General features: G+C 51.3%; 54 protein-coding genes (1 of these 54 running past the window's edge). 24 read left to right on the top strand and 30 right to left on the bottom strand.

All coding sequences use genetic code 11. The features are described from left to right. Positions 1 to 54 precede the first annotated feature (54 nt). Positions 55 to 1428 (bottom strand): UDP-N-acetylmuramate:L-alanyl-gamma-D-glutamyl-meso-diaminopimelate ligase, encoded by a 1374-nt coding sequence (mpl, locus tag A31E_RS01950; RefSeq protein ID WP_016249517.1) that lies wholly within the window; start codon positions 1426 to 1428, stop codon positions 55 to 57. A gap of 175 nt (positions 1429 to 1603) precedes the next feature. Between mpl and fbp the strand changes: the two genes are divergently transcribed. Further along, positions 1604 to 2602 carry a class 1 fructose-bisphosphatase gene (fbp, locus tag A31E_RS01955; RefSeq protein WP_000853758.1) on the top strand — a complete coding sequence of 333 codons (999 nt, stop codon included), beginning with the start codon at positions 1604 to 1606 and terminating at the stop codon, positions 2600 to 2602. 39 nt (positions 2603 to 2641) lie between these two features. Here fbp and A31E_RS01960 read toward each other — a convergent pair whose 3' ends face one another. The 5 genes from A31E_RS01960 to ytfQ form a co-directional block, all read right to left on the bottom strand. After that, positions 2642 to 3157, bottom strand: coding sequence for a DUF2569 domain-containing protein (locus tag A31E_RS01960; RefSeq protein ID WP_000263316.1), 516 nt, complete (start codon positions 3155 to 3157; stop codon positions 2642 to 2644). A 26-nt stretch (positions 3158 to 3183) separates the two neighbouring features. After that, a complete protein-coding gene (gene yjfF, locus A31E_RS01965; RefSeq protein ID WP_000596001.1) occupies positions 3184 to 4188 on the bottom strand; it encodes a galactofuranose ABC transporter, permease protein YjfF in 1005 nt (334 codons plus the stop codon). After that, the gene (gene ytfT / locus A31E_RS01970; RefSeq protein WP_001468307.1) at positions 4175 to 5197 is read right to left on the bottom strand and encodes a galactofuranose ABC transporter, ATP-binding protein YtfT; all 1023 of its coding nucleotides are present in this window, start codon (positions 5195 to 5197) and stop codon (positions 4175 to 4177) included. The genes yjfF and ytfT overlap by 14 nt, the downstream gene beginning before the upstream one ends. Before the next feature lie 13 nt (positions 5198 to 5210). Then, on the bottom strand, positions 5211 to 6713 hold the full coding sequence (gene ytfR, locus A31E_RS01975; protein WP_000205820.1) for a galactofuranose ABC transporter, ATP-binding protein YtfR: 1503 nt from the start codon (positions 6711 to 6713) through the stop codon (positions 5211 to 5213). Positions 6714 to 6848: 135 nt separating this feature from the next. Then, complete coding sequence (ytfQ, locus tag A31E_RS01980) at positions 6849 to 7805, bottom strand: galactofuranose ABC transporter substrate-binding protein YtfQ (RefSeq protein WP_000265933.1); 957 nt, start codon at positions 7803 to 7805, stop codon at positions 6849 to 6851. A 308-nt stretch (positions 7806 to 8113) separates the two neighbouring features. Between ytfQ and ppa the strand changes: the two genes are divergently transcribed. The 4 genes from ppa (at position 8114) to licT (ending at position 13293) form a co-directional block, all read left to right on the top strand. After that, complete coding sequence (gene ppa, locus A31E_RS01985; RefSeq protein ID WP_000055070.1) at positions 8114 to 8644, top strand: inorganic diphosphatase; 531 nt, start codon at positions 8114 to 8116, stop codon at positions 8642 to 8644. A 511-nt stretch (positions 8645 to 9155) separates the two neighbouring features. After that, a complete protein-coding gene (locus A31E_RS01990; protein ID WP_016249516.1) occupies positions 9156 to 11036 on the top strand; it encodes a beta-glucoside-specific PTS transporter subunit IIABC in 1881 nt (626 codons plus the stop codon). Then, positions 11033 to 12457: a glycoside hydrolase family 1 protein gene (locus tag A31E_RS01995; RefSeq protein WP_016249515.1), complete on the top strand. Its 1425-nt coding sequence runs from the start codon at positions 11033 to 11035 to the stop codon at positions 12455 to 12457. The genes A31E_RS01990 and A31E_RS01995 overlap by 4 nt, the downstream gene beginning before the upstream one ends. After that, positions 12454 to 13293 (top strand): BglG family transcription antiterminator LicT, encoded by an 840-nt coding sequence (licT, locus tag A31E_RS02000; RefSeq protein ID WP_000636962.1) that lies wholly within the window; start codon positions 12454 to 12456, stop codon positions 13291 to 13293. Before A31E_RS01995 ends, licT begins: the two co-directional genes overlap by 4 nt. A 282-nt stretch (positions 13294 to 13575) precedes the next feature. On the opposite strand, the gene A31E_RS02005 is transcribed toward licT, so the two are convergent. The 3 genes from A31E_RS02005 to tamA are packed head-to-tail and all read right to left on the bottom strand — an operon-like array spanning position 13576 to position 19432. Next, positions 13576 to 13920 carry a gamma-glutamylcyclotransferase family protein gene (locus tag A31E_RS02005; RefSeq protein ID WP_001219159.1) on the bottom strand — a complete coding sequence of 115 codons (345 nt, stop codon included), beginning with the start codon at positions 13918 to 13920 and terminating at the stop codon, positions 13576 to 13578. A 2-nt stretch (positions 13921 to 13922) separates the two neighbouring features. Then, a complete protein-coding gene (tamB, locus tag A31E_RS02010) occupies positions 13923 to 17702 on the bottom strand; it encodes an autotransporter assembly complex protein TamB (protein WP_016249514.1) in 3780 nt (1259 codons plus the stop codon). Beyond that, a complete protein-coding gene (gene tamA / locus A31E_RS02015) occupies positions 17699 to 19432 on the bottom strand; it encodes an autotransporter assembly complex protein TamA (protein WP_001269290.1) in 1734 nt (577 codons plus the stop codon). The genes tamB and tamA overlap by 4 nt, the downstream gene beginning before the upstream one ends. 205 nt (positions 19433 to 19637) lie before the next feature. Here tamA and msrA point away from each other — a divergent pair, with 205 nt between their 5' ends. Together msrA and A31E_RS02025 are read left to right on the top strand one after the other, a co-directional pair. Further along, positions 19638 to 20276, top strand: a complete 639-nt coding sequence (msrA, locus tag A31E_RS02020) for a peptide-methionine (S)-S-oxide reductase MsrA (RefSeq protein WP_016249513.1) — start codon at positions 19638 to 19640, stop codon at positions 20274 to 20276. 187 nt (positions 20277 to 20463) lie between these two features. Further along, positions 20464 to 21813: a polyamine export protein PaeA gene (locus tag A31E_RS02025; protein WP_001517648.1), complete on the top strand. Its 1350-nt coding sequence runs from the start codon at positions 20464 to 20466 to the stop codon at positions 21811 to 21813. Between the two features lie 60 nt (positions 21814 to 21873). On the opposite strand, the gene A31E_RS02030 is transcribed toward A31E_RS02025, so the two are convergent. After that, on the bottom strand, positions 21874 to 22080 hold the full coding sequence (locus A31E_RS02030; RefSeq protein ID WP_000689228.1) for a DUF1107 domain-containing protein: 207 nt from the start codon (positions 22078 to 22080) through the stop codon (positions 21874 to 21876). 324 nt (positions 22081 to 22404) lie between these two features. Between A31E_RS02030 and A31E_RS02035 the strand changes: the two genes are divergently transcribed. Further along, positions 22405 to 22962, top strand: a complete 558-nt coding sequence (locus A31E_RS02035; RefSeq protein ID WP_016249512.1) for a YtfJ family protein — start codon at positions 22405 to 22407, stop codon at positions 22960 to 22962. Here the strand turns inward: A31E_RS02035 and cysQ are convergent. Then, complete coding sequence (gene cysQ / locus A31E_RS02040; RefSeq protein WP_000886881.1) at positions 22952 to 23692, bottom strand: 3'(2'),5'-bisphosphate nucleotidase CysQ; 741 nt, start codon at positions 23690 to 23692, stop codon at positions 22952 to 22954. The two genes, A31E_RS02035 and cysQ, sit on opposite strands and share 11 nt — an antisense overlap. A gap of 171 nt (positions 23693 to 23863) precedes the next feature. Here cysQ and cpdB point away from each other — a divergent pair, with 171 nt between their 5' ends. Beyond that, positions 23864 to 25807 (top strand): 2',3'-cyclic-nucleotide 2'-phosphodiesterase, encoded by a 1944-nt coding sequence (gene cpdB / locus A31E_RS02045; RefSeq protein ID WP_016249511.1) that lies wholly within the window; start codon positions 23864 to 23866, stop codon positions 25805 to 25807. 112 nt (positions 25808 to 25919) lie between these two features. Here cpdB and A31E_RS02050 read toward each other — a convergent pair whose 3' ends face one another. Further along, a complete protein-coding gene (locus A31E_RS02050) occupies positions 25920 to 26300 on the bottom strand; it encodes a winged helix-turn-helix transcriptional regulator (RefSeq protein ID WP_001517645.1) in 381 nt (126 codons plus the stop codon). Positions 26301 to 26388: 88 nt separating this feature from the next. Between A31E_RS02050 and A31E_RS02055 the strand changes: the two genes are divergently transcribed. The 3 genes from A31E_RS02055 (at position 26389) to ytfE (ending at position 29093) form a co-directional block, all read left to right on the top strand. Further along, the gene (locus tag A31E_RS02055) at positions 26389 to 27249 is read left to right on the top strand and encodes an SDR family oxidoreductase (protein ID WP_001517644.1); all 861 of its coding nucleotides are present in this window, start codon (positions 26389 to 26391) and stop codon (positions 27247 to 27249) included. A gap of 108 nt (positions 27250 to 27357) precedes the next feature. Next, on the top strand, positions 27358 to 28323 hold the full coding sequence (locus A31E_RS02060; protein WP_016249510.1) for a DMT family transporter: 966 nt from the start codon (positions 27358 to 27360) through the stop codon (positions 28321 to 28323). Positions 28324 to 28430: 107 nt separating this feature from the next. Next, a complete protein-coding gene (ytfE, locus tag A31E_RS02065) occupies positions 28431 to 29093 on the top strand; it encodes an iron-sulfur cluster repair protein YtfE (protein WP_000331472.1) in 663 nt (220 codons plus the stop codon). Between the two features lie 52 nt (positions 29094 to 29145). Here ytfE and A31E_RS02070 read toward each other — a convergent pair whose 3' ends face one another. The 4 genes from A31E_RS02070 to fklB all read right to left on the bottom strand — a co-directional run bounded on the left by A31E_RS02070 (position 29146) and on the right by fklB (position 34421). After that, positions 29146 to 30639 (bottom strand): hypothetical protein, encoded by a 1494-nt coding sequence (locus A31E_RS02070; RefSeq protein ID WP_001517642.1) that lies wholly within the window; start codon positions 30637 to 30639, stop codon positions 29146 to 29148. A gap of 32 nt (positions 30640 to 30671) precedes the next feature. Next, a complete protein-coding gene (locus A31E_RS02075; RefSeq protein ID WP_016249509.1) occupies positions 30672 to 31829 on the bottom strand; it encodes a hypothetical protein in 1158 nt (385 codons plus the stop codon). A gap of 266 nt (positions 31830 to 32095) precedes the next feature. Further along, a complete protein-coding gene (gene cycA, locus A31E_RS02080) occupies positions 32096 to 33499 on the bottom strand; it encodes a D-serine/D-alanine/glycine transporter (protein WP_000228359.1) in 1404 nt (467 codons plus the stop codon). A 301-nt stretch (positions 33500 to 33800) separates the two neighbouring features. Continuing rightward, entirely contained in the window at positions 33801 to 34421 is a 621-nt protein-coding gene (fklB, locus tag A31E_RS02085) for a BamJ family beta-barrel-assembly machinery protein (RefSeq protein ID WP_000211229.1), read from the bottom strand. A gap of 217 nt (positions 34422 to 34638) precedes the next feature. Here fklB and ytfB point away from each other — a divergent pair, with 217 nt between their 5' ends. Continuing rightward, positions 34639 to 35277, top strand: coding sequence for a cell division protein YtfB (gene ytfB / locus A31E_RS02090; RefSeq protein ID WP_001517640.1), 639 nt, complete (start codon positions 34639 to 34641; stop codon positions 35275 to 35277). Here the strand turns inward: ytfB and A31E_RS02095 are convergent. Then, positions 35261 to 35908 carry a TetR/AcrR family transcriptional regulator gene (locus tag A31E_RS02095; protein WP_001517639.1) on the bottom strand — a complete coding sequence of 216 codons (648 nt, stop codon included), beginning with the start codon at positions 35906 to 35908 and terminating at the stop codon, positions 35261 to 35263. The genes ytfB and A31E_RS02095 overlap by 17 nt on opposite strands. A gap of 210 nt (positions 35909 to 36118) precedes the next feature. Here A31E_RS02095 and A31E_RS02100 point away from each other — a divergent pair, with 210 nt between their 5' ends. The 6 genes from A31E_RS02100 to A31E_RS02125 all read left to right on the top strand — a co-directional run bounded on the left by A31E_RS02100 (position 36119) and on the right by A31E_RS02125 (position 43537). Beyond that, complete coding sequence (locus A31E_RS02100; RefSeq protein WP_000843394.1) at positions 36119 to 36910, top strand: 3-ketoacyl-ACP reductase; 792 nt, start codon at positions 36119 to 36121, stop codon at positions 36908 to 36910. 9 nt (positions 36911 to 36919) lie between these two features. Beyond that, a complete protein-coding gene (locus A31E_RS02105; protein ID WP_016249508.1) occupies positions 36920 to 37762 on the top strand; it encodes a sugar phosphate isomerase/epimerase family protein in 843 nt (280 codons plus the stop codon). Positions 37763 to 37771: 9 nt separating this feature from the next. Continuing rightward, positions 37772 to 38548: an enoyl-CoA hydratase/isomerase family protein gene (locus A31E_RS02110; RefSeq protein ID WP_016249507.1), complete on the top strand. Its 777-nt coding sequence runs from the start codon at positions 37772 to 37774 to the stop codon at positions 38546 to 38548. Between the two features lie 9 nt (positions 38549 to 38557). Continuing rightward, entirely contained in the window at positions 38558 to 40099 is a 1542-nt protein-coding gene (locus A31E_RS02115; RefSeq protein WP_001517636.1) for an acyl CoA:acetate/3-ketoacid CoA transferase, read from the top strand. Next, a complete protein-coding gene (locus tag A31E_RS02120; RefSeq protein ID WP_016249506.1) occupies positions 40096 to 42168 on the top strand; it encodes an FAD-dependent oxidoreductase in 2073 nt (690 codons plus the stop codon). The genes A31E_RS02115 and A31E_RS02120 overlap by 4 nt, the downstream gene beginning before the upstream one ends. A 91-nt stretch (positions 42169 to 42259) precedes the next feature. Further along, the gene (locus tag A31E_RS02125) at positions 42260 to 43537 is read left to right on the top strand and encodes an MFS transporter (RefSeq protein WP_001033611.1); all 1278 of its coding nucleotides are present in this window, start codon (positions 42260 to 42262) and stop codon (positions 43535 to 43537) included. Positions 43538 to 43637: 100 nt separating this feature from the next. Here A31E_RS02125 and rplI read toward each other — a convergent pair whose 3' ends face one another. The 4 genes from rplI to rpsF are packed head-to-tail and all read right to left on the bottom strand — an operon-like array spanning position 43638 to position 45077. Next, the gene (rplI, locus tag A31E_RS02130; protein ID WP_001196062.1) at positions 43638 to 44087 is read right to left on the bottom strand and encodes a 50S ribosomal protein L9; all 450 of its coding nucleotides are present in this window, start codon (positions 44085 to 44087) and stop codon (positions 43638 to 43640) included. A gap of 41 nt (positions 44088 to 44128) precedes the next feature. Further along, the gene (gene rpsR / locus A31E_RS02135; RefSeq protein ID WP_000135199.1) at positions 44129 to 44356 is read right to left on the bottom strand and encodes a 30S ribosomal protein S18; all 228 of its coding nucleotides are present in this window, start codon (positions 44354 to 44356) and stop codon (positions 44129 to 44131) included. Positions 44357 to 44360: 4 nt separating this feature from the next. Then, positions 44361 to 44675, bottom strand: a complete 315-nt coding sequence (gene priB / locus A31E_RS02140; protein WP_001517634.1) for a primosomal replication protein N — start codon at positions 44673 to 44675, stop codon at positions 44361 to 44363. Between the two features lie 6 nt (positions 44676 to 44681). Continuing rightward, complete coding sequence (gene rpsF, locus A31E_RS02145; protein WP_001216676.1) at positions 44682 to 45077, bottom strand: 30S ribosomal protein S6; 396 nt, start codon at positions 45075 to 45077, stop codon at positions 44682 to 44684. 326 nt (positions 45078 to 45403) lie between these two features. Between rpsF and yjfY the strand changes: the two genes are divergently transcribed. Then, on the top strand, positions 45404 to 45679 hold the full coding sequence (gene yjfY, locus A31E_RS02150) for a DUF1471 family protein YjfY (protein WP_000492914.1): 276 nt from the start codon (positions 45404 to 45406) through the stop codon (positions 45677 to 45679). A gap of 129 nt (positions 45680 to 45808) precedes the next feature. Here yjfY and ulaF read toward each other — a convergent pair whose 3' ends face one another. Genes ulaF through ulaA form a run of 6 tightly spaced genes read right to left on the bottom strand, consistent with a single transcriptional unit; the run spans position 45809 to position 50215 of the window. Next, a complete protein-coding gene (gene ulaF, locus A31E_RS02155; protein ID WP_001170833.1) occupies positions 45809 to 46495 on the bottom strand; it encodes an L-ribulose-5-phosphate 4-epimerase UlaF in 687 nt (228 codons plus the stop codon). Continuing rightward, entirely contained in the window at positions 46495 to 47349 is an 855-nt protein-coding gene (ulaE, locus tag A31E_RS02160) for an L-ribulose-5-phosphate 3-epimerase UlaE (protein ID WP_016249505.1), read from the bottom strand. Before ulaE ends, ulaF begins: the two co-directional genes overlap by 1 nt. Positions 47350 to 47358: 9 nt before the next feature. Next, the gene (ulaD, locus tag A31E_RS02165; protein WP_000056742.1) at positions 47359 to 48009 is read right to left on the bottom strand and encodes a 3-keto-L-gulonate-6-phosphate decarboxylase UlaD; all 651 of its coding nucleotides are present in this window, start codon (positions 48007 to 48009) and stop codon (positions 47359 to 47361) included. Between the two features lie 13 nt (positions 48010 to 48022). Continuing rightward, positions 48023 to 48487 carry a PTS ascorbate transporter subunit IIA gene (gene ulaC / locus A31E_RS02170; RefSeq protein WP_000776497.1) on the bottom strand — a complete coding sequence of 155 codons (465 nt, stop codon included), beginning with the start codon at positions 48485 to 48487 and terminating at the stop codon, positions 48023 to 48025. Positions 48488 to 48496: 9 nt separating this feature from the next. Then, complete coding sequence (gene ulaB, locus A31E_RS02175) at positions 48497 to 48802, bottom strand: PTS ascorbate transporter subunit IIB (protein ID WP_000218363.1); 306 nt, start codon at positions 48800 to 48802, stop codon at positions 48497 to 48499. A gap of 15 nt (positions 48803 to 48817) precedes the next feature. Further along, on the bottom strand, positions 48818 to 50215 hold the full coding sequence (ulaA, locus tag A31E_RS02180; RefSeq protein WP_016249504.1) for a PTS ascorbate transporter subunit IIC: 1398 nt from the start codon (positions 50213 to 50215) through the stop codon (positions 48818 to 48820). A gap of 354 nt (positions 50216 to 50569) precedes the next feature. Here ulaA and ulaG point away from each other — a divergent pair, with 354 nt between their 5' ends. Together ulaG and ulaR are read left to right on the top strand one after the other, a co-directional pair. Further along, positions 50570 to 51634, top strand: coding sequence for an L-ascorbate 6-phosphate lactonase (gene ulaG / locus A31E_RS02185; protein WP_001517631.1), 1065 nt, complete (start codon positions 50570 to 50572; stop codon positions 51632 to 51634). A 107-nt stretch (positions 51635 to 51741) separates the two neighbouring features. Next, positions 51742 to 52497, top strand: coding sequence for an HTH-type transcriptional regulator UlaR (gene ulaR / locus A31E_RS02190; RefSeq protein ID WP_016249503.1), 756 nt, complete (start codon positions 51742 to 51744; stop codon positions 52495 to 52497). On the opposite strand, the gene yjfP is transcribed toward ulaR, so the two are convergent. After that, positions 52494 to 53243, bottom strand: a complete 750-nt coding sequence (gene yjfP / locus A31E_RS02195; RefSeq protein WP_016249502.1) for an esterase — start codon at positions 53241 to 53243, stop codon at positions 52494 to 52496. The two genes, ulaR and yjfP, sit on opposite strands and share 4 nt — an antisense overlap. Positions 53244 to 53424: 181 nt before the next feature. Between yjfP and bsmA the strand changes: the two genes are divergently transcribed. Continuing rightward, positions 53425 to 53754, top strand: a complete 330-nt coding sequence (gene bsmA, locus A31E_RS02200; protein ID WP_000254648.1) for a biofilm peroxide resistance protein BsmA — start codon at positions 53425 to 53427, stop codon at positions 53752 to 53754. 148 nt (positions 53755 to 53902) lie between these two features. Beyond that, entirely contained in the window at positions 53903 to 54178 is a 276-nt protein-coding gene (yjfN, locus tag A31E_RS02205) for a DUF1471 family protease activator YjfN (RefSeq protein WP_016249501.1), read from the top strand. A 90-nt stretch (positions 54179 to 54268) separates the two neighbouring features. Here yjfN and A31E_RS02210 read toward each other — a convergent pair whose 3' ends face one another. Together A31E_RS02210 and A31E_RS02215 are read right to left on the bottom strand one after the other, a co-directional pair. Continuing rightward, the gene (locus A31E_RS02210) at positions 54269 to 55894 is read right to left on the bottom strand and encodes an isovaleryl-CoA dehydrogenase (protein WP_001517629.1); all 1626 of its coding nucleotides are present in this window, start codon (positions 55892 to 55894) and stop codon (positions 54269 to 54271) included. Between the two features lie 83 nt (positions 55895 to 55977). Next, positions 55978 to 56651: the 3' portion of a glutathionylspermidine synthase family protein gene (locus A31E_RS02215; RefSeq protein ID WP_016249500.1), read on the bottom strand. 490 nt of this gene lie beyond the right edge of the window; only the last 674 of its 1164 coding nucleotides appear in the window; its start codon lies off the right edge, out of view; it ends in the stop codon at positions 55978 to 55980.

Raw genomic sequence — 56651 nt, 5'->3', positions numbered from 1 at the left:
TATCCGGCCTACAAAAGCACGTTGCCCCTGTAGGCCTTATAAAACGTCTCAGGGTTACTGCGCGGCTTCCGCCTTCTTCGCCAGACCATCCAGCAGTTTCTGATGAATACCACCAAAATCGCCGTTGCTCATCACCAGAATATGGTCGCCAGGCTGGGCGGTTTTCACCACCATATCTGCCAACGCATCGACATCACCACTCCAGTGTGCAGGCTGAATACAGGCTTCCGCCACTTCGGCTACCTGCCACGGAATATGCGCCGGTTGCAACAGGAAGACTTCATCGGCACGACCTAACGACGGTGCTAAATCATCTTTGCAGACGCCCATCTTCATGGTGTTCGAGCGTGGTTCCAGCACGGCAATAATACGCGCCGTACCACCAACTTTACCGCGCAGCGCCGCCAGCGTTGCCAGAATTGCCGTCGGGTGATGGGCAAAATCGTCATATACCGTCACGCCATTTGCTTCACCACGCAGTTCCAGACGACGACGAGCGTTGATAAATGACCCCAGCGCATTAGCAGCATCTGCCGGAGCAACACCAACATGACGGGCCGCAGCAATCGCCATCAGACCGTTGTGCATGTTATGTTCCCCCACCAGCGACCATTTCACTTCACCCACTTTTTCACCATCCAGCAAAACTTCCCATTCGGAAGCGTCGGTGGTCAGCTTTTTCGCCTGCCAGTGTCCCTGCTCGCCCACCAGCTCCTGCTCGCTCCAGCAGCCCATCGCCATGGTCTGTTTCAGGTTGATGTCGTTTTCCGGCCAGATAATACGGCCCTGCCCCGGAACAATACGTACCAGATGGTGGAACTGTTTCTGGATCGCTTTCAGGTCGTCGAAAATATCGGCGTGATCAAACTCAAGATTATTGAGGATCAGCGTGCGCGGGCAGTAATGAACAAACTTAGAACGTTTGTCAAAGAAGGCGCAGTCATACTCATCCGCTTCGATAACAAAGAAGTCGCTTTCGCCCAGACGCGCCGAAACCTCAAAGTTTCCAGGTACACCGCCGATCACAAAACCCGGTTTATAGCCGCACTGTTCCAGAATCCAGGTCGCCATTCCCGCGGTAGTGGTTTTGCCGTGTGTACCAGCAATGGCCAGAACCCAGCGGTCACGCAGCACAAAATCGTGCAGCCACTGTGGACCTGACATATACGGAATGTTTTTTTCCAGTACCGCTTCCACACACGGATTTCCACGGGTCATGGCATTGCCAATAATCACCAAATCCGGCTGCGGATCGAGCTGGCTGGCATCGAAACCCTGAATCAGTTCAATGCCTTGCTTCTCAAGTAAGGTGCTCATCGGCGGATACACATTGGCGTCCGAACCCGTTACTTCATGGCCCAACTGGCGCGCCAGAATCGCCAGACCACCCATAAACGTGCCACAAATTCCTAAAATATGAATGCGCATACGTCATTATCCTTTTTTAATCTACCGCTCATTTTACGCATATGTCGGGCAAGTGAGAAACGCATTTCAGGATAATCCGTAATTTGCTGGCGCGATTCACCTGAGCGCAACATTCAGATTATTTGTTAAGATTGTTGCGGTCGCTTTACTCCATAAACATTGCAGGGAAAGTTTTATGAAAACGTTAGGTGAATTTATTGTCGAAAAGCAGCACGAGTTTTCTCATGCTACCGGTGAGCTCACTGCTTTGCTGTCGGCAATAAAACTGGGCGCCAAGATTATCCATAGAGATATCAACAAAGCCGGACTGGTTGATATCCTGGGTGCCAGCGGTGCTGAGAATGTGCAGGGCGAGGTGCAACAAAAACTCGACCTGTTCGCTAATGAAAAACTGAAAGCCGCATTGAAAGCGCGCGATATCGTTGCGGGCATTGCATCTGAAGAAGAGGATGGGATTGTCGTCTTTGATGGGTGTGAACACGCAAAATACGTTGTGCTGATGGACCCCCTGGATGGCTCGTCCAACATCGATGTTAACGTCTCTGTCGGTACTATATTCTCCATCTACCGCCGCGTCACGCCTGTTGGTACGCCGGTAACGGAAGAGGATTTCCTCCAGCCTGGTAATAAACAGGTTGCCGCAGGTTACGTGGTATACGGCTCCTCTACCATGCTGGTTTACACCACTGGCTGCGGCGTCCACGCCTTTACTTATGATCCGTCACTCGGCGTTTTCTGTCTGTGTCAGGAAAAAATGCGTTTCCCGGAGAAAGGCTCAACCTACTCCATCAACGAAGGAAACTACATTAAGTTTCCTAACGGCGTGAAGAAGTACATTAAATTCTGCCAGGAAGAAGATAAGTCCACCAACCGCCCGTACACCTCACGTTATATCGGTTCACTGGTCGCGGATTTCCACCGTAACCTGCTGAAAGGCGGCATTTATCTCTATCCAAGCACCGCAAGTCACCCGGACGGTAAACTGCGTTTGCTGTATGAATGCAACCCAATGGCATTCCTGGCGGAACAAGCTGGCGGTAAAGCGAGCGATGGCAAAGAGCGTATTCTGGATATCATCCCGGAAACCCTGCATCAGCGCCGTTCGTTCTTCGTCGGCAATGACCATATGGTTGAAGATGTCGAACGCTTTATCCGTGAGTTCCCGGACGCGTAATGGTCTAAAAACGCCGGAGCAGTCCGGCGTTTTTGCGTTTTAATTAACAAAAGTTAATTTGACGCGTTTAGAGACACGGAAATAGGGAACCCAGATAGCCAGATGAATGATATTTTTCAGCACACCCCATGCGTCTGAAAGATCAATTGTGGCATGAAGAAATTGTACTGCTCCCCAAATATCAGCAACATTCAATGCGAAGAGCGCCAGAAGAAGGGCAATATAGTAGTGAGGAAGTTGGCGTTTCTTATTAAAAAACAAAAAAGTAGTATAACTCACCAACAGAAATATCGTGGCACATCCGACCACTTCCAGATAAAGCAGAGTTCTGAGCGGTTCTTCCTGACTGCCCTGAGCAAGCCCCCATGTTCGTACAAAAGAATAAATGCTCGAAATAATCACCAGCACTAAAGAAATAGCAGGTAAATACAGCCAACCTCCAATCCCCGTAAGCTTTTTATCAGCACAACCTTTGCAATAATCGTCAGGTGGTAAAACAGCTACTCCACAACTTTTGCATGTTGTACTTAAATCCTCGCCTTCCTTTGCCCACATAAAAATATCCTTGTATATCAGTAAATTTACTCTTTTATTGTATTTTCCGGACTCACTCTTATTACTGGCGAACTCTGACGGTTCTCCCACAGCACCGTTAACCCACGCTGTAATGCAATGAAAATAAACAGCAAAATGCCGATGGCGATTTTCGTCCACCATGAACTCATCGTGCCGTCAAAGTTTATGTAAGTCTGAATGAGTCCCTGAATCGCTACGCCAAAAAGCGTTCCTAATACTGTCCCAACACCGCCGCTTAAAAGTGTACCGCCAATCACCACGGAGGCGATAGCGTCCAGTTCCACACCTACGCCTGCCAGCGCGTATCCGGCCTGGGTGTAAATAGAGAAGACAATCCCGGCCAGTGTCGCCAGTCCGGTGGAGAGCATATAAATGCGAATAGTGGTGCTGCGAGTAGAAATTCCCATCAGGTTTGCCGAAGTCGCGTTGCCACCAATGGCATATACCTGATTACCAAAACGGGTACGATGTGCGAGGAAAATACCAATAACCACCACCGCAAGCATCAGCAGCCCCATCGCGCTTAAGCGACCACCGCCGGGGATTTTCCACGCCAGGCTTGAGAGCGTTTCATAAATGGGATGGTTAATCGGGATCGACTCTTCCGAAACGAGATAGCTGACGCCGCGCAAAAAGAACATTCCTGCCAGGGTAATGATGAATGCCGGGATCTTCAGCGCGTCGATCAGAAGCCCCATAAATGCGCCGAAGGCACAGCCCATCACCAGTACCAGCGGGAAGGCCAATAGTGGCGAAAAGCCGAAGTCACCAATCACCTTTGCCAGAAACACGCCGGTAAAAGCGATCACCGAACCGACAGAAAGATCGATCCCACCGGAGAGGATCACAAAGGTCATGCCGACAGCGATGATCCCCAGAAAAGCGTTATCAGTCAGGATATTGCAGATCACCCGCGTGGAGGCAAAACCGGGAAACTGCGTCAGACAGTAGAGATAGCCCAACACAAAGACGCCGATGGTGATCATCAGTGGCAAGTTACGTTTTATCACGGCTACGCACTCCTTTAATCAGACTGATAAAGCGTTGCGACTGAACAATCAGCACGCAAAGCACCACCACCGCTTTCACCACCTGATTCATCTCCGGCGGAAAGCCCGAGAGCAAAATCCCGGTATTCATTCCCTGAATAATCAGCGCCCCCACCACCGAGAGCAGCAGGTTAAAGCGCCCGCCCATCAGTGATCCACCGCCGATCACCACCGCAAGAATGGCGTCCAGTTCCAGCCATAATCCAGCATTATTGGCGTCGGCACCGCGAATATCCGCCGCCACGATAATGCCCGCAATCGCCGCACACAGCCCGCTCAACACATAGGTGAGCATGACGATGATCCGCGTGTTCACTCCGGCATTTTTCGCTGCCCGAATGTTGATGCCAACAGCTTCAATAAACATCCCCAGCGCCGTTTTGCGAGCCAGCAACCAAAACAGAAGAAGTGTCAGCACTGCAATAATGACCGGCGTTGGCAGGAACAACAGCGATCCGCTGCCGAACCAGGAGAGATCCGGCGAGTTGAAAGTAACGATCTGTCCGGAGGTGATCAGTTGCGCCACGCCGCGCCCGGCAACCATCAGGATCAGAGTGGCGACAAACGGTTGAATTTTGAGGATCGCCACCAGAATGCCATTCCACAATCCAGCCAGAATGCCGGTGCCTAACGCACTGAGTAGCACAATCGGCACGCTATACCCCGCTACCGTCATCGCGGCCGTTGTGGCTCCGGCAATAGCCATCACCGCGCCTACGGAAAGATCGATGCCGCCAGTGGCGATCACCAGCGTCATGCCGATCGCCAGCAGCGCAACGGGAGCCGCGCGGTTAAGGATATCGATGGGACTCCCGAACAGACGCCCATCCTGAAGCACCACCTGCCAGAAATGCGGGGCGACCAAGCTATCGACCAGCAGCACCAGCAATAGCGCTGCCAGTTGCGGCATTCCCGTCGGCCAGCGAAAACGCCTTTTCGACGACGCGGTGTCAGGGAGAGATTGAGGCATCACACTGTTCTCCTTACGCCGCAATGGCGTTCATGATCGCCGGAACGGAAAGCTCTGCCAGCGGGATCTCTGCCACTTGTTTACGATCACGCATGATGATCACCCGATCGGCATAGCCCACCAGTTCTTCCAGTTCCGAGGAGATCACCAGCAGTGCCAGACCATCGGCGCACAACGTTTCAATCAGGCGGATGATCTCGGCGTGGGCACCAACGTCAATACCGCGCGTTGGCTCGTCGAGAATTAGAAATTGCGGACGAGTCAGCAGCCAGCGTGAAAGCAACACTTTTTGTTGATTACCGCCAGAGAGGAACTCTATCGGCTGTTCCGTGGAAGGGGTGCGAATACCGAGCTGGCGGATAAATCGTTCTGCTATTTCCTGCTGTTCTTTGCGTGAAATCGGTCGCAGCCAGCCGCGCTGGGCTTGTAAGGCAAGGATGATATTTTCCCGTACCGAAGCGGCAGCAATAATGCCATCGGTTTTCCGGTCTTCCGGACAGAAACCAATACCCAGTACCGATGCATGATGCGGCGATCGCAGGGTTTGCGGTTTACCTTTGATCAACGCTGTGCCGCTGTCGGCGGGTTTGATACCGAAGATCACTTCCGCAGTTTCTGTACGTCCTGATCCCAGCAAACCTGCCAACCCGACGATCTCGCCGGGACGAATTTCCAGATCAAACGGCGCGATCGTCCCTTTCTTGCCGTAATTGTTAAACTCGGCAACAGGTTTGTCGCTCAACAATGTTCGCCCGGCACGCTGTAGCGCATGAGTGTCGAGTTCACGCCCCAGCATCATTTTCACCAGTTCGATCTGCGGAAGCTCGCGGGTTTCCCGACAGCCAACAAAGCTGCCATTGCGTAAGACGGTGATCCGATCACTGACCTGGTATACCTGATCGAGAAAGTGAGTGACGAAGATCAGGCTGACGCCGCGATCTCGAAGCTGGCGCATCAGGCCAAACAGTAGTTCCACTTCCTGGGTGTCGAGGCTGGCGGTGGGTTCATCAAGGATCAGCACTTTGGCGGAGAGATCGATGGCCCGGCAAATGGCGACGATTTGCTGCATTGCCACCGAAAAACGGTTAAGCGGTTCGCGCACGTCGAGGGAGAAACCGTAGGATGCCATTAACCCGGTTGCGCGCTTTTCCATCTCTTTGCGCCGTAGCAAGCCGAAACGTTTGGGCTCACGGCCGATAAAGAGATTGTCGGCAACCGACATATTGGGTAACAGGTTGACTTCCTGGTAGACGGTGCCGATGCCAAGCTGTTGTGCATGGGCTGTGTTTTTCGGTGAGATGGCCTGGCCTTCCAGCCAGATTGTGCCGCGATCGGCATGGTAAACGCCGGTTAATGCTTTAATCAGCGTCGATTTTCCTGCCCCGTTTTCACCAAGCAGTGCCATAATTTCACCACGACGCAAGCTGAAGTCAACGTTATCTAACGCTTTGACGCCGGGGAAGAATTTGCTTAATCCTTCGGTACGGAGGATTTCCTGGTGTTGGTCGGTAGTCATAGCTCTCCCAGTGTAAAGCGGGCTCCTGGTAGGCCTGATAAGACGCACCAGCGTCGCATCAGGCATCTGCGCACAAATGCCTGATGCGGCGTGAACGCCTTATCCGACCTACCAGTCGGCATCGGTTTGTAGGCCTCAATACCCCATATTTTTCTTCTTCTCTAACTCTTCTTTTGCGGTATCAGGCAGATAAAGGGTGGACTTAGTCAGCGTCAGCTTTTCAGGCATGGTGCCGTCTTTCTTGTATTTCTCCAGCGCGTCGAAAGCTGGGCCTGCCATGTTTGGCGTCAGTTCAACACTGGCATTCGCTTCACCATCAATCATCGCTTTGTAGATATCCGGCACGCCGTCGATAGAGCCTGTCAGAATATCTTTGCCCGGCTTCAGACCCGCTTCTTTAATCGCCTGAATCGCGCCTATTACCATGTCGTCGTTATGGGCGTAAACCATGCAGATATTTTTGCCGTTGTTTTCCGCTTTGATAAAGCTCTCCATAACTTCTTTGCCTTTACTACGGGTGAAATCACCGGATTGCGAGCGGATAATTTTGATATTTGGCGCATTCTTAATAGCTTCGGCAAAACCTTTCTTACGGTCGATGGCAACGCTCGCCCCAACGGTGCCTTGTAACTCAACCACGTTACACGGTTTACCGTTGACCTCTTTCACCAGCCAGTCACCAATCAACTTGCCTTCCAGAATGTTGTCAGCAGTAACGGTCGTCATATAGAGAGATTTGTCTTTCACATCGATGGAACGGTCGAGCAAAAAGACCGGAATTTCGGCATCTTTCGCCTCTTTTAATACTGGTTCCCAGCCCGTCGCCACCACCGGAGCGATAAAGATCGCATCCACACCTTGTGCGACGAAGGAACGTACCGCTTTAATCTGGTTTTCCTGCTTTTGCTGACCATCGGCAATTTTTAGCGTGATACCGCGCTTTTCTGCCTCACTTTTCGCCACGTTGGTTTCTGCGGCACGCCAGCCGGACTCCGATCCGACCTGCGAAAATCCTACGGTTAAGGGAGCGGCCAATGCCATAGACGACATGGCTGCTGAGACCGCAGAGACTACAAGTAAGCGTTTCCACATAGGGTTGTCCTCGTCGGGGTGATTATTATTGTTTAAAAGATGTTCGCGAAAAAACTATAGACAATCGGTCATGTAACAGATTGCGTTACTTCACACTTCAAAAAAGTAAATACATCGTTAATCACAAGTTTGTAATCGCTTTCATCTCGCTATGAAAAATGCGGCTACGGTTATGGATTTTCCTGCTCTGTAAACCGTCTTAAAGCTGGCGAAAAAGGAAAAAGAGGACGAAAACAAGCGAAGACATTCGGCGCGAGTTGGCTATAATACTCGGCACTTGTTTGCCACATATTTTAAAGGAAACAGACATGAGCTTACTCAACGTCCCTGCGGGTAAAGATCTGCCGGAAGACATCTACGTTGTTATTGAGATCCCGGCTAACGCAGATCCGATCAAATACGAAATCGACAAAGAAAGCGGCGCACTGTTCGTTGACCGCTTCATGTCCACCGCAATGTTCTATCCATGCAACTACGGTTACATCAACCACACTCTGTCTCTGGATGGTGATCCGGTTGACGTACTGGTCCCGACTCCGTACCCGCTGCAGCCGGGTTCTGTGATCCGTTGCCGTCCGGTTGGCGTTCTGAAAATGACCGACGAAGCCGGTGAAGATGCAAAACTGATTGCGGTTCCGCACAGCAAGCTGAGCAAAGAATACGATCACATCAAAGACGTTAACGATCTGCCGGAACTGCTGAAAGCGCAGATCGCTCACTTCTTCGAGCACTACAAAGACCTCGAAAAAGGCAAGTGGGTGAAAGTTGAAGGTTGGGAAAACGCTGAAGCCGCTAAAGCTGAAATCGTTGCTTCCTTCGAGCGCGCAAAGAATAAATAATTTCTTGTATACTCTAAATAATTCAAGTTGCAGGAAGGCGACAAGCGAGTGAATTCCCGGGCACCTACATAAGTAAGTGACTGAGGTGAGCGAACGCAGACACAGTACATGCAACTTGCAGCATGACGAGTATATCGTAATAACCCTGAACACCGGGCTTCGGTTAGTAAGGGTTTTTATTTTATATTGACACCTGTTTTGTCTTGCAAAAAACAACCGAACCCGGTGTTGGTAAGGCACAAAGCCCTTCTTATCACATGAATGGTAGACACGTGTTTGGGTAAAACATAGAGGTTCACCTGAAACCGTCATAATTTCATTCAATGCAGATCACGTTTTTTCTCTATACCGATTGAAAGACAACAACATCACTTAGATAATCTGTCGAAATAACCCATTTCTATGATGGCGTGCTACTGCGAAAGCAGGCAAGACCAAAATAGAAATGCTCTCCCGCCAAGGGGAGCATTTCTATTTTGGTCTTTTTTTTTGCCTCAACCCAGGGAACACTATGAACTATAACGAAACAGCAGACAAAATCCTCCACTCGGTGGGTGGTGCGGAGAATATCCGAATGCTCACCCACTGCGCGACCCGCTTGCGCATGGAGTTTAACGATCGCGCAAAGGTTAACGATACGCAGATTGGCGCTATCCCCGGCGTGATAAGCGTGGTGGAGAAAGGCGGTCAGTTCCAGATTGTTATCGGCAATGAGGTGCAGCAGGTTTATCGCCTGCTCAATAAGGCGCTGCCGGAGAAGAAAGGCCCCTCAAGCGGTGGCAAAAACGCCAAACCCACCGGTATCATCGCACGCATTATCAGCGTGATTTCGACCACCTTCACCCCAGTGATCCCGGCCATTACCGGCGCCGGGATGCTCAAGGCACTGCTGGCTATCCTCAAACTAACGGGCGTGATTAGCGAAACCAGTTCAACCTATCAGCTACTCAACATTATTGCCGACGCGGCCTTCTTCTTCCTGCCAGTGCTGCTGGCCTACGGGGCATCGCTGAAATTTGAATGTAACCCGATTCTGGCGATGACCCTCGCGGGCGTACTGCTGCATCCGGGCATCGGCCAGATGCTGGCAGCGGGGAAAGCGGTTGATTTTGTCGGTATCAACGTCCTGCTTTCCGATTACGCCGGGTCAGTGCTGCCGATTATTCTGACGGTCTGGCTGATGTCGTGGGTGGAGCGCTTCGCGGAGAAGGTTTCGCCGTCGATCATTAAGTTCTTTGTTAAGCCGATGCTGATCCTGTTGATCACCGCGCCACTGGCGCTGGTGCTCGTCGGCCCTGCGGGTATTTTGCTTAACGATCTGGTGGCGGCTGGCGCAGGCGCTATTGATCGCCACGCCAGTTGGTTAATTCCGATGCTGATGGGCGCTCTGCAACCCTTCCTGATTATTACCGGCACCGCCTGGGCGATGACGCCAATCGCTACCGGTCAGTTGAGTAAAAACGGTTTTGAGATGATCAACGGACCGGGAATGCTGGCGTCAAACGTGGCAATGGGCGCGGCGACGCTGTGCGTGGCGCTGAAAACCAAAAATAACAACCTGCGCCAGTTGGCCTCATCATCGGGCTTTACCGCGCTGCTGGGGATCACCGAACCGGCACTGTACGGGGTATTACTCAAGTTCCGCCGGGTACTGATTGCCGCGATGATCGGTGGCGGCTGCGCCGGGATTTATGCTGGTGTGAGCGGTCTGGTGCGCTATGCGTTTGTCTCCCCAGGACTTGCGGCGCTGCCGGCGTTTATCGGTGAAAACCCGATGAATATCGTCCATGCGCTAGTGACCTGTGCGATTTCTATCGTAGTAACCTTTGCCCTGACCTGGTTTATCGCCTTTAAAGATACGCCTGAAGAGCAAGAAGAGGTCAGCGAGGCTCCGCAGCCTGTCGTTAGCCCGAAAATTGAGGGTGAGATTGAAGTACTCAGCCCGCTGCGCGGTCAGGTGATGGCGCTGAACGAAGTGAATGATGATGTCTTTTCCGGTGGCCTGCTGGGAGAAGGCGTGGCGATCCAACCACAGGAAGGGGTTCTGCGTGCGCCGTTTAACGGTACTGTAATGATGTTTCTACCTTCCTGCCACGCCGTTGGTTTACAAAGTGAAAGCGGACTTGAGCTGCTGATCCATATCGGTATCGATACCGTTAATCTTAACGGCCAGCACTTTAGCTCATCGCTGAAAGTAGGCGACAAGGTGGAGGTCGGACAGGAGCTAATCCGCTTTGATATCCCCGCCATCGAACAGGCCGGGTATGACCTGATTACCCCGGTGATTGTGGTCAATGGCGACGAGCAGCACTCCCTGCGCCTTACCACCGCCGCGCAGGTCGATTACGGCGAACAACTGATGGTGCAATCCGCTAAGGAGGTGCAGGTATGATTTATCAAAAGAAAACGCAGTTCCCGGACGGTTTTCTGTGGGGCGCGTCCACTTCGGCCTATCAGGTTGAGGGCGCGTGGAATGAAGACGGTAAAGGACCGTCGGTAGTCGACATGCTCAGCCATCCGCCGGGAACGGCTGACTTCCGCATTGCCAGCGATCACTATCATCGCGTGGAGGAAGACGTAGCGCTGATGGCGCAGATGGGGCTGAAGGCCTACCGCTTTTCGGTGGCCTGGTCGCGGGTGATACCTGACGGTGATGGCCCGGTGAATCCGGACGGGTTAGCCTTTTATCACCGCCTGATCGACGCCCTGACACGCCACGGAATAACCCCCATCGTCACGTTGTATCATTTCGACTTGCCCTGGGCTCTGGAGTTGAAAGGCGGCTGGCTGAACCGCAAAACCGGGGAGGCGTTTGTTCGTTACGCCCGTCTGCTGTTCAGCGAGTTTGCCGATAAAGTCCCGCTATGGCTGACGATTAACGAACAGAACACCATGATCCTGCATCCCGGCGCGATTGGCGTACCCGCCAATCGTGAACTGCCGGATAAGAAGGCGCTGTACCAGCAGAATCATCATATGATGCTGGCTCAGGCGCAGATCTTCGCCCTGTGCCACCGCGAATTCCCTGGGCTGCGCATCGGCCCGGCGATAAACACCACTTCGATGTACGCCGAAAGTTGCAAACCGGAAGACGCTATTGCCGCGCATAACTGGGAAACGCTGCGCTGCTGGAGTTTTTTAGATGTAGCGGTACATGGTCGCTACAACGCCCTGGCGTGGGCGTATTTGCAGGATCGCGGCCTCGCGCCGGAAATGCAGCCAGAAGATGCGCTGATTTTGCAGCAGGGGCGGTCGGATTTTATCGCCATTAACTACTACTCAACCGCGACGATTGCTGCCAGCCGGGGCGATGGTGCCGATGTTGCCCCCCGCGCGGGCGATCAACAAATTATGCTGGGCGAAGAGGGCGTTTATCGGCCAGCGGAAAATCCGTGGGTCGGCAAAACGCCTTACGGCTGGGTCGTTGATCCGGTGGGATTGCGCCTGACGCTGCGTAAAGTGTGCGAGCGCTACGGCCTGCCGATTCTGATCAGCGAAAACGGTATGGGCGCACCGGATAAGCTGGAGCATGATGGGACGGTGAATGACGATTACCGTATCGCTTTCCTTGAGGCGCACATTGAGCAAATGCGTCTGGCAATTGCTGACGGCGTCGAGCTGATGGGCTACTGCCCATGGGCAGCAATTGATGTGGTAAGCACTCACCAGGGATACGCTAAGCGCTACGGTTTTATTTATGTCGATCGCGGCGAGGATGATCTGAAGAGTTTGCAAAGGATCCGCAAACGCAGTTTCTGGTGGTATAAGGATGTCATCGCGCAAAACGGTAACCACAACGAGTCTCAGAGATGATTGTTCAGAAGGTGCTCAATAATAGCCTGGTGCTCTCCCTTGATGACGATAACAGGGAAGTTATCGTCATGGGGAAAGGTATTGGCTTCAACAGCAGACCCGGGGACGAGATCGCCCCGGAGCAGATAGAGAAGCTATTTGTAACCCAGACGCTTGACGAACGCAGCGGCTATCTTGAGGCACTTTCCGCTATACCGGATGAAGTCATCGAAATGGCTGCGATGATTATTTCCCGTGCCAACATGCAGCTTTCGAGCAAAGTTCGTGAGCAGATTTTCTTTACCCTTGCCGATCACCTGGCTTTTGCCATCGAGCGCAGCCGCAAAGGGATCACCATTCAAAACCGCCTACTACCGGAGGTCAGGCGGTTTTATCCACAACAGTTCCACATCGCCAGCGAGGCTGTAACCATTATTCGCCAGCAGTACGGTATTGAACTACCGGAAGAGGAAGCCGGGAATATCGCTTTTCATCTTGTGAATGGTCAGAGCGAAGGCGACGACGTAGCGCAAACCATGCAGTCAGTGAAAATGTTGAAGGATATTTTTAATCTCGTGCAGTACCACTTTAAGCAGGAGATCGACACTGAATCGATTAATTACTCACGTTTTCTTATCCATATGCAGTTTTTCCTTCAGCGTTTACAGGAGGGAGAACTGGATAGCTCGCGGGACAGTTTCCTGCTAGTGCAAGTGATTAAAGAGTATCCAGAAGCCTGGCAGTGTACGCTACTGATCCGCGATTATATCAAGGTTCAACTCGGTATCACCCTCAGAGGTAACGAACTGCTATGGCTCACAGTCCATCTGGTGAGGATAACTGGACTTGATGCATAAACAGGATGCCTCTAATCGTTTAAATTGACGTATAACATTTGCTTTTGAGAACGCATCTTGCCTGTTCAGAGCCGCTTGCTGGAAATAAGCCGCTCCTGCTCATTCTCACCATTTAAATTGCGAGATGTTTTACCCCTGCGCATTAATGAACACCAGCAGCGTTTTTTATGCGTTAACAGATATAGAAAGCGACTCGGAAGGAAAAGAAACAGGCGGGAAAGTTACAAAACAGAATGCGTGTCGTCTCGCAAAAACAACGCCACCCGAAGGTGGCGTGTTTAATTATGGCTTATCCCTGTCTAACCAGTCGCCGCTTGCAATCAGCTTTAATCCATCGACGGGTCGTTGATATACGTACATCCATGCACTCCCGTACGGCGTCTGAATCAACTGGCGCGCGTATTCACCGCCCCTGGTGCGCAAGGCATCAAGTTCGGCCAGCGTGGCGTTGTCAATACGATAAACTTCACCGTGTACCGTTCCGTTCCCCGGAACTGCGCCTGGATAGTGGCCCAGGCTATACAACTGGTAGTTATCGATACTGAAATCGCCCAGCAACTGGGCATTGGTCATCCAGTGGCTGTTGCCTTGTTTGTGGCGTAAACTGCCGTAGACAAATATTCGCATAGCTAAAACTCGAACTGATAGAGCAAATCCAGTGCCTGGTCTACACCAGACACGGCTTCCAGATATAGCTTCGGCATCAGGCGATAACGTAACGTGAGTGTTGCTATAGAGTCAAATATCCCCACGCCGTATTTCACTTGTAGGCCTGGTAATACATAGCCGCTGACCACCACCTGGGAGGAATCGCCTACCCCCTCGGTGTCGAGCGCTAAATTACTTACGCCAAATGTCTCACCGATTTTACCCACAATCTGACCACTTTGTGCAACCCCCAGACCAATCAGCATCGAGGTCATCGCCGCGCTGTCACTCTGATCGCTCTCCAGCCCTTGTCCGCGTAACAAGTAGGACAATGCCGCCTGTTGTGACATCGCCGGGTCAGAGAAGATCTCCGCTTTCGGCTCATCCGCCAGCCCGGTGACACGAACACCGGCGATCACGTCGTCTTCTGTTGCATCCGGGTTACGAATCGCTTCGATATTGAGATACGGTTGATCCGGCGGGCCAGAGAACAGCAGTTCACCTTTACGCACAATCAGATCCTGACCATAGGCATGGAAGCGACCTTCCGGAATGTTGATCTGCCCGTTCAGACCCAGACCTTGTTTGTCCTGTACAACATTGAGATCGCCCGTCAGTCGCGCTTTCAGGCCGAAGGCATCAATGCGCACATTGTTGCCAACGTGAACAATCAGGTTGCTGTTGATCGGAATCGATGCCGTTTTCGCCTCCTCCGGTTGCAGGTTATCGTTGAGCATTACCACATCGCTGGAGACGCCCACCGCACTTTCCGGTAGATCGTGCACCACAATGCGCGCCCACGGTACATCCACGCGGCCATCGAGGGTAAACAGGCTTGGTGTGGCTTCGAATACGACATCTGGCGACACATCCATGCGCACCATCGGCGGTACGGTGATCCGCACCTTACTGCCTTTTGCCGTCACCCGCGCACGCCAGTTTTCAATCTGACTCCAGTCAGCATCACCGTTCAGGTAAATTTCCCCCTGCTGGGTTCGCACAGTGCCCGCCAGCGTCGAGCGCATACCGTTAAAGTTGACCGCAAGCTGGCTCGGCTGCATATCAAACGGCATAAAGTTGCCATCGATATCCACACCAGTGACCTGGAGCTGACCAAACAACTGCGGGCTCTGCACATCACCGCCCAGACGTAAGTTGGCGCTCACCATACCCGCCGCTTTTTCACCACGCGTAAAGATGGGGTTTACCATCGCGAGGTTGAAGTTACGGATATTCACGTTGCCGCCGAGGTTACGCCGCCCTTGTGGATCGGTTACCTGCACCTGACCATCAAACTGACCGTTATTAGTCAGACGGATTGTCCAGCCCAGCTCGGCACGGTTATTACGCAACTCCGCCGTCAGGTTCAGCGTCTGAAACGCTACTGGCAGCGCCGCATCGTTGACGGTTTGCGTCACCTGCACGTTACGCCCGGAAAGAGTAACACTGCCCTGCGGCAGCCCTTCTTTGGTGGTATCCCAGGCGACATCCGCTTTACCTGTAAAGATACCGCTGGCCTGAGTGGTTTCCGGCATAAACGGCTTCAGCATTGCCAGGTCGAAACGGTTGAGATTCACCACCGCACCCCCTTCAGCCCCGGCATCAATGGTTTGCGGCACGCACAGTTCCGCATTCGGGTTAAGCCAACAGTGTGGCCCGATGCTGATTTTTTGCTCCTGATTGCGGTAGTCCAGTGCGATATCACGCGTCAGCGACCACGGGCCGACCGGCGTCTGGAAGCGCGTATTGCTAAGTGTTCCCTTCCAACGTTCTTCTTTGCGATCAAAACTCCCTGCCAGATTGAGCTGCCCGGAAACCGGCTCGCCCTGAATCCGCAGTTGTAACTCGTGCTGCTTTTCGCTGCCTTTCGCGTTCAGAGTGACGAGGTTGATATTCACATCCGGCTGCGAGATTTGCTCAACGCGCACGTCGAGTTTACCCGCAATCTGATCGGTGGATTTGATATCGCCTTCCACACGAACCTGCGCTACGGAGAGTTCCTGCCAACGCAAACCGCGCGCGGTAATATCTGCCAGTAGTTGTGGCGCTTCCACAGTACCGCGTACTTTCACCAACCCTTTCGCTGTACCGCCCAGTCCTGGTAGCGCATTATCCAGCCCCGGCGCGTTGATGGTGGCATCAAGATTGAGATCTTTTACCCCCAACTCGCCTTTCACTTCGGCACTGTTTGGCCCCAGTTCCAGATGCAGACCAGGGATCGTCCACTGCATATAACTGTTGCCTTTCAGCGTTCCGTCAACGTTCACTTTGTTCTGTTTAACATTGCCGGTCAGCTTCAACTCTGGTACGTCCATCTGCCAGGTGCCGCCGTACAGGCTGCCTCGGGTTTTGATCAAACCATTGAGTTTTGACGGCCACTCCGGGAACTCTTTCGCAGTGTTAATGCCGTTAAGCGTTAACTCACCACGCCAGCTAATCGCCTGCTGCCAGTCGAGTAACGCTTTCAACTCGGTTTTCCCTTCCAGCGCTGCGACGGTAAGTTTGTCGAGATTAACCTGCTGTTCATTGCCCTTTGCATCGAGGGTAATGGTCGCTGGCGGGATCTCATGCCCCTTCACCGCCATGTGCATAGAGAGCGTGTAATCAGTCATTTTTCCGGTGAGTTTCAGTTTCAGATCATCCGCCTGATACTGCTTCTCGCCAGTAAACGGCCAGTAAAGCTGTTTGCTGTTTACTTCCACGTTGAGCGGCAATCCGACTTCTGCCAGCCGCGTCTGGGCGCGCAGATCCATATCCACCGGACCGGAAAGATTAACGCCAATCTCCAGTTGTTCGCGCAGCGCACCACCCACTTTCAGCTTCACTTTTTCGCCTTTTAGTGGCTCCACGTTCAGTGTGCTATTGAGGGTGATATCTACCGGCCAGTTATTGGACAGTTGCGCCGTGCCACTGGCATTAACGCTCCCCTGATTAGAGTCGATATCAAGTGCGTCCAGTTTGGTATTGCCATCGATGCTACTGACTTTCAGCAGCATGGTGTGCACGGTGATGTCCGTGTCGCCCGTCACGCGCAGTTGCTCACCCTTAAACTCTTCAATGTTCAGGTTGAGCGGCAAATGTACGTCGGTCATCTCCGGTAATACCGGGCGAGAAAAGAGATCTTTCAGCGTTTCGCCCAGCGGTTTTTCATCCGGCTGCGGATTTTCAATCTTCGGTTCGACAACTTCTTCCTGCGCCACTTCTGCCACTTTCGGCAGGGCAATCAACAGCCCTTTCAGCGATGTCGGTTTCAGGGTCAGGGTTTTCTCTTGCCAGTTCAGACCGGAGGTGAAGTCCATCACCGACACCGTAGTGTCATCAATCTTAATGTTGACGTTATCCAGCGCTACCCGCGTCAGGGTGATGGGATATGGCGTAGAGAGATCCAGCGGCCCGCTATCTTCCTCTTCCTCCGCTTGCTCTGAAGGGGGCATTTTTTTACTGTCGATGTTGACCTGAATATCCTTCAGTGCCAAATCGTTAATACAAACACTGCTGTCCCACAGGCACTCCAGCCCGACCGCCAGATGCAGATTGCCCGCTTTTACCGCCACGCCTGGCTGCTCATAACGAACGTCAGACAAGGTAAGGTCGCGCCAGCCACCGGTGACCTTGCCAATATCCAGCCCTGGCACCCAACGGTCTGCCGCTTTAAATACCAGATGCAGGCCGCTGGTGGTGCCCACCAGAAACGCCACTGATCCCAGCAACAGTAAAATAACGATGACTACGCCGAGGCTGATTTTTTTCCATAAACTCATAATTCTGGCCCCAGACCGATGTAAAACTGTAAACCATGCTCGTCTTTGTCAGCGACCGGAACGGCGAAATCGAGCTTGATCGGCCCGACCGGCGATTCCCAACGCACGCCAACCCCGGTGCCGGTTTTAAAGTCACTGCGGCGAATATCGCTTACCGCTTCGCCGCTATCGACAAACACCGCGCCCCACCATTTTCCGGTCACGTTGTACTGATACTCCAGCGATCCGGTAATCAGCTTTGATGCCCCTTTCAGGTCACCATTGGCGTATTTCGGAGCGATCGATTTGTATTTATAGCCGCGAATACTGCGGTCGCCCCCGGCGAAGAAACGTAAATCTGGCGGTACTTTGTCGAAGTCACCGGTTTCAATCCAGCCCAGCGTGCCGCGAGTGACAAAGCGATGGCGATCGTAAAGTGTGCGGATCCAGACGTTCTGCGCCTGGAATACGGAGAAATCGACGTCCGATCCCCAGGCGGTGTTGGAGTAGTCGATAGAGTAACGCTGCGAGTCGCCCCAGGTCGGCATCAGGCCGCCGCGTGATCGCGTCCGGCTAATCATGACCCCAGGATAAAACAGCATCGTGGTGTTAGTGATTTCACCCTGAGTAAAGTGGTCGAGACTCCAGCGCAGGTTAATGGCACGCTGCCAGCCACTGGAAAGATCCCAGTAACGGGAAGCAACCAGGGTGGTGGAATCGGATTCGGTATCATTCAGATCAGTACGCTTAAAACCACCCTGTACCAGATAGTATTGTTCCAGTGGGTTCTTAAGCAGCGGCATTTTATAACTAAAATCGAGAGTCTGTTCCGGTGCAGAGATACTTGTGCTGGTGGTCAGGCTGTGACCGTAAGAGTTCATCCACGGCTTTTTCCACGAGGCTTTAACTCGTGGGCCAACGTCCGTTGAGTACCCGACCCCGGTTTCAATGGTGTTTTCCGTGCGCGGCGAAACGACGCCAGTCAGTGGCAATACTTTAGTTTCTCGCGCTTTATCAAACTGCGGTGCAACCACCACCGAGTTAAACCAACCGGTAGCGGAGAGACGGCGGTTCAGTTCCGCCAGATCTTTAGATTCGTACTCATCGCCCTCTTTAAACGGCACCAGATTTTGCAGGTACTCATCGCGGATCTGTGAACCTTCGAAGGTCACATGCCCAAAGCGGTAGCGTTCGCCACTGTTGTAATCAATATCCCAGTAGGCTTTATGCAAGCCAAGTGCGATACCCAACTGTGCTTTGGTAAATTCGCTATCGAAATAGCCTTTACGCAACGCGATGCTGGTTAAGGACTTTTTGAAATTTTCGTAGTCGCCCTGATTCAGCACCGTGCCTATAGCCGGGCGGGTATCGAGCAACTTCAAATAGTCTTTATCAGTCCGCGCACCGCCGCGCAAAACCACATCAGTGCCGCCAATCAACACCGGCACGCCGGGCGTGACTTTGGCGATCAACACCTGCCGCCCCTTCTTTGGCGGTGGTCGGAGATCAAATTCAATGGTCGGCTGGTAATAGCCCAGCGCCTTCAGACCTTCGCGGATGGCATCATCAACACGTGCGCGAAAGCGCCGATCTGGCGTAACTTCATCACTTTCAATCGTAGAAAGCTGCGCACGAACGTTCTTTTCTAGCTGCCCCGATAACCCTTCGACCTGTAGACGGACGTTCGCGGCGACGGCAGCTCCGCTAAAGCAGAGTAAGCTTACACAGCATAACTGTCGGATATAGCGCACATTTTCTCCTGAATATCCTTTGTTCCTGCCCCTGGAACTCCGTTAAACGGCTTAACAAAAATCCAGCCATATGGATTTAAAAGCAGACTAAACCCAAAATATTTCTTATGGTTTACTTTATACACATTCACGGGGGTTATTGTGTGCAAATACGTCTCTTGTTACAACCTAATCCCCAAAGGCCGACTTTCGGGAGAGCAACACTATGAGTTTATTTGATAAAAAGCATCTGGTTTCCCCCGCCGATGCCCTTCCTGGACGTAATACCCCGATGCCTGTAGCCACATTGCATGCGGTCAACGGCCACTCAATGACCAATGTACCTGACGGAATGGAGATCGCCATTTTTGCTATGGGCTGTTTCTGGGGCGTGGAACGCCTTTTCTGGCAACTTCCCGGTGTTTACAGCACTGCCGCAGGCTATACCGGCGGTTACACGCCAAACCCGACCTATCGGGAAGTGTGTTCTGGTGATACCGGCCACGCCGAAGCGGTACGCGTGGTTTACGATCCGTCAGTGATCAGCTACGAACAACTGTTACAGGTATTCTGGGAGAATCACGATCCCGCACAAGGGATGCGTCAGGGCAATGACCACGGCACGCAGTATCGTTCCGCAATTTACCCGCTGACACCAGAACAGGACGCTGCCGCCCGCGCCAGTCTGGAACGTTTTCAGGCCGCAATGCTCACCGTCGGTGACGATCGCCAGATAACCACCGAGATCGCCAACGCTACACCGTTTTATTATGCCGAAGATGACCACCAACAATATCTGCACAAAAACCCATATGGCTATTGTGGAATTGGTGGGATCGGCGTTTGCCTGCCGCCTGAAGCGTAGCAATAAAAGGCTGAACTAAAGCGAAATGAAGCAAAAATTTAACCCTCTGGCGACTTTACAGAACCTTACGCTATACTAGCCACTGAAAATGTCGGTTCACTCTCTTCGAACCGGCTTTCAATGTGTATTTCGCACAAATTAATCAACTTCCCCTTCCGAGGATCTGACCTGAACGGTCGGATAAGATATGTTAAACAGTATTTTAGTCATACTATGCTTGATCGCTGTGAGTGCGTTCTTCTCGATGTCCGAGATCTCGCTTGCCGCCTCACGCAAAATCAAACTTAAACTGCTGGCTGATGAAGGCAATATAAACGCCCAGCGCGTTCTGGATATGCAGGAAAATCCCGGCATGTTCTTTACCGTGGTGCAAATTGGTCTGAACGCGGTGGCGATACTCGGTGGTATCGTCGGTGATGCGGCGTTCTCTCCGGCTTTTAACAGCCTGTTCTCTCGCTATATATCAGCGGAACTCTCTGAGCAACTGAGCTTTATTCTCTCTTTCTCATTAGTGACTGGCATGTTTATTCTGTTTGCGGATTTAACCCCGAAACGCATCGGTATGATTGCGCCAGAAGCTGTGGCTTTGCGTATCATCAACCCGATGCGCTTCTGCCTGTTCGTCTGCACCCCTCTGGTGTGGTTTTTCAACGGCCTGGCAAACATGATCTTCCGTATCTTTAAATTGCCGATGGTACGTAAAGATGACATCACTTCTGATGACATCTACGCGGTGGTGGAAGCCGGTGCACTGGCTGGAGTACTGCGTAAACAGGAACACGAGCTGATCGAAAACGTGTTTGAACTGGAATCCCGTACCGTGCCGTCTTCCATGACGCCGCGTGAAAACGTGATTTGGTTCGATCTCCATGAAGATGAGCAAAGTCTGAAGAATAAAGTGGCGGAGCATCCGCACTCAAAATTCCTCGTCTGTAATGAAGATATCGACCACATCATCGGCTATGTGGACTCGAAAGATCTGCTGAACCGCGTGCTGGCCAATCAAAGTCTGGCACTGAATAGCGGCGTGCAGATTCGCAACACGCTGATCGTGCCTGACACTCTGACCCTCTCTGAGGCGCTGGAAAGTTTTAAAGCTGCGGGCGAAGACTTTGCGGTAATCATGAACGAGTACGCCCTGGTGGTGGGGATAATTACCCTCAACGACGTGATGACCACGTTGATGGGCGATCTGGTCGGTCAGGGGCTGGAAGAACAGATTGTCGCGCGTGATGAGAACTCATGGCTAATCGATGGCGGTACGCCGATTGACGACGTGATGCGTGTGCTGGATATTGACGAGTTCCCGCAGTCGGGCAACTACGAAACCATCGGCGGCTTTATGATGTTTATGCTGCGTAAGATCCCGAAACGCACCGATTCAGTGAAACTCTCCGGCTACAAATTTGAAGTGGTGGATATCGATAACTACCGCATCGACCAACTGCTGGTGACGCGGATCGACAGCAAAGCCACCGCCCTTTCACCGAAACAGCCTGACGCTAAAGATAAAAATAAAGAAGAAAGCGTCGCATAACCCCAGAAACATCAACGGCTCCTGAATCAGGAGCCGTCTTATTACTGCATAGCACGCTGGTTAAGCCATCTCTGTTTGCAGACGCATAACCTGACGGTTAACTTCGGACATCACTGACAAATGCAGCTTATCCTTCACTTTTGGGATAAGAATCTTACCCTTATCAAATTCAAAAGCGCCAACGTCCTTGATGTATAACCGTCCACGGAACAGGATTTTCACGTACTTCGCCACCTGCAGTGGGTTGTACCGTTGGAAAATTTTCATTGTTATCTCCTGCTGAGTATTACGCCTTTGTGGTGCCACAATCGGCCCAACTATTATGAGGCGCAAATTTTAATGCCTGATGACTATAGTCTATCGCTGCAATGTTTCCAGTGTGTATAAAGTTTTTTACCTTAACGTTACAGTTATTCAGAATTATCTTTTCGCCTAACCACAATCTTCAGTATAAGCATTCATTTTTCATATGATTTGTGCGCTTGTCCGCAAACTGGCACCACACTTGCGGGAAATTCGATAAATAGCACATATGATTAAAAGTCCGACCCAAGTGGTCGGATCACCTGCATACGATAAGAAGGAAACACTATGACCCTACGCAAGATTCTCGCGCTGACTTGCTTGCTACTGCCGATGATGACCTCCGCGCATAAATTCGAAACCGGTCAGCGAGTACCACCAATTGGCATTGCCGATCGTGGCGAGTTAGTACTTGATAAAGATCAGTTTAGCTACAATACCTGGAACAGCGCACAGTTAGTGGGGAAAGTGCGGGTACTGCAACATATTGCCGGTCGCACCTCCGCAAAAGAGAAAAATGCGACGCTGATTGAAGCGATTAAATCGGCAAAACTGCCGCATGATCGCTACCAGACGACCACCATTGTGAACACCGACGACGCTATCCCCGGTTCAGGTATGTTTGTACGTAGCAGCCTGGAGAGCAATAAAAAGCTCTATCCGTGGTCACAGTTTATTGTCGACAGCAACGGCATCGCACGCAGCGCCTGGCAGTTGGATGAAGAGAGTTCCGCCATTGCAGTGCTGGATAAAGACGGTCGCGTGCAATGGGCAAAAGATGGAGCGCTCACTCAGGAAGAGGTGCAGCAAGTGATGGACTTGCTGCATAAGTTGCTTAATAAATAGAAACCCGGAACCCTGGATTCAGGAAGGATTCACGCGGAGTGTAATCCAGCGGTTTCCCCTGCCAGTCGTGGACGTGTGCTCCGGCAGCGGCAGCCACAGCATGACCGGCAGCGGTGTCCCAAATATTGGTTGGCCCAAAACGCGGGTAGAGCTGAGCCTGCCCTTCCGCCACCAGGCAAAATTTCAGTGAAGAACCGATGGATGTCGTCTGGTGTTCGCCAAGCTGTTGCAGATACTCTTTCAGCTCCGCATCCGCATGGGAACGGCTAATGACAACCAGAGGCGGGCGAGCGTCGCGTACCTGAATCTGCTTGCGCACGCCGCACTCTTCTTTCCAGGCTTTTCCTTCCTCCGCGCTGTACATTACGTTCATTACCGGCGCATACACCACACCTAATATCGGTTTGCCTTTGTCGATCAGCGCAATGTTAACGGTAAATTCGCCATTTCGTTTAATAAACTCTTTGGTGCCGTCCAGCGGATCCACCAGCCAGTAACGTTGCCAGTGCTGGCGGACTTCCCAACCGGGAGGATCTTCTTCAGAAAGAACGGGGATATCCGGCGTCAGCTTACGTAATCCTTCCATGATTACGGTATGCGCGGCGATATCTGCCGCCGTCACCGGAGAGTCATCTGCTTTGTTGGCGACGTCCATCGGTTTAGTCCCGTCGTAGACCTGCATAATGGCATCGCCCGCAATCCGTGCAAGCTGGCATACTTGATCTAACATTCTCCACCTCGTCTCTGTGAGCGGCGTTAACTTATTGTTTTACTTATACCCCATCGCTATAGAATCCGCCAACTGTGATGGCGTCATCGTTTCCTGATTTATTATTTATGGCATCCTTCACGCTCCGTATGAAAGACGTTTCATCTTCTCGTTCATAAAAGGATGTCCCTTATGATTAAGTTTAGCGCAACGCTCCTGGCCACGCTGATTGCTGCCAGCGTGAATGCGGCAACAGTCGATCTACGCATAATGGAAACCTCTGATTTGCATAGCAACATGATGGATTTCGATTATTACAAAGACACATCCACAGAAAAATTTGGGCTGGTACGCACCGCGAGCCTGATTAATGACGCGCGCAATGAAGTGAAAAATAGCGTGTTGGTCGATAACGGTGACCTGATTCAGGGCAGCCCGCTGGCGGATTACATGTCGGCTAAAGGATTAAAAGCCGGTGATATTCATCCGGTCTATAAGGTGCTGAATACGCTGGATTATACCGTCGGCACACTCGGCAATCATGAATTTAATTACGGTCTGGATTACCTGAAAAATGCGCTGGCGGGGGCGAAATTCCCCTATATAAATGCCAATGTCATTGACGTAAAAACCAACCAGCCGATGTTTACACCGTATTTAATTAAAGACACCGAAGTAGCCGATAAAGACGGGAAAAAGCAAACGCTGAAAATTGGCTATATCGGCGTCGTGCCACCGCAGATTATGGGATGGGATAAAGCCAATTTATCCGGCAAAGTTACCGTTAACGATATTACCGAAACAGTGCGCAAGTACGTGCCGGAAATGCGCGAGAAAGGTGCCGATGTCGTTGTCGTTCTGGCGCATTCTGGTCTGTCTGCCGATCCGTATAAAGTAATGGCGGAAAACTCAGTTTATTATCTCAGTGAAATTCCGGGCGTTGATGCCATTATGTTTGGTCATGCCCATGCCGTCTTCCCGGGCAAAGATTTTGCTGATATCAAAGGCGTAGATATCGCCAAAGGTACGATTAACGGTGTTCCGGCGGTAATGCCAGGCATGTGGGGCGATCATCTCGGCGTGGTCGATCTGCAACTCAATAATGACAGCGGGAAATGGCAGGTGACGCAAGCAAAAGCGGAAGCTCGCCCGATTTACGATGTCGCCAATAAAAAATCACTCGCCGCTGAAGACAGCAAGTTGGTTGCAACGCTGAAAGCCGATCACGATGCCACACGCCAGTTTGTCAGCAAACCTATCGGGAAATCCGCCGACAATATGTATAGCTATCTGGCGCTGGTACAGGACGATCCGACGGTGCAGGTGGTGAACAACGCGCAAAAAGCGTATGTCGAACATTACATTCAGGGCGATCCGGATCTGGCAAAACTGCCGGTGCTCTCTGCCGCTGCGCCGTTTAAAGTTGGCGGTCGCAAGAACGATCCTGCCAGCTATGTAGAAGTGGAAAAAGGCCAACTGACTTTCCGTAATGCCGCCGATCTCTATCTCTATCCCAATACGCTGATTGTGGTAAAAGCCAGCGGCAAGGAAGTTAAAGAGTGGCTGGAGTGCTCCGCCGGGCAGTTTAACCAGATAGATCCCAACAGCACTAAACCGCAGTCATTAATCAACTGGGATGGCTTCCGTACCTATAACTTTGATGTGATTGACGGCGTGAATTATCAGATTGATGTTACCCAGCCAGCCCGCTATGACGGTGAATGTCAGGTGATTAATGCCAATGCGGAAAGGATTAAGAATCTGACCTTTAATGGTAAACCGATTGATCCGGACGCGATGTTCCTGGTTGCTACCAATAATTATCGTGCATACGGTGGCAAATTTGCCGGAACAGGCGACAGCCATATCGCCTTTGCGTCGCCGGATGAGAACCGTTCGGTGCTGGCAGCGTGGATTGCTGAAGAGTCGAAGCGTGCAGGAGAAATTCACCCAGCGGCAGATAATAACTGGCGTTTAGCGCCGATTGCCGGTGATAAAAAACTGGATATTCGTTTTGAAACGTCCCCGTCCGATAAAGCCGCAGACTTTATTAAAGAGAAGGGTCAGTATCCGATGAATAAAGTCGCGACTGATGATATCGGGTTTGCGATTTATCAGGTGGATTTGAGTAAGTAAGACACACCGTTTTCGGTCTACACATCATGCATCGCATCCGGCACTTCCTGGCGGATGCGATGCTGACGCGTCTTATCCGCCCTACAAACCACGAATCGTAGGTCTCCGGCAGTTATGCCGCACGTTCATCCCGCACCGCCAGCACCTCTGGCAAATTCAACTCAATCCAGTCTGCCAGTGCAGCAACCTTTTCACTGACCTGTTCACCCAGCGGTGTGAGGCTATATTCCACATGCGGCGGCACCACCGGATACGCGATACGGTTAACAAATCCATCCTGCTCCAGCGCCTGTAACGACTGCGCGAGCATCTTTTCGCTCACTCCGCCCATTTTACGCCGCAAGTCGCTAAAGCGATGAGTGCCTTCGCGCAGCGCCACCAGAATCAGTACCCCCCAACGGCTGGTAACGTGTTTCAACACATCCCGCGACGGACACTGCTCAGCGAAGAGGTTTCCCTCTTTCAGTTGTTGCGACAGGCTTACCCGACTCATTTCATACTTACCTTTTTGCATGTACTTACTAAAAGTTAGTTTAGGTGTTAGCGTATTTAAACACAAGACAAACCAATGGAGATTGCTCATGATCGCAATCACCGGCGCGACCGGCCAGCTTGGTCACAATGTAATTGAATCTTTGCTGCAAACCGTTTCTGCCAGCCAAATAGTGGCTATCGCACGTAATCCGGAAAAAGCGCATGCTTTGAGCGCACAAGGCATTAGCGTGCGTCAGGCTGACTACGGCGATGAAGCTGCACTGACATCTGCGCTACAGGGCGTGGAAAAATTGCTGCTGATCTCTTCCAGCGAAGTGGGACAGCGAGCCTCGCAGCATCGTAATGTTATTAATGCCGCAAAGGCGGCTGGCGTGAAATTTATCGCCTACACCAGCCTGTTACATGCGGACACCTCCCCGCTCGGCCTGGCTGCTGAGCATATCGAGACGGAGAAAATGCTGGCTGATTCTGGCATCGCTTATACCCTGCTGCGCAACGGCTGGTACACTGAAAACTACCTCGCCAGCGCCCCGGCAGCACTGGAACACGGCGTATTTATTGGTGCGGCGGGCGATGGCAAAATTGCCTCAGCAACTCGTGCAGATTACGCAGAGGCTGCGGCACGCGTAATTAGCGAAGCAGGTCACGAAGGCAAAGTCTATGAGCTGGCGGGCGACAACGCCTGGACGCTGACACAGTTAGCGGCAGAGCTGACCAAACAGAGCGGCAAACCAGTTATCTACCAGAATATGAGCGAAGCCGATTTCGCCGCAGCGCTGAAAAGCGTTGGTCTTCCTGGCGGACTGGCGGATATGCTGGCTGACTCTGACGTTGGCGCATCAAAAGGTGGTCTGTTTGATGACAGCAAAACACTCAGCACGCTGATTGGCCGCCCGACAACAACATTAGCCGAAAGCGTAAACGCGCTTTTTAATGTTAATAACTAGTTAATTAAAGTGGCATCCTCCCGCATCCTCTCTGATAATGACGGGATGCGGGGAGCAACCATCTCTGTTCCCTGAATATTTCTTCTGACAGACCAATGGATGCCAGTGATGATTAGCGGCGTGCTGTACGCCCTGTTAGCAGGGTTGATGTGGGGGCTTATTTTTGTCGGGCCGTTGATCGTTCCAGAATACCCGGCGATGCTGCAATCAATGGGACGCTATCTGGCATTAGGTTTAATTGCACTGCCCATTGCCTGGCTGGGGCGCGTGCGTCTGCGCCAGTTGACACGTCGCGACTGGCTTACCGCGCTAATGCTCACCATGATGGGCAATCTCATCTATTACTTTTGCCTTGCCAGTGCCATTCAGCGAACCGGCGCGCCTGTTTCCACGATGATTATCGGCACCCTGCCAGTGGTTATCCCGGTCTTTGCCAATTTGTTGTACAGCCAGCGCGACGGCAAACTCGCGTGGGGGAAACTCGCCCCGGCGCTGGTTTGTATTGGTATCGGCCTTGCGTGTGTAAATATTGCTGAGTTAAACCACGGTCTCCCCAATTTTGACTGGGCACGTTATACCTCAGGCGTCATGCTGGCATTAGTCTCCGTGGTTTGCTGGGCGTGGTATGCATTGCGCAACGCCCGCTGGCTGCGGGAAAATTCAGACAAACATCCAATGATGTGGGCGACGGCGCAGGCGCTGGTCACGCTGCCGGTTTCGCTCATCGGTTATGTTGTTGCTTGTTTCTGGCTGAATACGCAAATGCCTGATTTCTCTCTACCTTTTGGCTCCCGTCCACTGGCCTTTATTAGCCTGATGATTGCTATCGCCGTGCTTTGCTCATGGGTCGGCGCACTTTGCTGGAACGTCGCCAGCCAGCGATTACCGACGGTGATCCTCGGGCCGCTGATTGTTTTCGAAACGCTGGCAGGTTTGCTGTACACCTTTTTACTCCGCCAACAAATTCCACCGCTGATGACGCTGAGCGGTATCGCGCTGTTAGTGGCCGGCGTGATCATTGCAGTCAGAGCAAAACCGGAAAAACCCTTAGCTGAACCTGTCTCTGAAAGTTGACACCTTGCCAGTCTGTTAAATAATCCTCTGCTACGTAAGGGTTATAGCTTTTAACTTAAAGATGCATTTAAAATACATCTTATCTTATTAAGAATGAGGTATCAGCTATGGCTTATCGCGACCAACCTTTAGGTGAACTGGCGCTCTCTATTCCTCGCGCTTCGGCTCTGTTTCGTCAATATGATATGGATTACTGCTGCGGCGGTAAGCAGACGCTGGCTCGCGCGGCGGCACGTAAAGAACTGGATGTTGACGTCATTGAAGCCGAACTGGCAAAGCTTGCTGAACAACCGATTGAGAAAGACTGGCGTAGCGCGCCGCTGGCAGAAATCATCGACCATATCATCGTGCGCTACCACGATCGTCACCGTGAGCAACTGCCAGAGTTGATCCTGCAAGCCACCAAAGTAGAGCGCGTTCACGCCGACAAACCGAGCGTGCCAAAAGGGCTGACAAAATACCTGACTATGCTGCATGAAGAGCTTTCCAGCCACATGATGAAAGAAGAGCAGATCCTCTTCCCGATGATCAAACAAGGCATGGGCAGCCAGGCGATGGGGCCAATCAGCGTAATGGAAAGCGAACACGATGAAGCAGGTGAGCTGTTGGAGGTTATCAAACACATTACCAATAACGTCACACCGCCGCCGGAAGCCTGCACCACCTGGAAAGCGATGTATAACGGTATTAATGAACTGATTGATGATTTAATGGAGCACATCAGTCTGGAAAATAATGTACTGTTCCCACGCGCGCTGGCGGGTGAGTGATTTGTTTGATCAACGATCCTGACATGAGCAGGATCGTTGATTGTTAAGTGATTCAGTCACTCAGTGGAAGCAATTCATTATTGTAACTGGTGTACTTACCTTCAACGGTAAGCAGACTGCCGTTTTTATCAAGATGCGCCGCATTGAGTTGTCGAGTCTCATTACGCCGCTTCGCATCACGAACCAACCCATCTCCTACGTAATAAATATAATGGTCATCATGAGCAAAGGTATCTGATAATTGACCATTGGCGTATTTAAACCACGTCCATTGGCCTTTCAGTTCAAAGAGCTCAACCGTGTCTTCGTTAATAAAATACGTATAGCGGTCATCATGTGCCAAATAATTTAATGTTGTGCCATCGGGGCTTTTATACCACGTCCAATGCCCATTAATATCGAAAATAGTCACATCAGCGCTCGCGATGAAATAAACTTTATTCCCTACAATATTAACGCCTCCCTGTAATTCTTGTTTGGGGTCGGGTAAATGAATAACCGAAAGCGTTTTTTCGACCCCAGAAACATACTTCACCAGATAGAGCGAATCTTTATATTGCGCCACATTCTGCGTCAACGGGCGAAAATATTCCGGATCAACATCAGGAATGGTCGCAACCCGGCAGTCATTAGCGCGCCGGGAAGCATCACGCGTCAACCATGTTACTTTATCTCGCTGTAGATCAAACGTACTCCGGCAATCTTTCCCGAACGAATAACGTTTCTCCCCGTTTTTGTCGCGATAAATCAGTAGTGAACCGGCCATCCAGCGCACAAGATGAAAGGTATCCGGATCGGCATTGATGGCATCTCCATTCACAAAGACCTGCGATTGGGTTCGCCAAATGGTATCCCACGGTCCAGGATTACTTTTGCTTTCACAACTATTAGGTGAATAAAGAATGGGGCGACGTGTCCAGGATTTAACGCCAAGAATAGAATACCCTTGTGCACTGCCTAACCAACGCCCTTGAAAATAAATATTGCGGCGATCTTTGAGCACATCCGCAGAATCACCTGAACGAACGCGACCGCCGACTTGTTGCAGCGAATCCATATCAACCTGCTTTTCGCCGCGGTTATCATCCGTGCGTTCGCCATCAAAATAGAGGCTGTCTTTATCAGCGGCAAAACGTCCCCAGGCACGGAATGTTGCGGCATCGACTTTCGGTGTTCCCGGCGGGTTCTGGACTATTTTCCCTGCCCATAAAATATGACGGCCATCAGTCAACCAGTCGAAACGCCAGCCGCCATTAGTTCTGATATAAGTGCCAGCATCCACTTGTACAAAATCATTATTGATATTATCCGGAGAATCATATTTATCATCAGTGCCGTTGGGTACGCGGCGAAGTTGCTTAAACTTGACCTGCGGTAAATGAATATCCGGGAAATAGAGTCCATAATCGTCACTATCTTCAACGCTATATTTTGTTCCTTGCCCCCACGGCTGGTAGTAAAACGCAGCAGAAGGTACACCGGAGCAGGCTAGTGAGATGGTTGAAAATAAAGCCAGGGCGAGACAAAGGGGTTTAATTCGCAACATAGCGTCATCCTGAAGCTGTTAGTGTGAAGAGGTTATTTAAATAAGGGTTTTAGTCCGCTCGGAGGTTGCTTCACCGATGACCATCCTCCCACACCCAGGTTATAACGCAGCCATTCACCTTGCCGGGCACGCTCTTTCACAATTTCAGTCGCTTGTTGAGCGTAAAGCTGCCCGTCTGGAGATATATACGTATTAATTAATCTCCGCCAACCACCTGCTTCAAGTGAGCCGGAGAGTTCCTCCGACTTAAGATTAATCAATTCACCTTCACCCAAGGCGTTGGTTGTTACTTTATAAATTTGGTTCTTATATAAACCGGTGTCCCAAACAAACAGATAAAAATATTCCGGATCAACCCCCACCAGCGTTTCATAAACACAGTCACTGCCCGCTGGAGTGGCTTCATGTTTGAGCCAGGACACATTATTCAGACCACTATTAAATGGCGCACAGCGATACTCAATATCCTCAAGCTCATAGTCATGCTCGCCGCTTTTATCGCGATAAACCAACCGTTCACCAGGCATCCAACGTTTAATCTGAAAAGTTTTGCGATCGGCGGGCAGAAGCTTACCGTTAACAATTACCTGCGAATTTGTCAGCACAACAAATTGTATGGCTGAATCATGCCGCACGATTTGAAATCCATCGGCATGACCCAACCAGCGACCTTTATGCCAAAGACTATTTTTATCACGCAGTAAATTCCAGATGTCCGTCTCTTCCAGCGTTGACATATCCACCTGCTTATCACCGCTATTATCATCGGTACGCTGACCATCAAAATAGATACTGCGTTTATCGGCAGCGAAAGCGCCGAATGCCTGAAAACTGGTGGCATCGACATTAGGTTTACCGGATGGGTTTGTCAGGACTTTGCCTGCCCAAAGGACAGAGCGTCCATCGGTGAGCCAGGTATGCTGACAATCCCCCTCATCATCGCAATCGAACTTATCGGGATTAAAATCGGACAGTAAGCGGGTTTCTTGTTTATTGGCTAAATTGGCAATGCGCCAAAGGTGGGAAAAATTAATATCTGGTAATTCGGAGAGGATCTCATCTTTTTCCCCCTTCTGTTCGGCAATGTAAACCGTACCTTTCTCCTGCTGGCGGTAATAAAAATCTGCGCCCCAGGAAGGTGAAATGGAGAGAGGTAATGCGGCGATTAATAACCAACTGTGCTTAGCCATAGTGAACTCTGCAATAAGTGGCAAAGATTCACGGTAAGCCCGCGCCTGGGCGCTGTCGATGACGGGAAGTATTTTTAGGAATGTATAAAGACAAAAGAGATTGCAGACAAAGTGTGCTTTGTTCATGCCGGATGCGGCGTAAACGCCTTATCCGGCCTACAAAAGCACGCAAATTCAATATATGGCAGAGCTCCCGTAGGCCTGATAAGCGTAGCGCATCAGGCAATTTTGCAGCCTGAAAGGCACCCGCAGGTGCCTTAGCAGCATTACTTCGCTATACGTTTCTTACCAATAAACAACCAGCCCAGCCCTAGTGCGATAAACCACAGCGGAGTAACCAGCAGTGCCTGGCGAGTGTCGTCTTCCAGCGTCAGCAGCACGATAACAAACACAAAGAACGCCATACATACCCAGCACATCAGCTTGCCGAGCGGCATCTTGTAGATCGACTTCTCATGCAGATGTGGACGCTGTTTGCGATACACCAGGTACGAGCAAAGGATAATAGTCCAGACGAACATAAACAGAATCGCTGAAACCGTGGTGATCATGGTGAACGCGCCAATCACGCTTGGATTCACATACAACATCACCACGCCGCCGAGCAGACAGATACAAGAGAAGGTCAGCCCTTTCGCTGGTACTGCGCGTTTAGAGAGTTTAGCGAACGCTTTCGGCGCGACGCCTTCCTGTGCCAGACCAAACAACATACGGCTGGTAGAGAATACGCCACTGTTAGCAGAAGAAGCCGCAGAGGTCAGCACCACAAAGTTAATCACACTTGCCGCCGCAGGCAGCCCCACCAGCACAAACAGTTCTACAAACGGGCTTTTCTCCGCGACCACTGAACTCCACGGCGTCACGGACATAATCACAATCAGCGCGAAGACGTAGAACATAATGATGCGGATCGGAATGGAGTTAATCGCACGCGGCAGTGATTTCTCTGGATCTTTGGTTTCCGCAGCCGTTGTGCCGACCAGCTCAATCCCCACAAAAGCGAAAACCGCTATCTGGAATCCGGCAAAGAAGCCGCTTAAGCCTTTCGGGAACCAGCCGCCGTCATTCCACAAATGCGCAAACGACGCTTCTACGCCAGTCGGTGACTGGAAGTGCATCATCACCATAATCAGACCGACAACAATCAGCGACACAATAGCGACGATTTTGATCATCGCGAACCAGAACTCCATCTCACCAAACATTTTCACGGTGGCGAGATTAAGAACCAGCAACAGAATGATCACCGACAACGACGCCACCCAGTCGGAAAGTCCTGGAAACCAGAACTGCGCGTAAGCGGTAATCGCCACAACATCCGCCATACCGGTTACCACCCAACAAAACCAATAAGTCCAGCCAGTGAAATAACCCGCCCACGGCCCCAATAAATCGGAAGCGAAGTCACTAAAAGATTTATATTCCAGATTCGAAAGCAGCAACTCCCCCATTGCCCGCATCACGAAAAAGAGCATAAAACCGATGATCATATAAACAAAAATGATCGACGGCCCGGCAAGACTGATTGTTTTACCGGAACCCATAAACAACCCTGTACCTATGGCACCGCCAATGGCAATAAGCTGAATATGCCGGTTTGTGAGATTGCGCCGTAGCGACTGTTCAGCCGGAGCCTGATCATCGGCAACGACTTTTACCTGATCTACCATGTTTTTTCTTCCTGTCTGTGTTGTTCAGGCTCTGCGGCCTTTTGTCAGTCTATGATACGACGAATCGGTATCGGGACTCATCGATATTAGGTAACAATGCGCGGGATGAATACTAAGATTTAGATCTAATGTTAATTTAATGTTTAAAGTGAGTGTCATATCACGGTGATAACGCGAAATAGCTCACAAAAATACACGCTTACGTGGTCTTTGCAACACAAAATAGCGCCGTTTGGCAAACTGAAGGGTTTATTGCTGAATGCCTGCTCCCCTCTGGCTCGAGGGGAACAGAATGCGCTGCTTAGAGGATTTCCAGCAGTTCGACTTCAAACACCAGGGTGCTGAACGGAGGAATAGACGCGCCAGCGCCACGCTCGCCATAAGCCAGTTCCTGCGGGATAGTCAGTTCCCATTTAGAACCTACCGGCATCAGAGTCAGTGCTTCAATCCAGCCGGGGATCACGCCGTTAACCGGGAATTCAGCCGGTTCGCCACGGGCAACGGAGCTGTCAAATACAGTACCGTCGATCAGTTTACCGGTGTAATGAACGCGAACGCGGTCGGTACGTGCCGGAATTGCGCCTTCGCCCTGATTAATCACGCGGAATTGCAGGCCAGATTCGGTGCTGTTCACACCCTCTTTTTTGGCGTTTTCTTCAAGGTATTTCACACCTTCGGCAGCCATCGTCTGGAAACGCTGACGACGAACAGCATCGGCACGTTCGTGGATTTCACGTAGCGCACGGTGCACCACATCAACCGGAACAGCCGGATGTTTGCCTTCCAGCGCATCAGCAATGCCTGCAACCAGTGCTTCTGGCAGTAACCCTTCCAGACCAGATTCACTCAGTTGTTGCCCTACCTGCAAACCAATGCCGTAGCTTGCTTGCGCTTCGATGGTATCAAAAGTTGGGGTGGTCATCGTATTTCCTTTCTTAGGGTAAAAAGTAGCGGGCAGCATATCAGCCACACAACTTTGGGTAAAACTTTGTCGCGGGAATGATGACAAATCACGGGGAAAAAGAAACAATAGCAATATCCCGTATGAATATAATAAAAGCGGGTTTACCACGGACATCATAGCGTTAGCTTATTCATAGGCTATGATTGAGGAACAAGACGCGGAGCAGGAGGAAACCATGCCCGGGCGCTTTGAACTAAAACCAACCCTGGAGAAAGTCTGGCACGCGCCGGACAATTTTCGCTTCATGGACCCGCTGCCGCCGATGCATCGTCGGGGGATCATTATTGCCGCCATTGTATTGGTGGTCGGTTTTCTACTTCCGTCTGATGATACGCCCGACGCGCCGGTGGTGACGCGTGAAGCGCAACTGGATATTCAGTCGCAATCCCAACCGCCGACGGAAGAACAACTGCGGGCGCAATTAGTCACCCCACAAAATGATCCCGATCAGGTGGCACCGGTCGCCCCTGAACCGATACAGGAAAGTCAGCCTGAAGATCAGCCGCAAACCGCACAAACACAACCTTTCCAGCCAGATAGCGGAATTGACAACCAGTGGCGCTCTTACCGTGTCGAACCCGGCAAAACGATGGCGCAACTGTTCCGCGACCACGGTCTACCCGCCACTGATGTCTATGCAATGGCGCAGGTAGAAGGCGTGGGTAAACCGCTGAGTAATTTGCAAAATGGGCAGATAGTGAAAATTCGCCAGAACGCCAGCGGCGTGGTGACGGGCTTAACCATTGATACGGAGAATAATCAACAGGTTCTGTTTACCCGCCAGCCAGATGGCAGTTTTATTCGTGCGCGGTAGATGAAGGTTCAAGCAGAAGCCAGCTAAGGATCGTTTCTTTAATGACCTTACGTCTGGCTTCCAGCGCTTGCGGTGAAACCATGCTGATGTGATAAACCAGGCCAAGCGTATGCTGGTTGATCAAATAATATCCTCCAAGCGCGGCAATATTGATATTCACCTGCAACGGGTCGATATCAGGCTTAAAAATATTGAGTTTCTTCCCTTCAGCCAACAAGGATTCCATTAACTGCAAATGCGCGTGGTTAATTTCCTGAAGACGCTGTGATTTTGCATAATGCACACCTTTGCTCTGGTTTTCACTATGCACAATTTTTAAAAACCAGGGATTAGCAATGTAATAATCCCAGGTAAAATCGATGATTTTTTCAATTGCTTTTTGTGGAGGGAGACCTGAAACATCAAGGGATTTTTCTTTTTGTCGAATATCATTCCAGGTATATTCCAGCACTTCGATAAATAAATTTTCTTTATTACCAAAGTGATGGTAAACCGTCTGTTTACTGCACTCCGCAGCCTTCACGATATTATCGACTCTGGCCCCTTCATAACCATATTCGGCAAATTCATTAACCGCACATAATAATAGTTTTTCCTTCAGGCTTTGTACGTTGCTGGTATCAAGATACATAACGCTTCCCCACGACCTCTTCAGGATTACTATCATAACCTGATTTGATTTCAGCTCCAGAAAAAAGGGCAAAAACTCGTACTTTCATCGAGTTATCAAATGCCCTGTGATCGCTATCGCAGATCAACCAACCAGATGGTTGATCTTTCTTTCCACACGTCGCAAGCTAATCGTCACTCAAGGAAACAATATTCAAAAGAGGGTTATTGTATGAAGTCCACTCGTCCCGTTGCCGTGATTACCGGAGCCGCACGTGGTATTGGAAAAGGCTGTGCGCTGGAACTTGCTCGTGGCGGTTTTAACCTGCTGATTAACGATCGCCCCGATGCCGACAGCGTAGAAAAATTACATGCCACGCAACAGGAATGTCTGGCAGAAGGCGTGGAAGTGATTTGCTTCCCTGCCGATGTTGGCGATCTCTCCCTGCATGAAGAGATGCTCGACGCGGCGCAAAACCAGTGGGGGCGTCTGGACTGTCTGCTCAACAACGCGGGGATTTCCGTGAAAAAGCGCGGTGACCTTCTCGACCTGGAGCCAGACAGCTTCGACCAAAACATTGCCATTAACACCCGTGCGCCGTTTTTCCTCGCTCAGGCATTCAGTAAACGCTTACTGGCACAACCGAAACCGGAAGCGGAGCTACCGCACCGCTCGATTATTTTTGTCAGTTCAATCAACGCCATCATGCTGGCGATGAATCGCGGCGAATATACCATTGCCAAAACCGCCGTTTCTGCCGCTGCTCGTCTGTTTGCCGCTCGCCTTTGCAATGAACAAATTGGCGTCTATGAAGTGCGCCCCGGCCTAATCAAAACCGATATGACCATTCCGGCAACAGCCTATTACGATGAACTAATTGCCAAAGGTCTGGTGCCGTGGGGACGCTGGGGTTATCCGGCTGATATCGCCTCCACAGTACGGGCAATGGCGGAAGGCAAACTGATTTATACCTGTGGCCAGGCGGTCGCTATCGACGGCGGCTTAAGTATGCCGCGCTTCTGAGGCTGAATCATGAGAGATCTGTTACAACGCCCGGATTTATTCAGCATTAATACCGCGACGCTGGGCTATAAAATGCCGCTACCCGCCATTATTGATGCCTGCGCCGCACGCGGTATCGGCGCGCTCGCCCCCTGGCGCAGAGAGTTGCAGGGCGAAGATCTCCAGCAGATCACCCGCCAGCTTGCCGCCAGTAACATGAGCGTTTCCGGTTTGTGTCGTAGCACCTATTACACCGCGCCGACGCTGGCGGAGCGCAAACTGGCAGTAGATGATAACCGTCGGGCGCTGGACGATGCCGCTGCGCTGAACGCCGCCTGTTACATGCAGGTGGTTGGCGGGTTACCAACTGGCACAAAAGATCTGTATGAGGCGCGGGAACAGGTGAAACAAGGGATTCGCCAGTTGCTGCCACATTCGAAAGAAGTCGGCGTGCCAATTGCGCTGGAGCCACTGCACCCGATGACTGCCGCCGATCGTTCCTGTTTGTGTACGCTACGCCAGGCACTGGACTGGTGTGATGAACTCGATCCCGATGGTGAGTTTGGTCTCGGCGTGGCGGTTGATGTCTACCACGTCTGGTGGGACCCGGAACTGGCCAGCCAAATCCTGCGTGCCGGAAAACGAATTCTCGCATTTCATGTTTCCGACTGGTTAGTGCCAACCACCGATCTGGTCAATGATCGGGGAATGCCGGGAGATGGCATCATCAATATTCCGTCAATCCGTCGCCTGGTTGAAAACGCCGGATTTAATGGCGCTATAGAGCTGGAAATATTCTCACCGTACTGGTGGCAGCAAGATATAAACAGCACGCTGGATATTAGCGTCGATCGCATCGCGCATTATTGTTAAGGAATGATCATGAATGACCAACCCGTTCTGTTCAGCAGAGCGGCGGCTTCCTGCCGTCTGACGTTGAACCGTGAAGATAAATGTCATGCCATTAATGAAGAGATGATTGAATCTCTCGATCATTATTTAAATGAAATTGAAAACGACACCACATTACGATTAGTCGAATTAACCGCAACCGGCGATAAATTCTTTTGTGCGGGCGGCGATATTAAATCATGGTCGACTTATTCTCCATTAGATATGGGCAGAAAGTGGATTAAACGCGGTAATGATGTTTTTAATCGCCTACGCAATTTACCGCAATTAACGGTTGCGAATCTAAACGGTCACACCATCGGCGGCGGTATTGAACTTGCCTTGTGCTGCGATATTCGTATCGCTCGCCCCAACGCAAAATTCTCTAACCCGGAAGTGATGCTTGGCATGGTGCCTGGCTGGATGGGCATCGAACGAGTGCTTAATCAGGTCGGTCCGGTGGTTGGTCGCCAGATGCTGATGTTGGGTAAACGCCTGACGGCGCAGGAAGCCCTGGCGGCGAATTTGATTGATGAAGTGGTAGAAAAAGAACAGATAGAAAGCTGGATGGCGAATCAGTTAGCGCACTTGGAAAAATGTGGCCCGGTGGCGCTGGCGCATATTAAGCAACTGATTCTGGCGCTGGAAAATAAACATGCCGATTACTCACACCAGTTACTGGCGGGATTAATGTCCGCCACCCACGATTGCCAGCAAGCCACGCGCGCATTTGCCGAAAAAGGCAGCGTCAGCTTCCATAATCAATAAGGAAATTGTATGCGTAAGATAACAACCGCCGGGGCACTGGCGGCGCAAATTCAGGACGGCGCAACCATTGCCATTAGCGGTAACGGCGGCGGCATGGTGGAAGCTGACCATATTCTGGCAGCCATTGAAGCGCGTTTCCTGCAAACCGGACACCCCCGCAACCTGACACTAATCCACTCGCTGGGCATTGGCGATCGCGACAGCAAAGGCACTAACCGCCTCGCTCATGCCGAAATGCTCAAACGTATAATTGCCGGACACTTTACCTGGTCCCCCAAAATGCAGGAGTTGGTAAAAAATAACGCCATCGAAGCGTATTGCTTTCCTGGCGGTGTAATTCAGGCACTGCTGCGGGAGATCGGTGCCGGACGTCCTGGGCTTTTTACCCACGTAGGGCTGGGATCGTTTGTTGATCCACGCAATGGTGGCGGAAAGTCGAACGCTTGCACCACTGACGATCTGGTAGAACTGATTGAAATTGATGGCGAAACCAAACTCCGCTATCGCCCTTTCAAAGTGGACTATGCCATTTTGCGCGGCACTTATGCCGATCCGCGTGGCAACGTTAGCCTCGAAGAAGAAGCGATTGATATGGATAGCTATTCGATGGCGCTGGCAGCACACAACAGCGGCGGCAAAGTATTCGTCCAGGTGCGCGATGTGCTGGAAGCTGGCGCCATCGAACCACGCCGGGTCAAGCTGCCGGGGATTCTGGTCGATGGCATCGTTGAGCACCGCGAACAACCGCAAACCTATCTTGGCGGCTACGACCTGACAATTAGCGGTCAGCATCGCCGTCTGAGTTCTACCGGCGCTATTGAACTGGTTAGCCATCCGGTGCGCCGTCTGATTGCCCGTCGGGCGGCACGCGAACTGGTGGCTGGCGCTTCTACCAACTTTGGCTTTGGTATTCCGGGCGGTATTCCTGGGGTTGCACTGCGCGAAGGTGTTCCTTATCAAAGTTTATGGTTGAGTGTCGAGCAAGGCGTGCATAACGGCATGATGCTGGATGACGCGTTTTTCGGCTGCGCCCGTAACGCTGACGCGATTATCCCTTCGCTGGATCAATTCGAGTTCTACAGCGGCGGCGGCATTGATATTACTTTCCTCGGCATGGGCGAGATGGATCAGCACGGTAACGTCAATGTCTCACACCTGAACGGCAATCTGATCGGCCCTGGCGGCTTCCTCGAAATTGCACAAAATGCCCGTAAAGTGGTGTTCTGCGGCACATTCGACGCCAAAGGCAGCAAGATCGACGTGACGCCAGATGGTCTGCATATCACCCAGTCAGGTCAAATACCCAAACTGGTTACTCAGGTGGAAAAAATCACCTTTAGCGCCGCTTACGCACAGCAAAGTGGTCAGGAAGTGCTGTACATCACCGAACGCGCGGTTTTTCAGTTAACGACAGAAGGTGTTGAATTAATTGAGATTGCCCCGGGCGTGGAGATTGACCGCGACATTCTGCCGTTCATGGCCTTCCGTCCGATTATCAGGCAGCCGCGTCTGATGGAAAGTAGCCTGTTTACGCCGATGGAGGACGCATGAGCCAGCCTGATGACGCCATCCTCGAGGCGCTGACGCACGTCACCTTTCCGAAAGGTTTTACGCCAGCAGAACCGCACTCAATTGTCACCGTGGAGGATGTTGATTACCCAACCTGGCAAGTTGATGCACTGGTCGTTGGTAGCGGCGCGGCTGGATTACGTGCAGCGGTTGAGCTGAAACGTCGCCAGCAAAATGTGCTGCTTGCTACCGCCGGGTTATACATGGGAACGTCAGCCTGCTCCGGTTCCGATAAACAGACGCTGTTTACCGCTGCTACTGCGGGCAACGGCGACAACTTCGCAAAACTGGCCGAGGCACTGGCGAGCGGCGGCGCGATGGATCACGACACGGCATATGTCGAAGCGGTCGGTTCCCTGCATACCCTTGGCGGGCTGCAATATCTTGGTCTGGAATTGCCGGAAGATCGCTATGGCGCAATTCTCCGTTATCAGACCGACCATGACGAAGCCGGACGCGCGACGTCCTGTGGACCACGCACTTCTCGCCTGATGGTGAAAGTGCTGCTGGAAGAAGTGCAGCGCCTCTCCATTCCACTGCTGACCAGTGCAACGGTGATTAAACTGCTGCATCAACGCGGTGAGAATGGCGAAGATCGCGTGGCGGGGGCTATCCTCGCAACCGGTTCCCGCGCCCATAACCCGTGGGGGCTGGCAATTGTGACTGCGCCCAATGTGGTACTGGCAACGGGCGGACCGGGCGAGCTTTATCGCGACAGTGTTTATCCGCATAAATGCTTTGGCTCGCTGGGGCTGGCGCTGGAAGAAGGTTTGACGCTAACCAATCTGACCGAAAGCCAGTTTGGTATAGGCACGCCGCGCAGCACGTTTCCGTGGAATTTATCCGGCACCTATGTGCAGGTGATCCCGTATATCTATTCTGTGGATACAGAGGGTAACGAGTATAATTTCCTTGCGGATTACTATCGCACTACCCAGGAACTGGCTTCAAATATCTTCCGTAAAGGCTATCAGTGGCCGTTCCACGCCACACGGGTGATGGATTTTGGCTCCAGCCTGCTGGATATGGCGGTGGCAAAAGAGCAGCAATCAGGCCGCCTGGTGTTTATGGATTTCAATCGCAATCCTGAAGCGGTGCCTGGTGATTTGCCATTCTCATTAGCGCGACTGGATGCTGACGTTCACGCGTATCTGGAAAACAACGGCGCGCTGGCACCATCGCCCATCGAACGCCTGCAACGAATGAATCCGCTGTCTATCTCGCTGTACCTGATGCACGGCTACGGGCTCACCACGCAACCATTGCAGTTCGCCATGAATAATCAACACATGAACGGCGGCATTGAGGTGGATATCTGGGGGCAAACCTCTCTCCCCGGCTGTTTTGCCGTGGGAGAAGTGGCCGGAACTCACGGCGTCACTCGCCCCGGCGGCGCAGCGCTGAATGCCGGGCAGGTTTTTGCCGTGCGCCTGGCGCGCTTTATTGGCTGTACGCAAATGCGGTCTGTTGAGGGAGATATCGCGCAACGGGTAGCTTCGCCCCTGACTACCGTAAGAGAGGTCATCACCCAGGCGCTGGCAAACGAAAACGGTATGACGCTGGCAACGGTGAAAGAAAAAATCCAGACGCGAATGTCTGATTACGCTGGATTTATTTGTCATGCCGATAAAGTTCGCCACGCCACCCGCGATGCCCTGCTGTTGAGTGAATTTGCCCAGCGACACGGTTTAACCATCAACCACGCAGGCGAAGTTGCTGAATTATTTATGTGGCGGCATATGGCGCTGACCTCTGCCGCCGTTTTAACGCAACTCACACATTATATTGACGCAGGTGGCGGCAGTCGTGGGGCGCGGATGGTTATTGATCCGCAAGGCGAATGCCTGCCACAAACTCGTCGCGGCGCAAAAGAAGAATGGCGTTTTCGCTCTGAGCAAGCCGACGATAAAAATCACAAATTAACGATTCAATATTCACAAGGTTCTTTTATTACCGAAGTTAAGTCTTTACGCAAACAACCGCATATTAACGGTATTTTCTTTGAAAAAAACTGGCCAGATTTTCTGAATGGAGAGATTTACACACAATAATTTTTAATATGTTCTCTGTACCTGATTTTATTACCTATTACACGGAAATACCAACAACCAGGGTTTATTAATATAATTAAAAGGTTTAAACATGAATAAAATAAAGAATTATCGGTGGCATATGATTGCCCTCGTATGTTTTATCACTGTAATCAATTATCTGGACAGAACTGCATTAGGTATTGCGGCTCCAACCATTATGGAGACCACCGGAATAACCAAAGAGCAATATTCATGGATCGTCAGTGCGTTCCAGTTGGCCTATACATTAGGGCAACCGGTGATGGGTTTCTTTATTGATACCGTTGGTCTGAAATTAAGCTTTGCGATTTGCGCCGCAATCTGGGGCCTGGCGACAATGGGTCATGCACTGACCGGAACATGGTCAGGTCTGGCATTTATGCGCGCCCTGATGGGGTTCAGCGAAGCATCGGCAATTCCGGCGGGTGTTAAAACAGCATCAACATGGTTCCCGGCAAAAGAGCGCGGTGTGGCTACGGGGGTTTTCAATATGGGAACTTCACTCGGTGCAATGCTTGCGCCACCGCTGATTGCCTGGTGCATTATGTTTCATAGCTGGCAATTTGCGTTTATTGTCTCGGGTAGCCTTGCTTTGCTCGCGGCTATATTTTGGTTCTTTTGTTATAAAGATCCGAAAGATGCCAAACGCCTTTCTGATGAAGAGCGTCAATATATTGAATCAGGACAAGAGCAGCATCTTAAAACAGGTAAAAAAGAAAAAACGTCAATCAAACATATCCTCAGCCAACGTAATTTCTGGGGTATCGGCATCGCGCGTTTTCTCGCAGACCCGGCATGGGGAACCATTAATTTCTGGGTGCCTATATTCTTCGTTGAAACGCTGCATTTTAGCCTGAAAGAAATTGCCATGTTTGTCTGGCTACCTTTCCTGCTGGGCGACCTCGGCTGTTTAGCCAGCGGTTTTGTGGCGAAGTTCTTCCACGATCGCGGCGTGAGTTTAATTAACTCGCGAAGAATTACCTTCACTATTGCTGCGGTCATTATGATGACAATCGGCCTGGTGAGTATTGTCGAAAATCCCTACATTGCCGTATTGCTGATTAGTATTGGCGCGTTCTCGCATCAATGTCTTTCTACTGTTGCGGCAACACTGGGCGGCGATTTGTTCAAAAAAGATGAAGTTGCCACCGCCGTTGGTATGGCGGGTGCCTGTGCGTGGAGTGGTCAGTTGATTTTCAACCTGTTTATCGGGGCATTCGTTCACATTATCGGCTTCGCGCCGTTCTTTATTGCTCTGGCTTTCTTTGACATCCTGGGGGCAATTGCGCTGTGGGCGCTTATCAAAGTCAAAGATGAAGAACCGCACGTACAATTAGCTACGAGCTAATATTTAAGATGAGTGCGCTGTAATTATGGTTATGGCGCTTCAACAATAAAGCAAAACGCCGGCACATGGCCGGCGTTTTTACGTCTCGTTGAATAACGAATTATTCAGCTACTACGTTTACGATCACTTTCGCGAATACTTCGCTGTGAACCTGGAAGCTTACTTCGTGTTCGCCAGTGGTACGCAGAACGCCGTTCGGCAGACGAACTTCGCTCTTAGCCACTTCAACGCCTGCTGCAGTTACAGCGTCAGCGATGTCGCGAGTACCGATGGAACCGAACAGTTTACCTTCGTCGCCAGCTTTAGACGCGATGGTAACAGTTTCCAGTGCATTGATTTTCTCAGCGCGAGCATTAGCTGCTGCCAGAACTTCAGCCAGTTTAGCTTCCAGTTCAGCGCGACGTGCTTCGAAGAATTCAATGTTTTTCTTGGTAGCTGGAACAGCTTTACCCTGTGGTACCAGGAAGTTACGAGCGTAGCCCGCTTTAACATTTACCTGATCACCCAGGCTACCCAGGTTTGCTACTTTATCAAGCAGAATAACTTGCATTACCTTATCCTCTCAAAGTCGTATTAATGGACCGTGACCGATTACTGATGGCGATCAGTGTACGGCAGCAGGGACAGGTAGCGAGCGCGTTTGATAGCGCGAGCCAGCTGACGCTGGTATTTTGCACGGGTCCCGGTGATACGGCTTGGGACAATCTTACCGCTTTCGGTGATGTAGTTTTTCAGCGTAGCGATATCTTTATAGTCGATCTCTTGAACGCCTTCCGCGGTGAAACGGCAGAACTTGCGACGACGGAAATAACGTGCCATATGGCTAGTCTCCAGAATCTATCAATTCAATCTGCTCGGCATGCAAAACCATTTTGCTCAGACCGTTCTTTGCCTTGTGGCATGAAATGAACCCCTGAACGGTTATGCGACTGCCGACCGTTATACTGTGAGTAATGGCCTGGTTTTCGTGTCCGCTAATAATAACGGGCATTTGGCACCACGCCTGCCGATGAAAACCGGCTTCCTCCTGCACAGAACGATGCTCAAGCACGAACTGGCAGTGAGGAATTCCTGATGGACTGACCTTTCGAAGGGGCATCCTGCACACGGTGCCGGACAACACCAGACGGTTGGTCATCAGAAATTACTCTTCAGAATCCCCAGCTTCAGCATCATCAGCGGTTTCGTTTGCGAAATCATCGCGACGCTCACGGCGCTCGTCTTTCGCTTTAACCATCGGAGATGCTTCGGTAACGGCGTGCTTAGTACGCATTACCATGCTACGGATAACGGCGTCGTTGAAGCGGAAGGTAGTTTCCAGCTCATCGATCACTTCCTGCGGCGCTTCAACGTTCATCAGAACGTAGTGAGCTTTGTGCAGTTTGTTGATCGGGTAAGCCAGCTGACGGCGGCCCCAGTCTTCCAGACGGTGGATCTTGCCTTCTGCACCAGTGATGGCAGCAGTGTAGCGCTCGATCATGCCCGGAACCTGTTCGCTCTGGTCAGGATGGACCATAAAAACGATTTCGTAATGACGCATCGAATTGCTCCTTACGGATTATTCAGCCTCCTGTCTGGGTCAGCCGCAGCCCATGGAGGCAAGGAACGTGTTAAAGGGCGGCTGAAAAATGACGCGTTATAGTACTGGTATACCCCGCTAAACTCAAGGCCAGCCGACAAATAATTCTCATCTTTCGCTAAATCGTACTAACCCGCTGATTTGAAGTTCATCACATTCCATTACGGTGTTTTTTTGAACAACTGCATCAGAAATGGTCACCATCAACTTCTTTATCATTGATTAAAATTAAATCAGAAGATCATCACAGAGGAGCGCATACAAAGACAGCCGTCGAGGAGGTATTTATGTTCAGTCGTGTTTTAGCCCTTCTGGCTGTGCTTTTGCTAAGTGCAAATACATGGGCAGCCATTGAAATCAATAACCACCAGGCCAGAAATATGGACGATGTGCAGAGCTTAGGCGTGATTTATATCAATCATAACTTTGCCACTGAAAGTGAAGCACGTCAGGCATTAAACGAAGAAACCGACGCGCAGGGCGCAACGTACTACCACGTGATTCTGATGCGGGAACCGGGGAGTAACGGCAACATGCACGCCAGCGCGGATATTTATCGCTAGCACCAGGTATAACCAACGAAACATTGTCATAGTTTGCATTGCCCCCTTCACCGGGGGCTTTTTTATGAAAAACGGCTGCGGAATCAGACCAGTTATCTCCCGAAGAAGTATATTTCCGCAGCGCGTGTTTTACTTCTGCCCGTAATAAGCGTTGGGACCATGCTTACGCATAAAGTGCTTATTCATCAGATAACTATCGATGGGATTCAGTTGCGGGTTAATGCCGCGCGCAATCCACGCCATTTTCGCCACTTCTTCCATCACCACCGCATTATGCACCGCATCATGAGCGTCTTTACCCCAGGCGAACGGCCCGTGCTGGTAAACCACAATCCCCGGCGTATGCAGCGGCTCGGCATCGCCCAGCGTTTCGATGATCACTTTGCCGGTGTTCAGTTCATACTCGCCCTGCACCTCTTCTTCGCTTAATCCGCGCGTACACGGAATATCGCCAAAGAAATAGTCAGCGTGTGTGGTGCCTAACGCCGGGATCGCCATCCCCGCCTGCGCCCATGCGGTGGCATGGGTTGAGTGGGTATGCACGATTCCACCGAGAGATGGATAACGACGGTAAAGCTCGAGATGCGTTGCAGTGTCTGACGATGGACGATACTGCCCTTCCACCACATTGCCACTCATGTCAACCACCACCATATCGTCCACTTGCATGGTTTCGTAGGCGACGCCGCTGGGCTTAATCACCACCAGCCCGCGTCCGCGATCAATGGCGCTAACGTTGCCCCAGGTAAAGGTCACCAGTCCGTAACGCGGCAGATCCATGTTGGCTTCAAATACCTGCTGTTTCAGCTTTTGCATTATGCGGCCTCCACCATGCCCGCTTTGGCCATGCGCGCTTTCACCCAATCACGCGCTTTCGCCACTTCTGCCGCCGGGTCTTCCGCCGTTTCGCTCCACATCTCAATCAGATAAGGCCCGCAATAACCACTCTGTTTGAGCGTTTCAAAGCAACGTTCGAAGTCCACCACGCCTTCGCCAAACGGCACATTTTTAAAGACGCCCGGTTTGGTGTCTTTCACATGCACCGCGACGATGTGCCCTATTCCAGCCTGTAATTCCATCTGCACGTCGTTATCCCACGCCGACAGGTTGCCGATATCCGGATAGAGCTGGAACCACGGGTTGTTGAGATAGTGTGCATAGCCCAGCGCCTTGCTGATGGAGTTCATCAACGGGTAATCCATGATCTCCATCGCCAGCGTCACCTGCGCACGGCTCGCCATCTCAACACTCTCTTTCAGCCCTTCGCGAAAACGACGACGCGTTTCGTTATTGGCTTCCTGATAGTAGACGTCATAGCCCGCCAGTTGGATCACGCGAATGCCGACATCCTGGGCGAACTGGATAGCTTTACGCATAATCTCCAGCCCCTGCGCCCGCACTGTGTCATCTTCGCTGCCCAGCGGAAAACGACGATGGGCAGAAAGGCACATGGACGGTACGCGCACGCCAGTTTCAACAATCGCATTCACCAGCGTCAGACGTTGTTCGCGGCTCCAGTTAAGGCGAGACAGGCGAGCGTCCGTTTCATCTACTGACATCTCAACAAAATCGAAGCCCAACGTTTTTGCCAGTTGCAACCGTGCCAACCAGCACTCCCCGGTGGGGAGTGCTTTTTCATAGATGCCAAGCGGGATTTGTTTGGACAACATATCCGCTCCTTAGCCCCACAGTTGGGCGATGGAACGTTTGAACTGACGCGCAGCTTCAACCGGAGACGCGGCATCACGGATGCTACGACCAGCGATAAAGACATGAATCGGAATACCTTTGAACAGTGGCAAATCTTCCAGCGCCAGGCCACCGGTAATGGTTACTTTGAAGCCCATATCAGAAAGGCGTTTGATCGCGGCGATATCTGATTCGCCCCAGCCTACACCGGCTGCTTGCGCATCACGGCTGCGGTGATACACCACCTGCTGGATGCCCGCTTCACGCCATGCATCCGCCTGTTCCCAGGTCCAGAAACCAGTCAGTTCAATCTGTACGTCGCCGTTAAACTCTTTTGCCACATCCAGCGCGCCTTTGGCGGTGTTGATATCCGCACAGCAAATCACGGTGACCCAGTCAGCGTTGGCTTCAAAGCACATACGAGAAAGGATTTTGCCCGCATCAGCGATTTTGGCGTCTGCCAGCACAATCTTGTGTGGATAGAGTGCTTTCAGATCGCGCACCGCACGCACACCTTCCCCCATACACAGAATGGTGCCCACTTCGATAATATCGACTTCTTCAGCAATCAGACGAGTGGTTTCATAGGCGCTATCCATAGTCTGGTTGTCCAGCGCGACTTGCAACATGGGTAATGACATCTTCAATTCCTTCTTAAGCAGCCGCGTTGGTGCGGTCAATTAAATCCAGTACTTCCTGCTCGGTACGGCAGGCGCGTAAACGGTCGAAATTCTCTTCATCTTCAAACAGGTTGACGATTTGCATGATGCCCACTTCCTGATGAGTATTGGCATCGACTGCCGCCATCGTGATGAGGATATCCACCGGGTCGTTATCTTCGTGGTTGAACTCCAGCGGCTTTTTCAACGTCACCAGCGCAAAACCGGTTTTCTTAACCCCCTCTTCCGGGCGTCCGTGTGGCATTGCCAGGCCTGGCGCGAGCACAAAGTACGGGCCGTGCTGTTCAACCGCATCCAGAATCGCCTGGTAGTAACGCGGCTCAACAACATCCGCCGCCACCAGCAGGTCAACGCCAATTTTTACCGCGTCCTGCCAGGTCTCTGCTTCTGCCTGCAAACAGATAGATTTATTTTCTGCCAGCGAATCACGTAATTTCATGGCGCGTCCTTACTTCATGTCCTGCGGGAAATGTTCTTTGATCACTTCCAGCAGTTTCGGGCCAAAGTCTGTGGGTGAGAGCATGTTGCGCACGCCAACCACATATTTGTTGCCGGTAACAGTGATTTCGCCCGCAATATGGGTAGAAGCGATGATGATATCCGCGCCGCTCAACTCGCTTTTGTACTCGCCAACCGCGCAGCTATTTACCGTGTGGTCAATGTTTGATTGGGTTAAAAACTGGTCCACTTTCATTTTCATGATCATGGAACTGCCTTGTCCGTTGCCACACACAGCCAGAATACGTACGGTCATAATCAAAACTCCTTATTAAGCAGACTGTTCTGCCAGTTGTTTTTCTGCATCTTCTTCTGCGCGCAGCGCGCGGCCAGCGAAGTACATATAAGCCAATGCAATAACGATGATGACGGCCATAAAGGCGATACCGATGGAGAAGAAGCCCTGCATCATCGGCGGTGCCAGAATCGACCAGTCCGCCATGCCCATCCAGGCACTCATACCGGTGAGTTTCACCGCCCAGACGCAGCCAAAGATTTCAATCATCCCCATCACCAGACAAATCTTCAGCGCCGCACGCCAGCCGCCGAAGTGGTTCGCGAATACGCCGATGGTGGCGTTGGAGAAAAACATCGGGATAAAACCAGGAATGATCAGAATCGCGGAACCGCAGGCGACCAGAATACCAACCGCTATTAGTTGCCCGATGGTGCCCCACATAAAGCCCCAGACCACGGCATTCGGCGCAAAGCTATAGATAGCCGCACAGTCAATCGCCAGAACCGCACCCGGGATCAGACGCTGGGAGATACCGTTAAATGCTTCAGAGAGTTCCGCGACAAACATGCGCACGCCCTGAGTAATGATGAAGATCGCCACCGCAAAGGAGAAACCGGTTTGCAGGATGTACACCACCCAGTTCACTTTGCCTGCCATCGCCTGCACGGTATCGATACCGAAAGAGAGCAGAATGGCACCAAAGAAGATGGTCATCACAATCGCCGTGGAGACGATGTTGTCGTGGAAAATGTTCAGCCAACCGGGCAATTTGAGGTCTTCAACGCTTTCCTCTTTTTTGCCCAAATACGGCGCGACCTTATAGGCAAGCCAGGAAGCAAACTGCTGTTGGTGACCGATGGAGAAACCGCAGCCGTCCGTCACTTCCTGAGTCGGCTTGTACATCATGTTGGAGGTGATGCCCCAGTAAAGCGAAACCAGAACCGCAGTGCAGATAATGGTAGTCCACATGGAGTAGCCGAAAATAAACAGCGTGACAGCTATCAGACCCGCCTGTTGGAACATGATGTGGCCGGTCAGCATGATGGTGCGAATACCAGTAATGCGACGCAGCAGCACGTAACAGATGTTTAGCGCCAGTGCCAACAACACCGCATAACCCACCCAGCTATAGGCATCGCCCATACGCTCAATAGTTGCCATCATCGATGCGTAGGTATCTGAAATCGCGCCATTAATGCCATAGACTTCCGACATTTTTGCCACCACCGGTTTAAAAGTGCTGGTCAGGATGCCGGACCCTGCTTGCAGCAACATAAAACCGATAATCGTTTTGATGGTGCCTTTGATAATCACGCTGACGCTTTTACGCAGCAGGATGTAGCCCAGGCAGGTCACAATACCCAACAATAACGGGGCATTGGTCATGACCTGGTTAAAGAACACGGTAAAGATGCTGTAGAGGATCTCCATAACGATCTCCTGAAGAAGAGGTAACCGGGAATTCCGCACACCCGGAATGTTGTGCACTCACTCTAATTTTCAAAAATAATCACAACAAGATTATTTGTGATTAAATGTGACGCGGCACGCAAATAATTCCACATAGAAAGTATGGTGTTCACAAGACGAAACAATTACTCATTTAAATTCATTTAGTTAATTAAATTACACACTCCTTTAAATCTTTCCATACTCAAAATCATCAACAACGCTTTCGGTGAAAAGTCAAAAAATGGTCATTGCCTTCCTGAAAAAACAGTGTCAGGATTAATCAAAACCAATCACACATTGATTCAAATTGAACTATCATGAAGGTAAATGGCGATGAGTAAAGTGAAAAGTATCACCCGTGAATCCTGGATCCTGAGCACCTTCCCGGAATGGGGTAGCTGGCTGAATGAAGAAATAGAGCAAGAACAGGTCGCACCAGGCACCTTTGCGATGTGGTGGCTCGGCTGCACCGGGATCTGGTTGAAATCGGAAGGCGGCACCAACGTGTGCGTCGATTTCTGGTGCGGTACTGGCAAACAAAGTCACGGTAACCCACTGATGAAACAGGGTCACCAGATGCAGCGCATGGCAGGGGTGAAAAAACTGCAACCGAACCTGCGCACCACACCATTTGTCCTTGATCCGTTTGCCATTCGCCAGATCGACGCTGTGCTGGCGACTCACGATCACAACGATCATATCGACGTGAACGTCGCTGCAGCCGTAATGCAAAACTGCGCCGACGATGTGCCATTTATCGGGCCGAAAACCTGTGTGGATTTATGGATTGGCTGGGGCGTGCCGAAAGAACGCTGCATCGTGGTCAAACCAGGCGATGTGGTAAAAGTGAAAGACATTGAAATTCATGCCCTTGACGCGTTCGACCGTACTGCACTGATTACCCTGCCTGCGGATCAAAAAGCGGCTGGCGTACTGCCGGACGGGATGGATGATCGCGCAGTGAACTATCTGTTCAAAACGCCGGGCGGTTCCCTGTATCACAGCGGCGACTCCCACTACTCCAACTACTATGCAAAACATGGTAATGAGTATCAGATCGATGTGGCGTTAGGATCTTACGGCGAGAACCCGCGCGGTATTACCGACAAAATGACCAGCGCCGATATGTTGCGTATGGGTGAAGCGTTAAATGCAAAAGTGGTGATCCCGTTCCACCACGATATCTGGTCAAACTTCCAGGCCGATCCGCAGGAAATTCGCGTACTGTGGGAGATGAAAAAAGATCGTCTGAAGTATGGCTTTAAGCCGTTTATCTGGCAGGTTGGCGGCAAGTTCACCTGGCCGCTGGATAAAGACAACTTCGAATACCACTATCCGCGTGGTTTTGACGATTGCTTCACCATTGAACCGGATCTGCCGTTCAAATCGTTCCTGTAATCCGTCGCTTTTACCGGATAGCGTGGAGATGTTCCCGCTATCCGGCGTAGTATTTCCTGGCTATTTCAAATATCATCTAAAAAAATCAAATTTTATCGGAATAGCTCATGACTGAAGCACAAAGACATCAAATCCTCCTGGAAATGCTCGCACAATTGGGCTTTGTGACCGTAGAGAAAGTTGTTGAGCGCCTGGGAATTTCGCCTGCTACCGCACGACGGGACATTAATAAACTCGACGAGAGCGGCAAACTGAAAAAAGTGCGCAATGGCGCGGAAGCCATCACCCAACAGCGTCCTCGCTGGACACCAATGAATCTCCACCAGGCACAGAACCACGATGAAAAAGTGCGTATCGCCAAAGCGGCATCGCAACTGGTCAATCCGGGCGAAAGTGTGGTCATCAACTGTGGTTCCACCGCATTCCTGCTCGGAAGGGAAATGTGTGGCAAGCCTGTGCAAATCATCACCAATTATTTACCGCTGGCAAATTACCTGATCGATCAGGAACATGAGAGCGTGATCATCATGGGCGGGCAGTACAATAAAAGCCAGTCCATCACCTTAAGCCCGCAGGGCAGTGAGAACAGCTTGTATGCCGGCCACTGGATGTTTACCAGTGGCAAAGGGCTGACGGCAGAAGGGTTGTATAAAACCGATATGCTAACAGCGATGGCAGAGCAGAAGATGCTGAGCGTGGTGGGGAAACTGGTGGTTCTGGTCGATAGCAGCAAGATTGGTGAGCGCGCGGGTATGCTCTTTAGCCGCGCCGATCAAATCGATATGCTGATCACTGGCAAAAATGCTAACCCGGAAATCCTGCAACAACTGGAAGAGCAAGGGGTCAGCATTCTGCGCGTTTAAAGATGCTGGCGGAAAAATTTCACCGCGGCATCTAACGCTTCTGGCGTAATGCGATGACGCACGCCTGGCTGCCATGAACAGGTTAACTGTTTATCCAGCCCCGCTTCTCTTAGTGCCTGCTGCAAACGTACTGATTCGTCGGCAGGTACGACATCATCATCAAGACCATGCCATAAGAGCAGTGGTCTGTTTCCCAGCTCTTCCCGGTGGTTTGTCGCTTCCCACTCCACCAGCGGAGCGATAATGTTATTAAATTCGCGCTGCTGCGCTGCCGTTTCAGGTATCAGCGGTGGAAACAGTGAACGGGCAAGCGATGTGAAATAGCCCGATCCCATCATGCTGGCGGTACATTTCACCGTGGAGTGGCGAGCGGTAATTCCCAAGGCCGTCATCGCGCCCATCGATGCGCCGCCGACTGCCAGACGGTCATCAAGCAGCCAGTTTTCTTTAACAATAGCCGCACGTAATGGCGTAAATTCTTGCATATTTTGCCGCAATATTTGCCAGAACTGATTTAACCGTCGCGGTGTGTCGCCACTAAAACGGATACCGTGATCGGGTGCGTCTGGCATGATTACCCGCATACCGGCCTGTGCCAGCGCAACGGCAAAATAGCTATACACCAGACTGGATGAAGTAAAACCGTGATAAAAAATCACGCACGGTAACGGAGTTTCTTTTTGCCCAACGGGATAAGCATGTAGAACGGGAATATCTGCCAGTACGCGCGATTCTAATTCAATCATCTATTCCTCCTTTTTGTCTGGTATGACATGAAGAAATCCTTAGCACAAGTTTCCGCTGGCAGTATTAGTTCATAATGTTGAGATATGGGTTACGCTTTCACCACGTTTTCATTCGAAAATCGCGTACCAGGTAACAATTCGGGAACATTCCCCCAAAGTTAAATTAATAAGGCACTACACTATGGTTAGCAGGAAACGTAATAGCGTTGTTTACCGGTTTGCCAGTTTATTATTGGTGTTGATGTTAAGCGCCTGTAGCGCACTGCAAGGTACGCCACAGCCAGCGCCACCAGTAACGGATCATCCGCAGGAAATTCGCCGCGACCAAACCCAAGGGCTACAGCGAATTGGAACGGTAAGCACAATGGTCCGTGGCTCACCGGATGACGCATTAGCAGAAATCAGAGCGAAAGCTGCCGCGGCAAAAGCTGATTATTACGTCGTCGTAATGGTGGATGAAACCATTGTGACAGGACAGTGGTATTCACAAGCCATTTTGTACCGTAAATAAATCAGACAACTTATACAGTAAGCTTTACATTGCTTTGCGTCCCTATGCGTTTACCTGTGCACAATAAATTACCGGCTGGAAGCTCGGGCGTTTATTACCGCGATGGAATGCCCTGCAACATGTGGGGAAACGAAAAATGGAGCTGACGATGAAACAATTACTTGCCTCACCCTCGCTGCAATTAGTTACGTGTCCCGCGAGCGCCACGGCACAGTCTGCAGAATTCGCCAGTGCTGACTGCGTGACGGGCCTGAATGAAATAGGTCAGATCTCAGTTAGCAATATTTCAGGGGATCCGCAGGACGTGGAACGTATCGTGGCGTTAAAGGCCGATGAACAGGGGGCGTCATGGTATCGCATTATTACCATGTACGAGGATCAGCAGCCCGATAACTGGTGTGTACAGGCGATACTGTATGCATGAGTGTTATCAACAGCGAATGAACAATGCCGGATGCGGCGCGAGCGCCCTATCCGGCCTATAAATTCTATATATTTCATTAAGCGTAAACGCTTACAAACACACACCACCAGTCGCCCGCAGTAACAAATCATTCTGGATCTGCCCTGACAACCGCACACCACCGCGCGTATCTAACATCATCTGACACCACGCCTGCGCCATTGGCGGAGAAGCATATTTCAACATTTGCGCGCCACTACCCAGCAAGAATAGCTGATGAGTAATCTCTCGCCCCAGCTCTTCAGACGGTTTGCGCAGTTGCTGCTGTAAACGACGAACCGCGCGATCAAAATAGCGATCCTGTCCTTTCACTTCCATAAACGCTTCCGTCAATAACTCGTATACGCCAGCCTGCTTATTAAGAACGCGCAGCACATCCAGACACATAATATTGCCGGAGCCTTCCCAGATACTGTTCACCGGCATCTCCCGGTACAGCCGCGGCAACTCGCTCTCCTCGCAATAGCCAATACCGCCCAACACCTCCATCGCTTCGGCCACAAATGGGACGCCACTTTTGCAAATCACAAACTTCGCTGCTGGCGTAAATAAACGCGCCCACAGGGCTTCTTTAGCATCGGCACGCCGATCCCACGCCCGTGCCAGACGAAACAACAGCGCCGTTTGCCCTTCAAGCTGAAGCGCCATGCGACTTAAGACATGACGCATAAGGGGCTGTTCGATCAACGGATTGCCAAATACATGTCGTTGATGAGCGTGATAAATCGCCAGCGAAAATGCACGGCGCATCATGGCATGGCTACCCAGGGCGCAATCAAAACGCGTCATCCCGCCCATTTTCAGGATCAGGCGGATGCCTTCTCCCTCCTGGCCTAACAGCCAGCCGATAGCATCCTGAAACTCCACTTCGCAACTGGCATTAGAGCGATTGCCCAGCTTATCTTTCAGGCGTTCCAGGCGAATCGCGTTACGTTGTCCATCAGGCAAAAAACGCGGCACAAAGAAGCAGGACAATCCGCCCGTGGTCTGTGCCAGCACCAAATGCGCGTCGCTTTGCGGCACCGAGAAAAACCATTTATGCCCCACCAGCCGATAAGAACCATCGTCCAGACGCTCTGCCCTGGTAGTATTGCTCATCACATCAGAGCCGCCCTGCTTTTCTGTCATTCCCATGCCAATCAACAGACCGCGTTTTTGCCCGCCTGGCAGCAAATGGGAATCGTAGCGATCGCTCAACAGCGGCGTGGTCCAATCCTTGAATGGTGCAGGTAACATCTGCAATAACAATGGGGTGGCGGCAAAAGTCATGGTTATCGGACATAACGATCCGGCCTCAACCTGTGCGTGCAACATAAAACGCGCCGCGCGCGCCACAAATGCGCCAGAACGAGCATCTTCCTCCCAGGCCAGATTGTGCACCCGATTGGTACATAGTGCCTGCATCAGCAAGTGCCATGCCGGATGAAAACGCACATCGTCCAGACGGCGTCCCTGAGCATCGTAGCGCAACAATTCTGGCGGATTCACATTCGCCAGTCGCCCCAGTTCAAGGGATTCAGCCGTCCCTAACTGCTGACCAATACTGGCGAGAAAATCACTATCCCAGCCCGCACCTTCACGTGTTACCGCTTCGCAAAGCGCGCCATCGGACAGGTATAGATTGCTGTTATTTAAAGGTATCGGTTGATTAAAAACGGTGTGAGTTTGCCAGTGCACTGTGTCTCCCTCCATCAATGGCAGTCACCATTAGTATGGTCACTGCCACGGATTCCTGACAGAAAGAGATTGCTAAAACATTCTTAACCCGCAATGTAATGCGGAACAAAACGCGAAGTATCTTTAGTGATCAGCGTGTTATCTTCGCGAATCCCCATACCGCACGCTTCATCATCGACAATCCAGCTACCAATCAATGTGTAGCTATCGCCAAAGCGCGGCAAAGGCTGAAAAGCCTGGTAGATCATCGGTTCATCGGCGTAATCACCCTCAGCATGGTCAACGACATTGTTCTGACCGTCAAAAATGGTGACGTTACCGCCTTCCCGTGAGTAGATCGGTTTACGCACGTAGCTTTCGCCCGCAGCAATCTGCGGTTTCTCGCCCTCAAACCAGGATGCCAGAAGATTAGGATGACCAGGGAAAAAGCGCCACAATAGCGGCATTAACCCTTTGTTGCTCAAGATACTTTTCCATAACGGTTCCACCCATTGCTCACGACGCTTGCGCAGCAGCGGGCCGTTATCGTCACGCATCATCCACTCCAGCGGATACAGCTTAAACGCACGCTGGATGACGTTATCATCGAGATCGGTCAGCACACCGCCGACGCCCAGGCCGAGATCTTCAATATAGATAAACCGCGATTCCTGTCCTGCCTGCTGGGCGCAGTCCTGCAAGTACAGCACGGTAGTCCTGTCTTCGTCGGTATCCTGACAGCAACAAAAATAAAACGGTTCACGGCTATAAATCTCGC

Source organism: Escherichia sp. KTE159 (assembly GCF_000408805.1).
In the GTDB taxonomy this organism is placed as follows: domain Bacteria; phylum Pseudomonadota; class Gammaproteobacteria; order Enterobacterales; family Enterobacteriaceae; genus Escherichia; species Escherichia marmotae.
This window is presented reverse-complemented; position numbering and strand designations above follow the sequence as displayed.

What these genes read in the sequence shown, in the direction of transcription:
- rpsF (WP_001216676.1), bottom strand. Translation starts at nt 45,077, where the DNA reads ATGCGTCATTACGAAATCGTTTTTATGGTCCATCCTGACCAGAGCGAA.
- ulaE (WP_016249505.1), bottom strand. Translation starts at nt 47,349, where the DNA reads ATGTTGTCCAAACAAATCCCGCTTGGCATCTATGAAAAAGCACTCCCC.
- bsmA (WP_000254648.1), top strand. Translation starts at nt 53,425, where the DNA reads ATGGTTAGCAGGAAACGTAATAGCGTTGTTTACCGGTTTGCCAGTTTA.
- A31E_RS02025 (WP_001517648.1), top strand. Translation starts at nt 20,464, where the DNA reads ATGTTAAACAGTATTTTAGTCATACTATGCTTGATCGCTGTGAGTGCG.
- fbp (WP_000853758.1), top strand. Translation starts at nt 1,604, where the DNA reads ATGAAAACGTTAGGTGAATTTATTGTCGAAAAGCAGCACGAGTTTTCT.
- cysQ (WP_000886881.1), bottom strand. Translation starts at nt 23,692, where the DNA reads ATGTTAGATCAAGTATGCCAGCTTGCACGGATTGCGGGCGATGCCATT.
- ulaR (WP_016249503.1), top strand. Translation starts at nt 51,742, where the DNA reads ATGACTGAAGCACAAAGACATCAAATCCTCCTGGAAATGCTCGCACAA.
- licT (WP_000636962.1), top strand. Translation starts at nt 12,454, where the DNA reads ATGATTGTTCAGAAGGTGCTCAATAATAGCCTGGTGCTCTCCCTTGAT.
- tamB (WP_016249514.1), bottom strand. Translation starts at nt 17,702, where the DNA reads ATGAGTTTATGGAAAAAAATCAGCCTCGGCGTAGTCATCGTTATTTTA.
- rpsR (WP_000135199.1), bottom strand. Translation starts at nt 44,356, where the DNA reads ATGGCACGTTATTTCCGTCGTCGCAAGTTCTGCCGTTTCACCGCGGAA.
- A31E_RS01990 (WP_016249516.1), top strand. Translation starts at nt 9,156, where the DNA reads ATGAACTATAACGAAACAGCAGACAAAATCCTCCACTCGGTGGGTGGT.
- rplI (WP_001196062.1), bottom strand. Translation starts at nt 44,087, where the DNA reads ATGCAAGTTATTCTGCTTGATAAAGTAGCAAACCTGGGTAGCCTGGGT.
- A31E_RS02115 (WP_001517636.1), top strand. Translation starts at nt 38,558, where the DNA reads ATGCGTAAGATAACAACCGCCGGGGCACTGGCGGCGCAAATTCAGGAC.
- ulaA (WP_016249504.1), bottom strand. Translation starts at nt 50,215, where the DNA reads ATGGAGATCCTCTACAGCATCTTTACCGTGTTCTTTAACCAGGTCATG.
- A31E_RS02110 (WP_016249507.1), top strand. Translation starts at nt 37,772, where the DNA reads ATGAATGACCAACCCGTTCTGTTCAGCAGAGCGGCGGCTTCCTGCCGT.
- yjfP (WP_016249502.1), bottom strand. Translation starts at nt 53,243, where the DNA reads ATGATTGAATTAGAATCGCGCGTACTGGCAGATATTCCCGTTCTACAT.
- ulaB (WP_000218363.1), bottom strand. Translation starts at nt 48,802, where the DNA reads ATGACCGTACGTATTCTGGCTGTGTGTGGCAACGGACAAGGCAGTTCC.
- A31E_RS02060 (WP_016249510.1), top strand. Translation starts at nt 27,358, where the DNA reads ATGATTAGCGGCGTGCTGTACGCCCTGTTAGCAGGGTTGATGTGGGGG.
- A31E_RS02105 (WP_016249508.1), top strand. Translation starts at nt 36,920, where the DNA reads ATGAGAGATCTGTTACAACGCCCGGATTTATTCAGCATTAATACCGCG.
- A31E_RS02125 (WP_001033611.1), top strand. Translation starts at nt 42,260, where the DNA reads ATGAATAAAATAAAGAATTATCGGTGGCATATGATTGCCCTCGTATGT.
- ulaC (WP_000776497.1), bottom strand. Translation starts at nt 48,487, where the DNA reads ATGAAATTACGTGATTCGCTGGCAGAAAATAAATCTATCTGTTTGCAG.
- A31E_RS01960 (WP_000263316.1), bottom strand. Translation starts at nt 3,157, where the DNA reads ATGTGGGCAAAGGAAGGCGAGGATTTAAGTACAACATGCAAAAGTTGT.
- A31E_RS02035 (WP_016249512.1), top strand. Translation starts at nt 22,405, where the DNA reads ATGACCCTACGCAAGATTCTCGCGCTGACTTGCTTGCTACTGCCGATG.
- A31E_RS02030 (WP_000689228.1), bottom strand. Translation starts at nt 22,080, where the DNA reads ATGAAAATTTTCCAACGGTACAACCCACTGCAGGTGGCGAAGTACGTG.
- A31E_RS01995 (WP_016249515.1), top strand. Translation starts at nt 11,033, where the DNA reads ATGATTTATCAAAAGAAAACGCAGTTCCCGGACGGTTTTCTGTGGGGC.
- yjfN (WP_016249501.1), top strand. Translation starts at nt 53,903, where the DNA reads ATGAAACAATTACTTGCCTCACCCTCGCTGCAATTAGTTACGTGTCCC.
- msrA (WP_016249513.1), top strand. Translation starts at nt 19,638, where the DNA reads ATGAGTTTATTTGATAAAAAGCATCTGGTTTCCCCCGCCGATGCCCTT.
- ulaF (WP_001170833.1), bottom strand. Translation starts at nt 46,495, where the DNA reads ATGCAAAAGCTGAAACAGCAGGTATTTGAAGCCAACATGGATCTGCCG.
- ulaG (WP_001517631.1), top strand. Translation starts at nt 50,570, where the DNA reads ATGAGTAAAGTGAAAAGTATCACCCGTGAATCCTGGATCCTGAGCACC.
- A31E_RS02055 (WP_001517644.1), top strand. Translation starts at nt 26,389, where the DNA reads ATGATCGCAATCACCGGCGCGACCGGCCAGCTTGGTCACAATGTAATT.
- A31E_RS02100 (WP_000843394.1), top strand. Translation starts at nt 36,119, where the DNA reads ATGAAGTCCACTCGTCCCGTTGCCGTGATTACCGGAGCCGCACGTGGT.
- A31E_RS02095 (WP_001517639.1), bottom strand. Translation starts at nt 35,908, where the DNA reads ATGTATCTTGATACCAGCAACGTACAAAGCCTGAAGGAAAAACTATTA.
- A31E_RS02120 (WP_016249506.1), top strand. Translation starts at nt 40,096, where the DNA reads ATGAGCCAGCCTGATGACGCCATCCTCGAGGCGCTGACGCACGTCACC.
- ytfT (WP_001468307.1), bottom strand. Translation starts at nt 5,197, where the DNA reads ATGCCTCAATCTCTCCCTGACACCGCGTCGTCGAAAAGGCGTTTTCGC.
- priB (WP_001517634.1), bottom strand. Translation starts at nt 44,675, where the DNA reads ATGACCAACCGTCTGGTGTTGTCCGGCACCGTGTGCAGGATGCCCCTT.
- yjfY (WP_000492914.1), top strand. Translation starts at nt 45,404, where the DNA reads ATGTTCAGTCGTGTTTTAGCCCTTCTGGCTGTGCTTTTGCTAAGTGCA.
- ytfR (WP_000205820.1), bottom strand. Translation starts at nt 6,713, where the DNA reads ATGACTACCGACCAACACCAGGAAATCCTCCGTACCGAAGGATTAAGC.
- cpdB (WP_016249511.1), top strand. Translation starts at nt 23,864, where the DNA reads ATGATTAAGTTTAGCGCAACGCTCCTGGCCACGCTGATTGCTGCCAGC.
- ppa (WP_000055070.1), top strand. Translation starts at nt 8,114, where the DNA reads ATGAGCTTACTCAACGTCCCTGCGGGTAAAGATCTGCCGGAAGACATC.
- cycA (WP_000228359.1), bottom strand. Translation starts at nt 33,499, where the DNA reads ATGGTAGATCAGGTAAAAGTCGTTGCCGATGATCAGGCTCCGGCTGAA.
- A31E_RS02050 (WP_001517645.1), bottom strand. Translation starts at nt 26,300, where the DNA reads ATGAGTCGGGTAAGCCTGTCGCAACAACTGAAAGAGGGAAACCTCTTC.
- ytfQ (WP_000265933.1), bottom strand. Translation starts at nt 7,805, where the DNA reads ATGTGGAAACGCTTACTTGTAGTCTCTGCGGTCTCAGCAGCCATGTCG.
- mpl (WP_016249517.1), bottom strand. Translation starts at nt 1,428, where the DNA reads ATGCGCATTCATATTTTAGGAATTTGTGGCACGTTTATGGGTGGTCTG.
- fklB (WP_000211229.1), bottom strand. Translation starts at nt 34,421, where the DNA reads ATGACCACCCCAACTTTTGATACCATCGAAGCGCAAGCAAGCTACGGC.
- ulaD (WP_000056742.1), bottom strand. Translation starts at nt 48,009, where the DNA reads ATGTCATTACCCATGTTGCAAGTCGCGCTGGACAACCAGACTATGGAT.
- ytfE (WP_000331472.1), top strand. Translation starts at nt 28,431, where the DNA reads ATGGCTTATCGCGACCAACCTTTAGGTGAACTGGCGCTCTCTATTCCT.
- A31E_RS02075 (WP_016249509.1), bottom strand. Translation starts at nt 31,829, where the DNA reads ATGGCTAAGCACAGTTGGTTATTAATCGCCGCATTACCTCTCTCCATT.
- A31E_RS02005 (WP_001219159.1), bottom strand. Translation starts at nt 13,920, where the DNA reads ATGCGAATATTTGTCTACGGCAGTTTACGCCACAAACAAGGCAACAGC.
- A31E_RS02070 (WP_001517642.1), bottom strand. Translation starts at nt 30,639, where the DNA reads ATGTTGCGAATTAAACCCCTTTGTCTCGCCCTGGCTTTATTTTCAACC.
- ytfB (WP_001517640.1), top strand. Translation starts at nt 34,639, where the DNA reads ATGCCCGGGCGCTTTGAACTAAAACCAACCCTGGAGAAAGTCTGGCAC.